General features: G+C 68.6%; 59 protein-coding genes (1 of these 59 cut by a window edge). 40 read left to right on the top strand and 19 right to left on the bottom strand.

Annotation, left to right across the window (positions count from 1 at the left end; translation table 11 throughout):
• Position 1: 1 nt before the first annotated feature.
• The 5 genes from ACFWZU_RS12185 to rlmH all read left to right on the top strand — a co-directional run bounded on the left by ACFWZU_RS12185 (position 2) and on the right by rlmH (position 3,891).
• Positions 2-670, top strand: coding sequence for an NrsF family protein (locus ACFWZU_RS12185; RefSeq protein WP_439701775.1), 669 nt, complete (start codon positions 2-4; stop codon positions 668-670).
• A 43-nt stretch (positions 671-713) separates the two neighbouring features.
• Positions 714-1,325: an HD domain-containing protein gene (locus ACFWZU_RS12180; RefSeq protein ID WP_439701774.1), complete on the top strand. Its 612-nt coding sequence runs from the start codon at positions 714-716 to the stop codon at positions 1,323-1,325.
• A 40-nt stretch (positions 1,326-1,365) separates the two neighbouring features.
• Positions 1,366-2,430 (top strand): NAD(P)H-dependent flavin oxidoreductase, encoded by a 1,065-nt coding sequence (locus ACFWZU_RS12175; protein WP_439701773.1) that lies wholly within the window; start codon positions 1,366-1,368, stop codon positions 2,428-2,430.
• A gap of 138 nt (positions 2,431-2,568) precedes the next feature.
• On the top strand, positions 2,569-2,913 hold the full coding sequence (gene rsfS / locus ACFWZU_RS12170; protein WP_245188154.1) for a ribosome silencing factor: 345 nt from the start codon (positions 2,569-2,571) through the stop codon (positions 2,911-2,913).
• A gap of 507 nt (positions 2,914-3,420) precedes the next feature.
• Positions 3,421-3,891, top strand: a complete 471-nt coding sequence (gene rlmH, locus ACFWZU_RS12165) for a 23S rRNA (pseudouridine(1915)-N(3))-methyltransferase RlmH (protein ID WP_439701772.1) — start codon at positions 3,421-3,423, stop codon at positions 3,889-3,891.
• 7 nt (positions 3,892-3,898) lie between these two features.
• Here the strand turns inward: rlmH and ACFWZU_RS12160 are convergent, their stop codons facing one another.
• Together ACFWZU_RS12160 and ACFWZU_RS12155 are read right to left on the bottom strand one after the other, a co-directional pair.
• Complete coding sequence (locus ACFWZU_RS12160; RefSeq protein ID WP_439701771.1) at positions 3,899-4,408, bottom strand: hypothetical protein; 510 nt, start codon at positions 4,406-4,408, stop codon at positions 3,899-3,901.
• A 144-nt stretch (positions 4,409-4,552) separates the two neighbouring features.
• A complete protein-coding gene (locus ACFWZU_RS12155) occupies positions 4,553-4,732 on the bottom strand; it encodes a CsbD family protein (RefSeq protein ID WP_439701770.1) in 180 nt (59 codons plus the stop codon).
• Positions 4,733-4,962: 230 nt separating this feature from the next.
• Between ACFWZU_RS12155 and ACFWZU_RS12150 the strand changes: the two genes are divergently transcribed.
• Both ACFWZU_RS12150 and ACFWZU_RS12145 read left to right on the top strand, forming a co-directional pair.
• Positions 4,963-6,162, top strand: coding sequence for a zinc-dependent alcohol dehydrogenase (locus ACFWZU_RS12150; protein WP_439701769.1), 1,200 nt, complete (start codon positions 4,963-4,965; stop codon positions 6,160-6,162).
• A gap of 14 nt (positions 6,163-6,176) precedes the next feature.
• Entirely contained in the window at positions 6,177-6,608 is a 432-nt protein-coding gene (locus tag ACFWZU_RS12145) for a hypothetical protein (protein ID WP_439701768.1), read from the top strand.
• A gap of 76 nt (positions 6,609-6,684) precedes the next feature.
• Here the strand turns inward: ACFWZU_RS12145 and ACFWZU_RS12140 are convergent, their stop codons facing one another.
• The 3 genes from ACFWZU_RS12140 to ACFWZU_RS12130 all read right to left on the bottom strand — a co-directional run bounded on the left by ACFWZU_RS12140 (position 6,685) and on the right by ACFWZU_RS12130 (position 7,931).
• On the bottom strand, positions 6,685-6,930 hold the full coding sequence (locus ACFWZU_RS12140) for a hypothetical protein (RefSeq protein WP_439701767.1): 246 nt from the start codon (positions 6,928-6,930) through the stop codon (positions 6,685-6,687).
• A gap of 16 nt (positions 6,931-6,946) precedes the next feature.
• Positions 6,947-7,336, bottom strand: a complete 390-nt coding sequence (locus ACFWZU_RS12135) for a DUF1622 domain-containing protein (protein ID WP_439701766.1) — start codon at positions 7,334-7,336, stop codon at positions 6,947-6,949.
• A 70-nt stretch (positions 7,337-7,406) separates the two neighbouring features.
• On the bottom strand, positions 7,407-7,931 hold the full coding sequence (locus tag ACFWZU_RS12130) for a hemerythrin domain-containing protein (RefSeq protein ID WP_439701765.1): 525 nt from the start codon (positions 7,929-7,931) through the stop codon (positions 7,407-7,409).
• A gap of 312 nt (positions 7,932-8,243) precedes the next feature.
• Here ACFWZU_RS12130 and ACFWZU_RS12125 point away from each other — a divergent pair, with 312 nt between their 5' ends.
• The 4 genes from ACFWZU_RS12125 to ACFWZU_RS12110 all read left to right on the top strand — a co-directional run bounded on the left by ACFWZU_RS12125 (position 8,244) and on the right by ACFWZU_RS12110 (position 12,686).
• The gene (locus ACFWZU_RS12125; protein ID WP_439701764.1) at positions 8,244-9,557 is read left to right on the top strand and encodes a DUF418 domain-containing protein; all 1,314 of its coding nucleotides are present in this window, start codon (positions 8,244-8,246) and stop codon (positions 9,555-9,557) included.
• Positions 9,558-9,671: 114 nt separating this feature from the next.
• Entirely contained in the window at positions 9,672-10,484 is an 813-nt protein-coding gene (locus ACFWZU_RS12120) for an SAM-dependent methyltransferase (RefSeq protein WP_439701763.1), read from the top strand.
• A 119-nt stretch (positions 10,485-10,603) separates the two neighbouring features.
• Positions 10,604-10,873 (top strand): hypothetical protein, encoded by a 270-nt coding sequence (locus tag ACFWZU_RS12115; protein WP_439701762.1) that lies wholly within the window; start codon positions 10,604-10,606, stop codon positions 10,871-10,873.
• Positions 10,874-10,997: 124 nt separating this feature from the next.
• The gene (locus ACFWZU_RS12110; protein ID WP_439701761.1) at positions 10,998-12,686 is read left to right on the top strand and encodes a diguanylate cyclase; all 1,689 of its coding nucleotides are present in this window, start codon (positions 10,998-11,000) and stop codon (positions 12,684-12,686) included.
• Between the two features lie 12 nt (positions 12,687-12,698).
• On the opposite strand, the gene ACFWZU_RS12105 is transcribed toward ACFWZU_RS12110, so the two are convergent.
• Positions 12,699-13,199, bottom strand: a complete 501-nt coding sequence (locus tag ACFWZU_RS12105) for a Mut7-C RNAse domain-containing protein (RefSeq protein WP_439701760.1) — start codon at positions 13,197-13,199, stop codon at positions 12,699-12,701.
• A gap of 70 nt (positions 13,200-13,269) precedes the next feature.
• A complete protein-coding gene (locus tag ACFWZU_RS12100) occupies positions 13,270-13,737 on the bottom strand; it encodes an NUDIX domain-containing protein (protein WP_439701759.1) in 468 nt (155 codons plus the stop codon).
• A gap of 77 nt (positions 13,738-13,814) precedes the next feature.
• On the opposite strand from ACFWZU_RS12100, the gene ACFWZU_RS12095 reads away from it, so the two are divergent.
• Entirely contained in the window at positions 13,815-14,081 is a 267-nt protein-coding gene (locus ACFWZU_RS12095; protein ID WP_439701758.1) for a DksA/TraR family C4-type zinc finger protein, read from the top strand.
• Positions 14,082-14,090: 9 nt separating this feature from the next.
• On the opposite strand, the gene ACFWZU_RS12090 is transcribed toward ACFWZU_RS12095, so the two are convergent.
• A complete protein-coding gene (locus ACFWZU_RS12090; RefSeq protein ID WP_439701757.1) occupies positions 14,091-14,849 on the bottom strand; it encodes a ZIP family metal transporter in 759 nt (252 codons plus the stop codon).
• Between the two features lie 111 nt (positions 14,850-14,960).
• Between ACFWZU_RS12090 and ACFWZU_RS12085 the strand changes: the two genes are divergently transcribed.
• The 4 genes from ACFWZU_RS12085 (at position 14,961) to radA (ending at position 20,380) form a co-directional block, all read left to right on the top strand.
• A complete protein-coding gene (locus tag ACFWZU_RS12085; protein ID WP_439701756.1) occupies positions 14,961-15,821 on the top strand; it encodes an aldo/keto reductase in 861 nt (286 codons plus the stop codon).
• Between the two features lie 408 nt (positions 15,822-16,229).
• On the top strand, positions 16,230-17,627 hold the full coding sequence (locus ACFWZU_RS12080) for a replicative DNA helicase (RefSeq protein WP_439701755.1): 1,398 nt from the start codon (positions 16,230-16,232) through the stop codon (positions 17,625-17,627).
• A gap of 102 nt (positions 17,628-17,729) precedes the next feature.
• Positions 17,730-18,818, top strand: coding sequence for an alanine racemase (gene alr / locus ACFWZU_RS12075; RefSeq protein WP_439701754.1), 1,089 nt, complete (start codon positions 17,730-17,732; stop codon positions 18,816-18,818).
• 170 nt (positions 18,819-18,988) lie between these two features.
• The gene (radA, locus tag ACFWZU_RS12070; RefSeq protein WP_439701753.1) at positions 18,989-20,380 is read left to right on the top strand and encodes a DNA repair protein RadA; all 1,392 of its coding nucleotides are present in this window, start codon (positions 18,989-18,991) and stop codon (positions 20,378-20,380) included.
• A gap of 73 nt (positions 20,381-20,453) precedes the next feature.
• Here the strand turns inward: radA and ACFWZU_RS12065 are convergent, their stop codons facing one another.
• A complete protein-coding gene (locus ACFWZU_RS12065) occupies positions 20,454-21,287 on the bottom strand; it encodes a cytochrome C assembly family protein (protein WP_439701752.1) in 834 nt (277 codons plus the stop codon).
• A gap of 164 nt (positions 21,288-21,451) precedes the next feature.
• On the opposite strand from ACFWZU_RS12065, the gene ffh reads away from it, so the two are divergent.
• From ffh to rplS, 5 genes are all read left to right on the top strand, one after another.
• Positions 21,452-22,834 carry a signal recognition particle protein gene (ffh, locus tag ACFWZU_RS12060; protein ID WP_439701751.1) on the top strand — a complete coding sequence of 461 codons (1,383 nt, stop codon included), beginning with the start codon at positions 21,452-21,454 and terminating at the stop codon, positions 22,832-22,834.
• A gap of 217 nt (positions 22,835-23,051) precedes the next feature.
• Positions 23,052-23,309, top strand: coding sequence for a 30S ribosomal protein S16 (rpsP, locus tag ACFWZU_RS12055; protein WP_091333189.1), 258 nt, complete (start codon positions 23,052-23,054; stop codon positions 23,307-23,309).
• Between the two features lie 2 nt (positions 23,310-23,311).
• Positions 23,312-23,827, top strand: coding sequence for a ribosome maturation factor RimM (gene rimM / locus ACFWZU_RS12050; protein ID WP_439701750.1), 516 nt, complete (start codon positions 23,312-23,314; stop codon positions 23,825-23,827).
• A gap of 14 nt (positions 23,828-23,841) precedes the next feature.
• Positions 23,842-24,624 carry a tRNA (guanosine(37)-N1)-methyltransferase TrmD gene (trmD, locus tag ACFWZU_RS12045; protein WP_439701749.1) on the top strand — a complete coding sequence of 261 codons (783 nt, stop codon included), beginning with the start codon at positions 23,842-23,844 and terminating at the stop codon, positions 24,622-24,624.
• Between the two features lie 25 nt (positions 24,625-24,649).
• Positions 24,650-25,045, top strand: coding sequence for a 50S ribosomal protein L19 (rplS, locus tag ACFWZU_RS12040; protein ID WP_209621135.1), 396 nt, complete (start codon positions 24,650-24,652; stop codon positions 25,043-25,045).
• 146 nt (positions 25,046-25,191) lie between these two features.
• Here rplS and ACFWZU_RS12035 read toward each other — a convergent pair whose 3' ends face one another.
• Together ACFWZU_RS12035 and epmB are read right to left on the bottom strand one after the other, a co-directional pair.
• Positions 25,192-27,231, bottom strand: coding sequence for an EAL domain-containing protein (locus tag ACFWZU_RS12035; protein ID WP_439701748.1), 2,040 nt, complete (start codon positions 27,229-27,231; stop codon positions 25,192-25,194).
• A gap of 177 nt (positions 27,232-27,408) precedes the next feature.
• The gene (epmB, locus tag ACFWZU_RS12030) at positions 27,409-28,419 is read right to left on the bottom strand and encodes an EF-P beta-lysylation protein EpmB (protein ID WP_439701747.1); all 1,011 of its coding nucleotides are present in this window, start codon (positions 28,417-28,419) and stop codon (positions 27,409-27,411) included.
• An 87-nt stretch (positions 28,420-28,506) separates the two neighbouring features.
• On the opposite strand from epmB, the gene efp reads away from it, so the two are divergent.
• The 7 genes from efp (at position 28,507) to folE2 (ending at position 34,107) form a co-directional block, all read left to right on the top strand.
• Complete coding sequence (gene efp, locus ACFWZU_RS12025) at positions 28,507-29,076, top strand: elongation factor P (RefSeq protein ID WP_439701746.1); 570 nt, start codon at positions 28,507-28,509, stop codon at positions 29,074-29,076.
• Between the two features lie 77 nt (positions 29,077-29,153).
• Entirely contained in the window at positions 29,154-30,485 is a 1,332-nt protein-coding gene (locus tag ACFWZU_RS12020) for a TRZ/ATZ family hydrolase (protein WP_439701745.1), read from the top strand.
• 9 nt (positions 30,486-30,494) lie between these two features.
• The gene (locus tag ACFWZU_RS12015) at positions 30,495-30,749 is read left to right on the top strand and encodes a YciI family protein (protein WP_439701744.1); all 255 of its coding nucleotides are present in this window, start codon (positions 30,495-30,497) and stop codon (positions 30,747-30,749) included.
• A gap of 50 nt (positions 30,750-30,799) precedes the next feature.
• Complete coding sequence (gene ubiG, locus ACFWZU_RS12010) at positions 30,800-31,510, top strand: bifunctional 2-polyprenyl-6-hydroxyphenol methylase/3-demethylubiquinol 3-O-methyltransferase UbiG (RefSeq protein WP_439701743.1); 711 nt, start codon at positions 30,800-30,802, stop codon at positions 31,508-31,510.
• Positions 31,507-32,187 (top strand): phosphoglycolate phosphatase, encoded by a 681-nt coding sequence (gph, locus tag ACFWZU_RS12005; protein ID WP_439701742.1) that lies wholly within the window; start codon positions 31,507-31,509, stop codon positions 32,185-32,187. The genes ubiG and gph overlap by 4 nt, the downstream gene beginning before the upstream one ends.
• A complete protein-coding gene (locus tag ACFWZU_RS12000; protein ID WP_439701741.1) occupies positions 32,187-33,035 on the top strand; it encodes a squalene/phytoene synthase family protein in 849 nt (282 codons plus the stop codon). Before gph ends, ACFWZU_RS12000 begins: the two co-directional genes overlap by 1 nt.
• A 124-nt stretch (positions 33,036-33,159) precedes the next feature.
• Positions 33,160-34,107, top strand: coding sequence for a GTP cyclohydrolase FolE2 (gene folE2, locus ACFWZU_RS11995; RefSeq protein WP_439701740.1), 948 nt, complete (start codon positions 33,160-33,162; stop codon positions 34,105-34,107).
• A gap of 36 nt (positions 34,108-34,143) precedes the next feature.
• On the opposite strand, the gene yidD is transcribed toward folE2, so the two are convergent.
• The gene (gene yidD, locus ACFWZU_RS11990; RefSeq protein WP_439701739.1) at positions 34,144-34,395 is read right to left on the bottom strand and encodes a membrane protein insertion efficiency factor YidD; all 252 of its coding nucleotides are present in this window, start codon (positions 34,393-34,395) and stop codon (positions 34,144-34,146) included.
• Positions 34,396-34,726: 331 nt separating this feature from the next.
• On the opposite strand from yidD, the gene dksA reads away from it, so the two are divergent.
• Positions 34,727-35,788 carry an RNA polymerase-binding protein DksA gene (gene dksA / locus ACFWZU_RS11985; protein WP_439701786.1) on the top strand — a complete coding sequence of 354 codons (1,062 nt, stop codon included), beginning with the start codon at positions 34,727-34,729 and terminating at the stop codon, positions 35,786-35,788.
• A 444-nt stretch (positions 35,789-36,232) separates the two neighbouring features.
• On the opposite strand, the gene ACFWZU_RS11980 is transcribed toward dksA, so the two are convergent.
• Together ACFWZU_RS11980 and cysS are read right to left on the bottom strand one after the other, a co-directional pair.
• Positions 36,233-36,661 carry a SufE family protein gene (locus tag ACFWZU_RS11980; RefSeq protein WP_439701738.1) on the bottom strand — a complete coding sequence of 143 codons (429 nt, stop codon included), beginning with the start codon at positions 36,659-36,661 and terminating at the stop codon, positions 36,233-36,235.
• Positions 36,662-36,716: 55 nt separating this feature from the next.
• Positions 36,717-38,084, bottom strand: coding sequence for a cysteine--tRNA ligase (gene cysS / locus ACFWZU_RS11975; RefSeq protein WP_439701737.1), 1,368 nt, complete (start codon positions 38,082-38,084; stop codon positions 36,717-36,719).
• 261 nt (positions 38,085-38,345) lie between these two features.
• Here cysS and ACFWZU_RS11970 point away from each other — a divergent pair, with 261 nt between their 5' ends.
• The 8 genes from ACFWZU_RS11970 to argH all read left to right on the top strand — a co-directional run bounded on the left by ACFWZU_RS11970 (position 38,346) and on the right by argH (position 47,795).
• A complete protein-coding gene (locus ACFWZU_RS11970; protein WP_439701736.1) occupies positions 38,346-38,882 on the top strand; it encodes a glycine zipper 2TM domain-containing protein in 537 nt (178 codons plus the stop codon).
• Positions 38,883-39,298: 416 nt separating this feature from the next.
• A complete protein-coding gene (locus ACFWZU_RS11965) occupies positions 39,299-40,324 on the top strand; it encodes an N-acetylornithine carbamoyltransferase (protein ID WP_439701735.1) in 1,026 nt (341 codons plus the stop codon).
• Positions 40,325-40,372: 48 nt separating this feature from the next.
• Entirely contained in the window at positions 40,373-41,620 is a 1,248-nt protein-coding gene (locus ACFWZU_RS11960; RefSeq protein ID WP_439701734.1) for an argininosuccinate synthase, read from the top strand.
• A gap of 58 nt (positions 41,621-41,678) precedes the next feature.
• Complete coding sequence (locus tag ACFWZU_RS11955) at positions 41,679-42,794, top strand: acetylornithine deacetylase (protein WP_439701733.1); 1,116 nt, start codon at positions 41,679-41,681, stop codon at positions 42,792-42,794.
• Between the two features lie 37 nt (positions 42,795-42,831).
• Positions 42,832-44,124 (top strand): acetylglutamate kinase, encoded by a 1,293-nt coding sequence (locus tag ACFWZU_RS11950; protein WP_439701785.1) that lies wholly within the window; start codon positions 42,832-42,834, stop codon positions 44,122-44,124.
• Positions 44,125-44,135: 11 nt separating this feature from the next.
• A complete protein-coding gene (gene argC / locus ACFWZU_RS11945) occupies positions 44,136-45,101 on the top strand; it encodes an N-acetyl-gamma-glutamyl-phosphate reductase (protein ID WP_439701732.1) in 966 nt (321 codons plus the stop codon).
• A 49-nt stretch (positions 45,102-45,150) separates the two neighbouring features.
• Positions 45,151-46,503 carry a proline--tRNA ligase gene (proS, locus tag ACFWZU_RS11940; protein WP_439701731.1) on the top strand — a complete coding sequence of 451 codons (1,353 nt, stop codon included), beginning with the start codon at positions 45,151-45,153 and terminating at the stop codon, positions 46,501-46,503.
• Positions 46,500-47,795: an argininosuccinate lyase gene (gene argH, locus ACFWZU_RS11935; protein WP_439701730.1), complete on the top strand. Its 1,296-nt coding sequence runs from the start codon at positions 46,500-46,502 to the stop codon at positions 47,793-47,795. The genes proS and argH overlap by 4 nt, the downstream gene beginning before the upstream one ends.
• Before the next feature lie 238 nt (positions 47,796-48,033).
• Here argH and ACFWZU_RS11930 read toward each other — a convergent pair whose 3' ends face one another.
• The 5 genes from ACFWZU_RS11930 to ACFWZU_RS11910 form a co-directional block, all read right to left on the bottom strand.
• Positions 48,034-48,534 carry a pyridoxamine 5'-phosphate oxidase family protein gene (locus ACFWZU_RS11930; protein ID WP_439701729.1) on the bottom strand — a complete coding sequence of 167 codons (501 nt, stop codon included), beginning with the start codon at positions 48,532-48,534 and terminating at the stop codon, positions 48,034-48,036.
• A 113-nt stretch (positions 48,535-48,647) separates the two neighbouring features.
• Positions 48,648-49,265 (bottom strand): class I SAM-dependent methyltransferase, encoded by a 618-nt coding sequence (locus ACFWZU_RS11925; RefSeq protein ID WP_439701728.1) that lies wholly within the window; start codon positions 49,263-49,265, stop codon positions 48,648-48,650.
• A 1-nt stretch (position 49,266) separates the two neighbouring features.
• A complete protein-coding gene (gene kynU, locus ACFWZU_RS11920) occupies positions 49,267-50,541 on the bottom strand; it encodes a kynureninase (RefSeq protein WP_439701727.1) in 1,275 nt (424 codons plus the stop codon).
• 10 nt (positions 50,542-50,551) lie between these two features.
• Positions 50,552-51,064 carry a hypothetical protein gene (locus ACFWZU_RS11915; protein WP_439701726.1) on the bottom strand — a complete coding sequence of 171 codons (513 nt, stop codon included), beginning with the start codon at positions 51,062-51,064 and terminating at the stop codon, positions 50,552-50,554.
• On the bottom strand, positions 51,061-52,092 hold the full coding sequence (locus ACFWZU_RS11910; RefSeq protein WP_439701725.1) for an amidohydrolase family protein: 1,032 nt from the start codon (positions 52,090-52,092) through the stop codon (positions 51,061-51,063). The genes ACFWZU_RS11915 and ACFWZU_RS11910 overlap by 4 nt, the downstream gene beginning before the upstream one ends.
• 171 nt (positions 52,093-52,263) lie before the next feature.
• Here ACFWZU_RS11910 and ACFWZU_RS11905 point away from each other — a divergent pair, with 171 nt between their 5' ends.
• The 3 genes from ACFWZU_RS11905 to tssC all read left to right on the top strand — a co-directional run.
• Positions 52,264-52,824: an ECF-type sigma factor gene (locus ACFWZU_RS11905; RefSeq protein WP_439701724.1), complete on the top strand. Its 561-nt coding sequence runs from the start codon at positions 52,264-52,266 to the stop codon at positions 52,822-52,824.
• A gap of 314 nt (positions 52,825-53,138) precedes the next feature.
• Positions 53,139-53,645 (top strand): type VI secretion system contractile sheath small subunit, encoded by a 507-nt coding sequence (tssB, locus tag ACFWZU_RS11900; RefSeq protein WP_325165265.1) that lies wholly within the window; start codon positions 53,139-53,141, stop codon positions 53,643-53,645.
• A 4-nt stretch (positions 53,646-53,649) separates the two neighbouring features.
• A protein-coding gene (tssC, locus tag ACFWZU_RS11895) for a type VI secretion system contractile sheath large subunit (protein WP_439701723.1) crosses the window boundary here: on the top strand, positions 53,650-54,396 show its 5' end (the start). Its footprint extends 747 nt past the window's final position; the window shows 747 of its 1,494 coding nt (coding positions 1-747); the start codon lies at positions 53,650-53,652; its stop codon lies beyond the right edge, outside the window.

The following is a 54,396-nucleotide window of genomic DNA, read 5'->3' as shown; positions in this document are numbered from 1 at the left end:
CATGGCCGACCCGCACGCCCACGACCACCTGATCGCCTCGCTCGGCGCCGAGCTGGCGCCGGTGCGCCGGTTGCGCCCACCGTGGTTGCGCACGCTCGGTTGGCTGTCGGTGGTCGCGGTCATCGCGCTCGCCTTGCTTGCCCATTACGGCAGCGCGCCGATGCTGACGCGCTGGGCTGGCGCGCCGGACCTGGGCTGGGCAGGCCTCGGCGCCGTGCTCACCGCCATCGCCGCGGCCTGGGCCGCCTTCGCGCTGGGCGTGCCGGGCCGCCGCGTCGCGTGGGCATGGCTGCCGCTGGCGCCGGCGCTGCTGTGGATCGGTGCCAGTGGACTGGGCTGCCTGCGCGGCTGGGTCGCACCGGCGACGCACGTCGCCAGCGCGCCGGAGGCGGGTGACTGCCTGTTCTTCATCATCGGTTTCTCGGTCCCGCTCTCGGCGTTGCTGGTGGTGCTGCTGCGCCGCGCCTGCCCGCTGCGGCCAGTGCTGACCGCGATGATGGTCGGCCTGGCCAGCGCCGCTGCGTCGGCGAGCCTGCTGGAGATCTGCCACGCATACGACGCGGCCGCGACCGACCTGGCGATGCACGCACTGGCGGTCGTCGTGGTGGTCGGCGCGAACGCCGCGCTGGGTGGGCGCCTGCTCACGCCCGCGATGCGTCGCGCTTCCTGAGACGGGCCAGGCACAGGCTGTCGCCTTTACAGGGAGGACAGCCATGCTCAGCGAACGCTTTACCGCCGCGGTCGATTACGCGCGCATCGTCCATTCGCGCCAGACCCGCAAGGGCACCGCCATCCCGTACATCCAGCATCTGCTGGGCGTGGCCAGCCTGGTGCTCGAGCACGGTGGCGACGAGGACCAGGCGATCGCCGGCCTGCTGCACGATGTGGTGGAGGATTGCGGACAGGCGCATGCCGGAACCATCGGCGAGCGCTTCGGCGAGCGCGTGCAGGCCATGGTGCTCGGCTGCACCGATGCCACGGCGGAGGCGAAGGCCGGCTTCGACGACGACGGTGCCCGCCGCCGCGACTGGCTGCGCCGCAAGCAGGCCTACTTGAACCATCTGGCGCATGCCTCCGACGACACGCTGCTGGTGTCCGGCTGCGACAAGCTGCACAACGCCCGCGCGATCGTCGGCGACCTGGAGCGTGCGGAAGTGGGCCACGGCGTGTTCGCCCGCTTCACCGGCGGCCGCGACGGCACGCTGACCTACTACCGGCTGCTCGCCGACCTGTTCACCCAGCGCGGAGCGTCGATGGCCGGTGCGCTGGAAAGGGAAGTCGAGCGCATGTACGCGCTGGCGGGGGAGCCGCACCGCGACGGCTGATCCGGCGCGACAATGGCGGCCTGCCGTCGAGGAGTCCGCCATGTCCGTCTTCCTTCGCTCGCTGGGCGTCGTGCATCCGCTGATCCAGGCGCCGATGTCCGGCTCCAACACGCCTGCGCTGGTGGCCGCGGTGAGCGGCGCCGGCGCGCTGGGTTCGCTGGGCGCCGGTTACCTGGAACCGCAGGCCCTGCTCGACCAGGCCGCGCAGATCCGCGCCGCCACCGACCGCCCGTTCGCCATCAACCTGTTCGTCCTGCCCGACGACTTCAGCGTCGACGAGGCGCAGGTGGCGACGATGCGCCGGCGCCTCGACGCGCTGATGGCCTGCGAGGGGCTGGACGTGCGCACCGAGCTTCCCGCGCGCTGGGCGCCGCGCTTCTCCGACCAGCTGGCAGCGTTGCGCGAGGCGCGCCCGGCGGTGGCGAGCTTCGCCTTCGACGTGCTCGACCACGCGCAGGTGCGCGAGTTGCAGGCATCGGGCATCCGCGTGGTCGGCACCGCCACCAGCGTGGCCGAAGCGCGGGCATGGGCCGGGCGCGGTGCCGACGCCGTGTGCGTACAGGGCGCCGAGGCAGGCGGGCATCGCGGCACGTTCCTGCATGCGGCCGAGGAGGCGATGGTCGGGCTGTTCGCACTGGTGCCGCTCACGGTGGCGGCTGTGGACATCCCGGTGATCGCCGCCGGCGGGATCATGGATGGGCGCGGCATGCGCGCGGCCGAGCTGCTCGGGGCCGACGCCAGCCAGCTCGGCACCGCGTTCCTGGCCTGCCCGGAATCGGCCGCGGCACAGGCGTGGAAGCGCGACCTGCCGCAGGCGCAGGACCACCGCATCGGCACCATCTACAGCTTCTCCGGCCGCGCCGCGCGGGGCCTGCGCAACCGTTTTGTGGAAGCCATGCAGCCGTTCGCCGCCGAGCTGCCGCCGTACCCGATCCTCAACGCGCTGACCGCCCCGTTGCGCCGTGCGGCCGCGGCCGCCGGGCGGGGCGACCTGCTTTCGGAATGGTGCGGCCAGGCCGCCGCGCGGGTGCGTCCGATGCCTGCCGCCGAGCTCGTCCGCGTGCTGATGGAGGAGTACGCCACGGCCCGCTGCACGCCCGCTTGACGTGCCATAGAGTTGCGCCGGGTATACTGGTCTGGCGCCATTCCGCGCCCTGAGTACGCCCCGAGGCACCCCCGCTTGAGTACGTCTTCCCGTAGCCAGCCTTCCCTCGCCGCCAACAAAGCGGCCGATACCACCGACCTGCGCAAGCACGTGATCGACGCGCTGGAAGAGCTCAAGGCCAAGGACATCCGCGAAATCGACGTCCGCGGCAAAACCTCGATCGCCGACCTGCTGGTGATCGCCTCGGGCACCTCCGCCCGCCACGTCAAATCCATTGCCGACGAAGTGGTCAAGTTCGCCAAGAAGGCGGGCGTGATGCCGCTGGGCGTCGAGGGCGAGCAGGAAGCCGAGTGGGTCCTGGTGGACCTGGGCGACGTGATCGTCCACGTCATGCTGCCGCGCATCCGCGAGTTCTACGGCCTGGAGCGCCTGTGGACGGTGGGCGACCGCGAGCCGGGGATGGATGCGGCGAGCGCTGGCTGACGCTTTTGCCGCATCTTCCTCCAGGAGAGGCCCGCTCTCGCGGTCTACTACCCATCGCGCGCTTTTGCCCCCTCTCCCCTCCGGGGAGAGGGCTGGGGTGAGGGGCCATTCTTGCGAGTCAATGCCCCCAAAGCACAAGCCTTTGCTCCCTCCCCCCTCCGGGGAGAGGGCTGGGGTGAGGGGCCATTCTTGCGAGTCACTGCCCCCAAAGCACAAGCCTTTGCTCCCTCCCCCCTCCGCGGAGAGGGTTGGGTGAGGGGCCATTCTTGCGAGTCATTGCCCACGAAGCACAAGCTTTTGCTCCCTCTCCCCTCCGGGGAGAGGGCTGGGGTGAGGGGCCACTCTTGCGATCCATCGGCTACGAAGCGCGTGCTGCTTTAAGAGCATCCTCCCCATGAACATCCCCGCGAGCCCCGTCCCCTCAACTCAATCCTCTCCCCCGTCTTTGATCAAGGATGGGGGAGAGGAAGCGAAGGTGGCGCTGCGCGCCGCCTCCATCGTCTGATCATGCGCGCGCGCATGATCGCCATCGGCGAACGCATGCCCGGCTGGGTGGCCGAGGGCTTCGCCGAATACCGCAAGCGCCTCTCCCACGAACTCCCGCTTGAACTGGTGGAGCTCAAGCCCGGCGCCCGTGGCAAGGGCCGCGACGATGTGCGCGCCATGCACGATGAAGGCGTGGCGATCCTCGCCGCGCTCCAGCGCGACACCCATGTGATCGCCCTGGACGGCCGCGGCAAGACCTGGTCGAGCGAGGAACTGGCGGGCCAACTGGCGAACTGGCGCATGGCCGGTCGCGACCTGGCCTTCCTGATCGGCGGCCCCGACGGCCACGCGCCTGAGGTGCTGGCGCGTGCCGACCAGCGCTGGTCGCTCGGTCCGCTCACGCTACCGCACATGCTGGTTCGCCTGGTGCTGGCCGAACAGCTCTACCGAGCCAGTACGCTGCTGGCCGGTCATCCTTACCACCGCGCCTGACGATGATCTAGGCCGCCAGCTGCGGCACCTCCGGGTGCGCGTGCAGCGGCAGGTGCTTCGCACCGGTGGCGAGCACGCCCGGGCAGGCGGCGGTGAGGTCGTCACGGGTGGCATCGATGATGACCAGGATGCGGCCGGCGTCGATCTCGGCCTTGAACTTGCGGTGCACGGCGTCCGGCACGTCGGTGCCGACCAGCGCACCGGTCCAGCAACCGACCGCCGCACCCGCCAGCGCGATGGCTGCGCCACCGGCGAGCGTCACCCCCAGCGGCGGCACCGCGACCGCGATCAGCCCCAGCAACACGCCAGCGCCGCCGCCACAGGCGGCGCCACGGGCGGCGGCCGGATAGAAATCCGTACGGCCGACCATCAGGTGATCGGGGATCTGTTGGAGTTCGATGTCCTCGCGCGCGATCAGCGAGATGTTGTCGTCGGGGATGCCGGCCTGGCGGGCGGCCGCCATGGCGGCTCGCGCGGCGGTGAGGTCGGGGGTGCTGAACACGCAGCGGGTTTTCATGGGCGCCTCCCGGTAGGGCCCCGACCGGCATGGCCGGTGGCCATACCGTATGTTTCGCGCGCACGGGTGATGGTTGCGTGGGTCGGTTGTTACAGGGCCGCCCGCGGCCCCTTCATGGGGCGCGGGCGACGGGTTCGGGGGCTCTTAGTCGTCCAGGTCCTCGATTTCGTCCTGGGCCTGGCCTACGTTCTTCTGCACCTTGCCGGCGTTCTTTTCGAGATTGCCGGCGACTTCCTTGGGCGTGTTGCCGGTCAGCTTGCCGACGCCTTCCTTCACAGCGCCCTTGACCTGGTGCTCGGTGCCTTCGATGCGGTTGTCGTTCATGCGTGTCTCCTGCGGGCCTGCCGGGGTGCAGGCTCAGCTTGTTTATAGGGCGACGCGTGTTCAGCGCTGGTGACAGTGACGCAAGCATTTCGCAGCCGTTGCCTGCCTGATGGGCAAGCAGGCAGGCGCTTGCTTCCAGCGAGGAAATCCACGCAGGCTCTTCCCGCTGCGACGACATGCGCATGGTTAGCTTGCCGCGCATCGAAGCGCACGCCCCCGGAGGAGAAGCCATGCTCGCCACCACCTATCGCCGGCCCTACCGGGTGCGGGCCGCCCATGTACCCGAGCCGGCGATCGAGCATCCGGACGACGCCATCGTGCGGGTCACGCGCGCCTGTATCTGCGGTTCGGACCTGCACCTCTACCACGGGCTGGTGCCGGACACGCGCGTGGGCTCGATCTTCGGCCACGAGTTCACCGGCATCGTCGAAGAGGTCGGTGCAAACGTGCGCAACCTGAAAGTCGGCGACCACGTGCTGGTTCCGTTCAACGTGTTCTGCGGTACCTGCGCATCGTGCTCGCGCGAGCTCTACGGCAACTGCGAAAACGTCAATCCCGAAGCGACCGCGGTCGGCGGCGCCTACGGCTACTCGCACACCGCCGGCGGCTACAACGGCCGCCAGGCCGAGTACGTGCGCGTGCCTTTCGCCGACGTCGGCCCGACGGTCATCCCTCCGGACATCCATATCGAAGACGCCGTGCTGCTCACCGACGTGGTGCCCACCGGCTACCAGGCCGCCGAGATGGGCGACATCCACGAGAACGACACCGTGGTGGTGTTCGGCGCCGGACCGATCGGCCTGATGGCCGCGCGCTGCGCCTGGCTGATGGGGGCGGGCAGGGTGATCGTGGTCGACCAGTACGACTATCGCCTGGAGTTCGCGCGCCGCTTTGCCCAGGCCGAGACGGTCAACTTCCGCGAGGTGGACGACATGGCCGTGCACATCAAGAAGATGACCGACTGGCAGGGCGCCGACGTCTGCATCGACGCGGTCGGCTGCGAGGCCGACGGAAACGCCATGCAGACGTTGACCGGGGTGAAGCTGAAGCTGCAGGCCGGTGCCGCCACCGCGCTGCACTGGGCGATCAACTCGGCGCGCCGCGGCGGCAACATCTCGATCGTCGGCGTGTATGGGCCGACCTTCAACCTGGTGCCGATCGGCAGCGCGATGAACAAGGGCCTGACCCTGCGCATGAACCAGGCCAGCGTGAAGCGCCACCTGCCGCACCTGATCGAACACATCCGCGCGGGCCGGCTCAAGCCGCGCGAGCTGATCACCCATCGCGTGCCGCTGGAAGAGGTCGACGAGGCCTACCACCGCTTCTCGGCGAAGGAAGACGGCTGCATCAAGACCGTGCTGGTGCCGCCGCGCGCCGCCCACATCGACACACCCGCGCCGGTGTCCCCGGCATCCAGCCACCTGCACTGACGAGGCCTCGATCCATGAACCAGGCGACCGACCATTCGCACATCCCCGACTGGGGCGTGGACCTCGACCCGGCCCGGCGCCCGGCCGTGCCGATGGAGCACACCCCGCCGCGGCTGGAAGGCGTGCACTGGGACCGCCCCACGCAGCAGCCGCGTACCGTCGAAGTGTTCCACTCGGTCGAACGGCCCGGCATCACGCCGGTGTTCGGCACCAGCGTGCCGCCCAGCGGCGTGAGCGGGTGGATCCGCCGTCGTGCGTTCCAGCGCAGCGAGAGCGACCTGCGTCACTGGATGCTCCTGCTGCTGGCCGACCGCGTGAACGTGGCCGAAGGCTTGCTGGACGACGTGCGCCGCTCGCCGCGTGCGCGCACCGCCGCCTTCGGCGTGGCCGGCGCGGCGCTGGCGTTGTGGATGCTGCGTCGGCGCCAGGCAAGACGCGCCCCGTAGGGAGGGCTTCGCCCACCGGCCACATCAGGCGAGGAGCCGGCGGGCTGAAGCCCGCCCCAGGTGCACGGCGAGGTGGTCAGCCCGTCGTCGCGTCGTCGTTCTTGAAGACCCCGCGCAGGTTGAACAGGAACAGCCCCACCTGCAGCCCGATCAGCGCCCAGGCGTGGTCATGCCACCCCCACGCGACCCACAGCACGTTGCTGAGGACGAAGCACCAGAAACCCCAGGTGCGCTTGCGCCGCGACAGCGAACCGACCAGCCAGGCGGCCACCAGGGTGATCGCCATGGCCGGCCATTGCAGCGCGTCGATCAGGTCGCTCATCGGCTCACCGCCTCCATCATGGCGATCCGGCGTGCCGGGCGCGTGCCACCGCGGCGTTCGCCTCGCGCTCCTCGACCATCTCCCGCGAGAGGAACCAGTTGAGCCCCGTGCGGATCACGGCGATGGCGCCGAGCTTGCCGATCTCCTGCCAGCTCGGCGCGATGGCGGTGGAGAGGATGTCCGCGCCCAGCTGGAACTCCAGCGCGAGCGCCAGGTAGCGCGAGAGCGTGAGGCGAATGCGGTTGTAATCGTTGGCCTCGCGCAAGGCGACCATGCGCGCGAACTGCCACACGGCCAGCAACATGCCGATGCCGACGGTGACCGCGCCCACCGTCTCGATCAGCAGTTTCAGCCACTGCACCGCCTGGATCACCCACGCTTCGGTGGCTCCGAAAGACTCGCTCATCGGTCGGACGCCCGCGAGAAGCCGCGCGCCGGCGCACCCGCGCAGCGGCCACGGCGGGTCGGCCGGACGATCAGGCCGGCGAATCCGGGTTGCGCATGAAGGCCATCGCCGCGGTTTTGACCTTGGCGTAGCTGGTGATGGCGTCGGCGCCGGAGGAGTTCTTCCAGTCGGCGTACTTGCGGTCGAACTCGGCCAGCTCCTCGGCGCTGAACAACTGGCGCACCGCATCGAACATCTTGGTTTCTTCCTCGTGCGCGTGGTGCTTGATGAGCTCGCCGCAAACCTGCACCGAACCGGCGAACTGCCGCGAATCGACGTCCGCGGCATGGATGTCCGGCAGTACCGCAAGTTCCACCGCGCGGTGTTCCTGGATCGCCTCGGCGTAGATCAGCTTCTGTGCGTGGTCGGCGCGATCCTCGAAGGCGGGATAGAACACCGTTTCCTCCCACTTCGCGTGCGGGATCAGCAGGGCCTCGATCTGCTTGAGGAGGTCGTGGCGGGCATCGGCCTCGGAGTCGGCGGTCTTGGTAATCTGCGCGAACAGCTCGCGCAGGCGGTCGTGTTCGGTCTTGAGGGTGTCAAGGATGTTGGCCACGGTGCGTCTCCGGATCGATTTGGGCTATTGCACATCCCCCGGTGTGGCACAGCCGTGAACCCTGGAAGATCTCCGCCCGATGCACCGTGGGGGCACGCACTGCGAACCTTCGTCCAGCCCCCCAACGAGCGTCAGATCCTCCGGAAAGGCATCTGGACGTTCCGGCCTGTGGCGCTCGCCCCGATGCACATCGACGAGCCGCAAGGCAATGGCACTGCGCAGGCACCGATACCGCCCGCGCACGGAGGCAATGCCTGGATAAAAGGGCAGCCCGAGGTGTCAGAATCAAGCGAGAACCTTCAGGGGCCACACATGCAGGCATCGCTCGAAAGCCCGGTCGCACCGAAGGAACGCTACACGGTGGTCGACGCCTTGCGGGGATTCGCCCTGGCCGGCGTGCTGCTGGTCAATCTCGAATACCTGAGCCTCTACGCCCTGCTTCCGGCTTCGCGCCAGGCGGCGCTGCCGACCGCGGCATTCGATGCCGTGGCCGTCGCGATGACCGAGCTGCTGGTCAACGTCAAGTTCATCACCTTGTTCTCCCTCCTGTTCGGCCTGGGTTTTGCGCTGCAGCTCGAGCGCGCCCGGGCGCGCGGCGCCGGCGGCATCGCCCGCTACGCGCGGCGGCTGGTGGTGCTGGCCGTCATCGGTGCCGTGCACGGCTTCTTCGTCTGGTGGGGCGACATCCTGCTGACCTATGCGGTGGTCGGCCTGCTGATGCTGGCGTTCGTGCGGCTGCCCGACCGCGTGCTGGCCGCACTGGGCATCCTGAGCGCGGTCGCGTTGCCCTCGCTGCTCAAGCCGTGGATGCATCCATTGCTGTCGGCCATGCCGGGTCCGGCCGAGGTGTCCGCAGCCAGCGTCGAGGCGTTCACGTCGACCTCGTGGACGCGCGCGCTGCATGCCAACCTGATGTTTTCCGGCTGGGAGCGCGTATCCAGCCTGGCGCTGGTGAGCTTCGTGCTGGGCCGCTTCCTGCTCGGCCTCTGGGCGGGGCGGCGTGGCCTGCTGCAGCGTCCGCTCGAGCATCTGCCGCTGCTGCGTCGCCTGTGCCTGTGGGGCCTCTCGCTCGGCGTGGCGACGTGGCTGCTTTCATGGGCGGGCACGGCCCCGCACGGATCGCTGCCCCAACTCCAGGGTGGCGCGCGGTTACTGGCTCTTCGCCTGCTCGACGGCGTGGCTCCGCTGGCCCTGGGCATCGGCTATGCGGCTGGCTTTGTGCTCCTTTACCAGCGCCCCGCCTGGCAGCGCCGGCTGCGCGTGCTGGCGCCGGTGGGCCGCATGGCCTTGACGCATTACCTGTCGCAGAGCGTGCTCGGCGTGGGGCTGTTCTACGGCATCGGGCTGGGCCTGGGCCCGCGCTGGGGCATGCCCGGTGTGCTCGGCGCCTGCGTTCTGATCTTCGGTACGCAGGTGCTGCTGAGCCATCTGTGGCTGGCGCGCTTCCGGTACGGTCCGCTGGAATGGCTGTGGCGCTGGATGACCTACGGCGGGTCGCCGCCACGGATGCGGCAGGAGCCCGATGGCTCGCCTGAGCTTGGGGTGATGCCGATGCGCCCGGGCGCAACGAGCGAATCCGCCTCGCGCCTCGGCGAGCTGTCCCGGGAAGGAAAAGCGGCCCCTTAGGAACCCGGGCGTGATGCGGGCGCTGCCGGCGTACGTCGTTGAATGACGCGCCTGGCGTCGTTTTGGCACACTCGGCGCCATCGGCCGTTGCGCCGCCGGACGGGGGAGCCGGGCATGGGTACGCACCAACCCGACGGATGCCTGGTCTGCGTCGGCATCGGCATGACCCTGGGCTCGCACATCAGCCCGCTGGCGCGCAGTTACATCGACCAGGCGGACGTGGTCTTCGCCGGCGTGTCGGACGGCCTGGTCGAGCGCTGGTTGCAGCGCATGCACGCAGACGTGCGCAGCCTGCAGCCGTACTACGCGCATGGCAAGTCGCGCATGCGCACGTACCGGCAGATGGTGGACGCGATGCTCGCCGAGGTGCGCGCGGGCAGGCGCGTGTGCGGCGTGTTCTACGGCCATCCCGGAGTGTTCGCCTGGGTGCCTCACAAAGCCATCGAGACGGCGCGCAGCGAGGGCTATCACGCACGCATGGAGCCGGGCATCTCGGCCGAGGATTGCCTGTACGCGGACCTGGGCATCGACCCGGGAACCTGCGGTTGCCAGCACTTCGAGGCGAGCCAGCTGCTCATCTACCGCCGCCGCATCGATCCGAGCGCCTGGCTGATCCTGTGGCAGGCCGGCCTTGCCGGCGACCGTTCGCTGAAGCGCTTCTCGACCGGCGCGGCGTACCGGCAGGTGCTGGTCGACGTGCTGGCGCGCGACTATCCGCTGGAGCACGAGGTGATCGTCTACCAGGCCGCGACATTACCGATCGGCCAGCCCCGGATCGACCGCACGACGCTGCGCGCGCTGCCCGAAACGCAGCTCGGCATGGCCGATACCCTGGCCATACGGCCGGCGCTGCCGATGGAGCCGGACCAGGAGATCCGCGCGCGGCTGGCGGCGCTGGATGCCGCCTCGGCGCAGGCTGCGACCTAGCCGCCAGGACATTTTGCCGGCGGCCGCTCAACGGCAGCGAAGCAGGATATGATCGGCAAGGGCGTGCAGTGGCTGCGGGGGCGGTACCGGGCGCCGGCTATCGGAGAATGGGGACACCTATGACGGACGTGATCGATTTCCTCGAAAGGCTGGGGAGCGACGCCGCGTTGCGCGATGCGCCCCGGCAGACGCTGGAGCGGGTGCTGGCGGCGGAACGGATCGACGAGACCATGCGTGCCGCGATGCTGGCCGGCGATAGCGCAGAGCTCCAGTCCTTGATGGGTGCGGGGGCACAGTTCAGCGTGATCATGCCGAGCGAAGAGGAAGAGGCGCCGGCCGACGAGGAGGAAGGCGAGGAGCTGCCGCCTGATCGGGATGGCATCGTCTGACCGGTATCGGTTGCGACGTCCGGTTGTGGCCCCGCTCGCGTCCGGTTTTCGTCGGAGCTGGCTCTGGTTGCCGGGCGTCGCGTGTTGCCTGGCGCTTTTCCTCGGCCAGGTCATGGGGTCCAGCGTGCCCGAGTCCGCCGAAGCCAGCCGGATGCTGGCGCGGGCGGACCACCTCAAGGCGTCGGACAACCCGGCCTTCATTGCCCTTCTCGATCAGTTGCACCTGCGCGAAGCCAGGCTCAGCGACGAGCAGCGCCTCCTCCTGAAGTACCTGGACGCATGGCAGCTCGACTACCTGGGGGACTACCGTGCGGCGCGAACCTCGCTGACGGCCATCATCCGCGAGGCGCCGGATGCCAGGTTACGGTTCCGTGCGACGGCAACGCTGATCAACGTGCTCGGCGCCGTGCACCGCTACGAGGACGCGTTCGTCCAGCTCAACCAGTTGATCGAGCAACTGCCGCGCGTCACCGACCGCGAACTGCGCTGGCAGGGGCTCGGCGAGGTCGCCCAGTTGCTCACCGCGGCGGGCCAGTACGATCTGGGCAAGGCTTACGCCAGGCAGATGCTGGACGTCATCCCGCCGGGGGAGACCGCGTGCAAGGCCTCGTATTTCATCGAGCACGCGCGCTACAGCAGCGGCCAATGGGGCAAGGACGATCCGCAGGCGGAAGACGCCATCGATGACTGCGCCCGGGCTGGAGAGTCGGTGTTCGCCAATGCGCTGCGCGCCGACATGGCCAGTGTGCTGATCAAGGCCGGGCATCCGGCCGAGGCGGCAGCCCTGCTTGAGAAGCACTATGCGAGCGTGCGCCATGACCGCTACCTGATCACCACGCTGCGCTTCGACGCGCTGCTTGCGCAGGCGTACCTGGCCATGGGGCAATCGGGCAAGGCGCGAACCTACGCCCTGGCGGCCGTGCAGGCGAGTGCGCCCGGAGAGTTCACCGATCCGCTGCGCATGGCCTGCAGGACCCTCTACCAGATCGATCAGCAGCGCGGCGACTACAAGTCCGCCCTGGGCTGGCACAGGCGCTACATGGAGGCCGACAAGGGCTACCTCGACGACGTCAGCGCCAAGGCGCTGGCCTTTCAGATCGTCAAGCAGCAGGTCCAGGCGAAGAAGGTGCAGGTCGACGCGTTGGACAAGCAGAACAGGATCCTGCAGCTGAAGCAGGCACTTGACCGCAAGGCGGTGGAGGCCAGCCGGCTATACATCGCCATACTGGCGTTGGGGCTGCTGGCGATCGGCCTTTGGCTGCTGCGGCTGAAGCGCTCGCAGCTCGCGTTCATGCGCATGGCCCAGTGCGACAGCCTCACCGGCATCTACAACCGCAAGCATTTCATGAGCGAGGCGGAATACGCACTGCGTTACGCCCAGCGCTCATCCCGCGGCGCCTGCCTGGTGCTGATCGACCTGGACCACTTCAAGCTGATCAACGACACCTATGGCCATGCGACGGGCGACCAGGTGCTGCGTCGCGCGGTGGCCGCCTGCCGGGAACACGTGCGTTCGACCGACGTGTTCGGCCGCCTAGGCGGCGAGGAGTTCGGGGTCCTGCTGCCCGAGTGCGGGATGGAGAGCGGTATCGAGCGCGCCGAGGCGATCCGTCACAGCGTCGCCATCCTCAGCGACGGGGAAGACCCGGGCATTCCCGTGTCGGCAAGCTTCGGCGTGGCCTGTACCGGCGAGTCGGGCTACGACTTGCGCCAGTTGCTCATGGATGCCGACCAGGCGCTCTACCGTGCCAAGCGCGCCGGGCGCAACTGCGTGGTGGCGGGGAAGCAGGGCGAAGGCGTCGTGGTCGCCTGAGCGCGGCGAGCGTCAATCGCCCGGCCAGGGCCGGCGACGCGCCTGCCACTGCTCCAGCCGCGCCTGCATGCGCCACACGTGGCTGCCAGGCCAGTAGACCCGGCCACAGGCGGGGCAGGCACGGAATGGGCCGGGCAACCCGCACGCCCGCGGTGGTAACCGCATGCGCTGGTCGGGCGTTGCCTCGTGCAGTGGCGTGTTGTCGAGCAGGCAACGGGTGAAGGGCGCGCGATTCCAGTTCAGGCACACAGCCGCGGACAATTCCCCGGATTGTGCGTCGAGTCCGTCGGCCGTCAGCAGCACCACCTCGATGCCGCGGCCGGCATGCGCGGCCAGGTGCCGGTCGCGGGTGACGAGGATGCGCGACTGCGTGCGGCAGGTATCCAGCACCGCCCGATCCACGGCCCCCGCCGGCGCCAGCCCGGTGTCGTAGCCGGCAGCCCGCAGCCAACGGGCGAGGCCGGCGAGCATGCCGTCACACAACAGCTTCGGGGATTGGCCGTTGGCCGCCATCGGCGCATTCAAGCGAAGCGTCGGGCCAGGGGGCGTGAGCGCATTGCCGTGAGCCGGTGTCGGCCCGTGGCTATCCCCCGCGTCCCAGGTGAGCCTCCAGGCGGTCGATCAGCTCGGACTGGCTGGGCAGGATCTTCCCGCGCGCCTGGGCCAGGGTGAACCAGGCGACCCGATCGATTTCCGGGAAGCTGGCACGCTGGCCGCTATGCGGCGGCCACTCCAGCTCGAACATGTTGCTGCGCAACGCGGCGGTGTCGAAGTCGCCGGCCAGCGCGAACGCCTCGACCCACTTGCCGCCGCGCTGGCGCAGGCGTCCCAGCGGATGCAGCGGACCCAGGGCGGGTGCGCCGAGCTCCTCGCCGAACTCGCGCCGTGCAGCCACCTCGGCGTCCTCATCCGGCAGCAGCTCGCCCTTGGGCAGCATCCATGCGCCTTCATCGCGCCGGCGCCAGAACGGACCGCCCGGATGGGCGAGCAGGACCTGCGGCACCCCTTGGTCCAGGCGGTACATCAGGATGCCGGCGCTGGTGAGGGGCATGCTTGACTCCGCTGCCGGGGCCGCGTTCACGGGCGCCACGGTAACATTCGTGCTCCGACTTGTTTCCGGAGACCGCCATGGCGATCGGTTGGGCCGGCGATGGCGCCGTACAGGACCAGATCGACGCGACCGTGAAGGACGCGATCAAGCGCGCGCGCAGCATGCTGCCGCAGGGGCCGAGCCTGAGCCACTGCGAGGAGTGCGATGCGCCGATTCCCGAGGCCCGGCGCAAGGCCGTGCCCGGCGTGCGGCTGTGCGTGGCCTGCCAGGAGGCGCAGGACAAGGCGCAGCGCGCGGTGAGCGGCTACAACCGCCGCGGCAGCAAGGACAGCCAGCTGCGCTAGCCGCGGCATTCAGCCGCCGAGCTTGCTGAGCACAAACGCGGCCAGGAACCCCACCACCGTGATGAGTCCGGCCAGGTCGTGCGCGTGCTCGAAGGCCTCGGGCATCATCGTGTCCGCCAGCATGGCCAGGATCGCGCCGGCGGCCACCGCCGTGGTCGCCGCCACCACCTCGACCGAGAAGTGCTGGAACACCGCGTAACCGACCAGTGAAGCGATGCCCGAAATCACCGCGATGCCTACCCACACGCCGGCAACATAGCCGATCGAACGTCCGGCCTTGCGCATGCCGGCGGCGCTGGACAGGCCCTCGGGAATGTTGGAAAGGAAGATCGCCGCGACTGCCACCAGGCTTACCGCACCGCCCTTGAGCATGCTCAGGCCGATCACGATCGACTCGGGAATGCCGTCGAGCAGCGAGCCCGCGGCGATCGCCAGGCCGCTGCCGCCTTGCTGGCTCTCCGATGGCTGCTGGTTGCCGGAGCGCTTGCGATGCTTGGCGCCGTTGCGCGCCAGATACCAGTTGACCGCCGAATACACGATCGCACCGCCCAAAAAACCGATCGCCGTCGAGTCGAATCCGCCGCGCTTGTAGGCCTCGTCCATCAGCTCGAAGGAGAGCGCAGAGATCAGCACGCCACTGCCGAACGCGATGATGCTGGCGATCACCCGCTGGGGCACCTTGGCGAAATAGCCGATCGCCGCGCCGATCAGCAACGCCGCGCCGGCGACGAAGCCCCAGAACGCTGCCTGCAACCACAACGGAACCATCTATGTCTCCTTGCCGGGCGAGCCGTCACCAAGGATGACCGGACAGGCGTGCTTGCCTCGTCGTCGCGTGCCCCCATAACCGGAGGTCTGCGCCCGACAGGAGAAGCTTCCATGCACGATTTCAACGCTGCGGCCGCCGGCCAGTTCAAGATCGGCGGCGACATCACGGTCAACCGCCTGGGCTTCGGCGCCATGCGCGTCACCGGCAAGGGCATCTGGGGCGAGCCGGCCGATCCCGAGGGCGCGCGCGCCACCCTGCGCGCCCTGCCGGAACTGGGTGTAGACCTGATCGACACCGCCGACAGCTACGGCCCGTTCGTGAGCGAAGACCTGCTACGCGAGGTGCTGCATCCATACAACGGCTTGCTGATCGCCACCAAGGGCGGCCTGACCCGCCACGGCCCGGACATCTGGGCGCCGGTGGGACGACCGGAGTACTTGCGCCAGTGCGTGCTGATGAGCCTGCGTCGGCTGGGGGTGGAGCGCATCGACCTGTGGCAGTTGCACCGCGTCGACCCCAAGGTGCCGCGCGAGGAACAGTTCCAGGTGATCGCCGAGATGCGCAGGGAAGGGCTGATCCGGCACGTGGGCCTGAGCGAAGTCGGTGTGGAGGAAATCGAGGCGGCGGGCCGGCATTTTCCGGTCGCGACCGTGCAGAACCTCTACAACCTGGCCAACCGCAAGAGCGAGGCAGTGCTGGACTATTGCGAGCAGCAGGGCATCGGTTTCATTCCCTGGTACCCGCTGGCTGCCGGCGACCTGGCCGCGCCCGACTCGGTGCTCAGCCGCATCGCCCAGCGCCTGGGTGCCAGCAACGGGCAGGTCGCGCTGGCCTGGCTGCTCAAGCGCTCGCCGGTGATGCTGCCGATCCCTGGCACCTCCAAGGTCGAGCACCTGCGCGAGAACGTCGGGGCCGCGCAGCTGGCGCTGTCCGACGAGGACTATCAGGCTTTGGAGACGGCAGCCCGCTGACGGGTCTCCGAAGGGCGCGCGTATCCGGCGAGGGCGCCCCCTCATCCGCCTGTCGGCACCTTCCCCCGTGTTCACGGGGGAAGGCTCGGGGCGCGGGCTTTCCGTTCAAGGGGGGCTCGGAGTGTGGGCTCTTCGTTCAAGGGGAGGCTCGGAGTGCGGGCTCTCCGTTCAAGGGGTGGCTCGGAGTGCGCGCCGCGCCCTGGATCCTTCCCCCGCTCGGTGGGGGAGGCGCCCGAAGGGCGGATGGGGGAAGCCCTGCGACGCACCGACCCTGCGCGTTATCCACCGCCCCCCACAGCTTATCCACAGACTTATTGTCTCGTCGGCTGAGAACCTGCCGCGTATCCTCTTCCCTCGTGTGCCCGCCGTCGCCGGCGGTACGGCACAGTCTGCGAGGAAACCCAACCCATGTCCTTTGTCCCCGAGCGCAAGAGCGGCCACGGCTCCGCCATCGAGGCGCTGCGCGTACCGCCGCACTCCATCGACGCCGAACAGGCGGTGCTGGGCGGCCTGATGCTCGCCCCCGACGCGCTGGACAAGGTGGCCGACCGGCTGGGCGAGGGCGACTTCTACCGCAAGGACCACCGCCTGATCTGGCGCGCCATCAACGAGCTGGCCAACAAGGGCATGCCCTGCGACGCGGTGACCCTGGGCGACTGGTTCGAGGCCAACGACCTGGCCGAGATGGTCGGCGGCGCGAGCTACCTGATCGAGCTGGCCAACGCCACGCCCAGCGCGGCCAACATCGGCGCCTACGCGGACATCGTGCGCGAGAAGTCGATCCTGCGGCAGCTGATCGATGCCGGCACCGGCATCACCGAGGACGGCTACCGGCCCGAGGGCAAGAGCGTGCAGGAGGTCCTGGAGAGCGCCGAGCAGGCGGTCTTCAAGATCGCCGAGTCGGGCGCGCGCGGCAAGAAGGACTCGGTGTCCATGCGCGACGCGGTCAAGGACGCGTTCCGCCTGCTCACCGAGCGCTACGAGAACCGCGGCCAGCTCACCGGCATCTCCACCGGCTTCAACGACCTGGACGAGCTCACCTCCGGCCTGCAGCCGTCGGACCTGATCATCGTCGCGGCGCGTCCCTCGATGGGCAAGACCGCCTTCTCGGTGAACATCGCCGAAGCCGCCGCGCTGCGCGGCAAGAAGGCGGTGGTGATCTTTTCGATGGAAATGTCCGCCTCGCAGCTGGCCTTGCGACTGATCTCCTCGATCGGCCGCATCCACGCGCAGCACCTGCGCAACGGCGACCTGTCCGAGGAGGACTGGCCGCGCGTAACCAACGCCATTGCGATCCTCTCCGAGGCCAAGATCTTCATCGACGACACGCCGGGCCTCTCGCCGGTGGAACTGCGCTCGCGCGCGCGCCGCCTTCACCGCGAGCACGGTGGCCTGGGCCTGATCGTGATCGACTACCTGCAGCTGATGCAGGTGCCCGGGAACAAGGAGAACCGCGCCACCGAGATTTCAGAAATCTCGCGTTCACTCAAAGGCCTTGCCAAGGAGCTGAACGTGCCGGTGATCGCCCTGTCGCAGTTGAACCGCTCGCTGGAACAGCGCGCCGACAAGCGCCCGATGATGTCCGACCTGCGCGAGTCGGGCGCCATCGAGCAGGACGCGGACGTGATCATGTTCATCTACCGCGACGAGTACTACAACAAGGAATCGCCGGACAAAGGCCTGGCCGAGATCATCATCGGCAAACAGCGAAACGGTCCGACCGACACCGTGAAGCTGACCTTCCTGGGGCACTACACGAAGTTCGAGAATTACGCGGCCGACTCGTTCGTGGGGTCGTTCGATTGAAAGCCGTGAATCGGGAATCGTCCGTGGGCAACAGCAAGCGCTGCCGGCGTTGCCTCGCTTTCAACGATTAACCATTTTCCATTCCCGGTTTCCGCCACCCCGATGAGCCGCACCACCACTGCCACCATTCACCTGGGCGCACTGCGCCACAACCTCGCGCGCATCAAGGCGCTGGCCGCGCCAGCGCGTGTGATGGCGGTCGTCAAGGCCGATGCCTACGGCCACGGCCTGGAGCGCGTGGCCCGTGCGCTGGATGCCGAGGCCGAGTGCTTCGCGGTGGCCGCCCTGGGCGACGGGCTGCGCCTGCGCGCGGCCGGCCATCGCCAGCGGATCGTGGTCCTGTCCGGCCCCGACCAGGCCGGCGACATCGCCGAAATGCAGCGCCTGCAACTGGACGCAGCCATTCACCACGAAACCCAGCTCCACTGGTTGGCCGAGGCGCGGCCGGGACGCGGCCGCCTGCGCGTGTGGCTGAAGATCGACAGCGGCATGCACCGCCTGGGCTTTGCCCCCGAGCGCGTGGCCGGCGTGCACGCGCGGCTGGCCGCGATGCCCGGGCTGGATGCGGAGATCGGGCTGCTCAGCCATTTCTCGGACTCGGAAGTCTTCGGTGGCGAACAGACCCGCGCGCAGATCGAGCGCTTCGCCGAAGCGACGCGTGGACTGGAGGGCCCGCGTTCGCTGTCCAATTCCGCCGCCGTGCTCGGCTGGCCCGAGGCGCGTGCCGACTGGGTGCGCACCGGCGGCCTGCTGTATGGCCTGTCGGTGGTCGAGGGCAAGAGCGGCGCCGAGTTCGGCTTCCGCCCGGCGATGACCCTGGCCACACGATTGATCGCCATCAACCGGATCGCCAAGGGTGAACGCATCGGCTACAACGGCACCTGGAGCTGCCCGGAGGACATGCCGGTCGGCGTCGCGGCCGTCGGCTACGGCGACGGCTATCCGCGCAGCGCCGCCAGCGGGACGCCCGTGCTGGTCGGCGACACCCGCGTGCCGCTGATCGGCCGGGTGTCGATGGACCTGATCACGCTGGACCTGCGCGACGCACCGCAGGCGAAAGTCGGCGATCGCGTCACGCTGTGGGGCGAGAGCCTGCCGGTGGAAACCATCGCCCGCCACGCCGGCACCATCAGCTACGACCTCACCTGCGGCATGACCCGCCGCGTGCTGTTCGTCGAAGACGAAAGTTGAGCGGTCCGTTGCCCCCCTGTAGGAGCGCCTCGTGCGAGCGACCGCCATGCACGGCGATGCCGCGCGGTCGCGCACAGGGTGCGCTCCTACAGGCGAAACCGGCACGCGCTGTCTCGCCCCGTGCGAGCGGGGCGGGCTAAGCTCCTCGCCTTCGACTACCGGAACACCCCATGGCCAAGGCCAAGACCGCCTACGTCTGCACCGATTGCGGCGCCGAGCACTCCAAGTGGCAGGGCCAGTGCGTCGAATGCGGCGTGTGGAACACGTTGAGCGAAGTCGTGCTGGCACCATCGACCACGGCGAAGGCCTCGGTGGGGGCACAGCGCTCCAGCTACGCCGGCAACGCAGCCGGGGCGGCCAGGGTCACACCCCTCACCGCCGTGGCTGCAACCACCGAGGCGCGCACCCACACCGGCATTGGCGAACTCGATCGCGTGCTTGGCGGCGGCCTGGTGCAGGGGTCGGTGGTGCTGATCGGCGGCGACCCGGGCATCGGCAAATCCACGTTGCTGCTGCAGATGCTGGGCACGCTGGGTGCCCACCTGGCGAGCGTGTATGTCACTGGCGAGGAGTCGCTCTCCCAGGTCGCGGCGCGGGCGCAACGTCTCGGTCTGCCGCTGGAGCCGCTGCAGGCGCTGGCGGAAACCTGCATCGAGCGCATCCTCGAACAGGCCATCGCCACGCGACCGCACGTGCTGGTGATCGACTCCATCCAGACCATCTGGACCGAGCTTCTCACCGCGGCGCCCGGCTCGGTCAGCCAGGTGCGCGAGTCGGCCGCCAAGCTGACCCGCTTCGCCAAGGAAACCGGCACGTCCGTGTTCCTGGTCGGCCACGTCACCAAGGAGGGCGGCATCGCCGGGCCGCGCGTGCTCGAGCACATGGTCGACGCGGTGCTGTACTTCGAGGGCGAGTCGGGCAGCCGCTTCCGCGTGCTGCGCGCGTTCAAGAACCGCTTTGGCGCGGTCAACGAGCTGGGCGTATTCGCCATGTCCGACAAGGGCCTGCGCGAAGTGCCCAATCCGTCGGCGATCTTCCTTTCCGCGCACGCGGGGCCGACCTCCGGCAGCGCCGTGATGGTCACCCGCGAGGGCACCCGCCCGCTGCTGGTCGAGGTGCAGGCGCTGGTCGACCAGAGCTCGCTGGGCAACCCGCGCCGCGTGGCGCTGGGCCTGGAGCAGAACCGTCTGGCCATGCTGCTGGCGGTGCTGCACCGTCACGGCGGCGTGGCGGCCTACGACCAGGACGTGTTCGTCAACGTGGTCGGCGGCATCCGCGTGCAGGAAACCGCGGCCGACCTGCCGGTGCTGCTGGCGGTGCTGTCCTCGCTGCGCGACCGTCCGCTGCCGGACAAGACCATCGCCTTCGGCGAGGTCGGCCTCTCCGGCGAGATCCGCCCGGTACCCAATGGCGAGGAGCGCCTGAAGGAAGCCGCCACGCACGGCTTCCGCAGGGCCATCGTGCCCAAGGCCAATGCGCCGAAGAAGGGCAAGGTGGGCGAAATGGAGGTCATCGGCGTGGAGCGCCTGTCCCAGGCCATCGACGCCTGCCGCGACGCCTGACGCCCGCCGGGCTCAGCCCATCTGCCTGGGTACCGGCAAGGAGGGCAGAAACCCACCCTGCGGCCGGGTCGAGTTACAGGCGCGGTAACGGTCGGTGCAGGATCACCTCCAGCACGAACTTCGTACCGAAGAAAGCCAGCACCAGCACAGCCATGCCGATCAGCGTGAGGTTGACCGCGCGGCGCCCGCGCCATCCGAAACGCCAGCGGCCGTAGAGCAGTACGCCGAACACCAGCCAGGCGACGATCGACAGCACGGTCTTGTGCACCAGGTGCTGGCCGAACAGGTTGTCCACGAACAGCGCGCCGGTTACCAGCGTAAGTGTGAGCAGGGCGAAGCCGGCAGCGATGACGCGGAACAGCAGCGTTTCCGTCAGCGTAAGCGGCGGCAGTGCACGCAACCAGGGGCCAAACTGCCTGTGGCGCAGGCCGCGTTCCTGGACCGCAAGCCCGATGGCCAGTACCGCCGCGATCGACAGAAAGCCGAAGGCCACCAGTCCGAGCGATACGTGCAGTTTTATCTGCCAGTCCATGGCGACCGGTACGGTCGGCTTCGCAAACATGTCGAAGAGGACAAACAGCGCTGCCAGCGGAAAGACCACCACGCCGAGCGCGGCAACCGGCCGGCTCAGGTTGACGAACAGCGTGAGCGCCGAGACCACGCAGGCGACCAGCGAGAGTGCCGCGAAGAAATGCAGGTCCAGCGCGCCTCGGTGCATGCCCAGCAGCACGCCGGCATGCGCCAGCACGGCCACCATCGCCACCGCCAGGGCGGGGCGTTGCCAGGCCGGCGAGGGCTTCGCCGTCCCGCGCCCGAACAGTGGCCAGGCAAGCAGGCCGACGGCGAGCAGGTAGCAGACGATGGCAGTGAGCGAGAGGGCGGGCAGCATGAGCGGGAAGTGTCGCATACGGCCAAGTCGCGTTGAACGAGCCTTTGGCGCATTTGGGTACGCCGGGCCGGTCCGGGAGGCGGGAGTGCGGAAAGCGATCCGAAGGCGCGAGCCGTTTAGGGCCGGGGACCGGGGCCTCTGATATATTGACCTGCTTGTTCCTGCCGAACCCGTAGCCCGCCATGTTCGAGTCGCTGAGCCAACGCCTCTCCACCACCGTCAACCGCCTGCGCGGGCGCGGACGGCTGACCGAGGAAAACATCCGCGAGTCCCTGCGCGAGGTGCGCATCGCGCTGCTGGAGGCGGACGTCGCGCTGCCGGTGGTGCAGGCGCTGGTCGAGCGCGTGAAGGTGCGCGCAGTCGGCCAGGAGGTGCTCAAGAGCCTCTCGCCCGGCCAGGCCCTGGTGAAGGTCGTCAGCGACGAGCTCACCAAGGTGATGGGCACGGCCAACGCCGAGCTCAGCCTCGCCCAGCAGCCGCCAGCGGTGGTGCTGATGGCCGGCCTGCAGGGCGCGGGCAAGACCACCACCGTGGCCAAGCTCGCCCGCTTCCTGACCGAGCGCAAGAAAAAGAAGGTGATGGTTGTCAGCTGCGACGTCTACCGTCCGGCGGCCATCGAGCAGCTGCGCACGCTGGCCGAGCAGGTCGGCGTGAAGTTCTTCCCGTCCGAAGCAGGGCAGAACCCGGTCGACATCGCCAGGGCCGCGATCGCTGCCGCCCGCCGCGAAGTGGTCGACGTGCTGCTGGTCGACACCGCCGGCCGCCTGCACATCGATGAAGCGATGATGGGCGAGATCAAGGCGCTGCACGCCGCGATCACGCCGGTCGAGACGCTGTTCGTGGTCGACTCGATGACTGGCCAGGACGCGGCCACCACGGCCAAGGCTTTCAGCGAGGCGCTGCCGCTGACCGGCGTGGTGCTGACCAAGACGGACGGCGATGCCCGCGGTGGTGCCGCGCTCTCGGTCCGCTACATCACCGGTCGGCCGATCAAGTTCCTGGGCGCCGGCGAGAAGACTGACGCGCTGGAGCCGTTCCACCCCGACCGCGTGGCGCAGCGCATCCTCGGCATGGGCGACGTGCTCTCGCTGGTGGAGGAGGTCGAGCGCAAGGTCGATCAGGAGAAGGCGCAGCAGCTCGCCCAGAAGGTGATGAAGGGCAAGCGCTTCGACCTGAACGACATGCGCGACCAGCTCGAGCAGATGAACAACATGGGCGGCCTGGCCGGGCTGATGGACAAGCTGCCGGGCGTGGCCAACCTGCCGGACAACGTCAAGTCCAAGGTCAACGACAACGAGATCAAGCGCATGGTCGCGATCATCGGCTCGATGACCAAGAAGGAACGCCGCCACCCCGACCTGCTCAACGGTTCACGCCGTGCCCGCGTGGCGCGCGGTTCGGGCACCCAGCCGGCCGACGTCAACCGCCTGCTCAAGCAGTACATGCAGATGGAGAAGATGATGTCCAAGCTCTCCAAGGGCGGCACCAAGGGCCTGCTGCGGCAGATGCGCGGCGCCATGAAGGGCATTGGCGGGATGGGCGGCGGCTTTCCGCCGATGAGGTGATTCGCGGTGGGGCGGGCTCTGGGAACAGGAAAGGTGCCGTTCCCGGCCAAGCCGGGCGCCTCGTTCTGGCGATGCCGTCTTGCAGGAGCCCGCGGTTGACACCCCGCTCCCCGCCAAGGTCTTCCCTTTTACCGAAATTCCACTAAAATGCCGCGTTTACCGCGCGCGGATCCCGTGCGTGCTGCCGGCGCGGCCGGCACCTCTGGAGCTTTTACTTATGGTCAAGATTCGTCTTTCGCGCGGTGGCGCCAAGGGCCGCCCGTTCTACCACGTCGTCGTGACCGACCAGCGCAACAAGCGCGACGGTCGCAGCATCGAGAACGTGGGCTTCTACAACCCGGTCGCGTCCGGCAAGGACAAGCGCCTCGAGCTCAACGTCGAGCGCGTGAACGAGTGGGTGGGCAAGGGTGCCCAGCTGACCGACAAGGTCGCCGCCCTGCTCAAGGAAGCCGGCAAGCAGCAGGCTGCTGCCTAAGCATGGATACAGCCGGTCGGCGCGTCCTGGTCGGACGCATCGTCGGGCTTTACGGCGTGCAGGGCTGGCTCAAGATCGAATCCTGGACCGAGCCTCGCACGCAGATCTTCAAGTACCAGCCCTGGCTGCTCGAAAAGGCGCCGGGCGAGGTCAGGGAAGTCGCCGGGATCAAGGGACATCCGCAGGGCAAGGGGCTGGTTTGCCAGTTGCCGGGGGTGGATGACCGCGATGCGGCGGCCGCGCTGGTCGGGCAGGACATCTACGTCGCCCGCGAGCTGCTGCCACCGCCTGGCAAGGACGAGTATTACTGGGTCGACCTCGAAGGTCTGGAGGTCGTCACCACCGAGGGCGTCGTGCTCGGACGGGTCAGCCACCTGTTCGCCACCGGCGCCAACGACGTGGTGGTGGTGAGGGACGGCACGCGCGAGCGGCTGGTGCCCTTCGTCCAGGGGACTTACGTGCGTTCGGTGGATCTTTCCGGCGGGCGCATGGTGGTGGACTGGGATCCGGAGTTCTAGCAATCGAGGATCCGATGCGCATCGACGTCGTCACGCTGTTTCCCGACTTCATGCGCCAGTGCGCTGCCGTCGGTGTGGTGGGACGCGCGCAGCAGCGCCAGTTGCTGCAGGTGGAAACCTGGAACCCGCGCGACTACGCCACCGACAACTACCGCACCGTGGACGGCCGCACCTGCGGCGGCGGACCCGGGATGGTGATGCTGATCGAACCCTTGCGGGCGGCCATGAAGGCCATGCGCGAGGCGGCGCCGGAACCGGCGCACGTGATTTACCTCAGTCCGCAGGGAGCGCGGCTGACGCAGGGCAGGGTGGAAGCGCTGGCCAAGACGCCGCGCATCGCCTTGCTCTGTGGGCGTTACGAGGGTGTGGACGAACGCCTGCTGGCGCACGAGGTCGACGAGGAGCTCTCCATCGGCGATTATGTGCTGTCCGGGGGCGAGCTGGGCGCCGCGGTGGTCATCGACGCGGTCGGCCGGTTGCAGGAGGGCGCGTTGAACGACGCGCAGTCCGCCGAGCAGGATTCGTTCTCGAACGGGCTGCTCGACTGTCCGCACTACGCGAAGCCGGTGCATGACGCACTGGGTGACGTGCCGGAGGTGCTGCTCTCCGGCGACCACGCGGCGATCCGCCGCTGGCGCCTGAAGCAGTCGCTGGGACGTACCTGGCTGCGCCGGCCCGACCTTTTGGCGCAATGCGCGCTGGACAAGACGTCCCGCGCATTGCTGGAAGAATTCCGCCGTGAGCATGCTCGACAAGAGCAGCAACGGCACGACGAAGCGGCCGTCAAGCCGCAGTAATTGCAAATTTCAATCAGGTGTTGCCATGAACAAGATCATCGAACAGTTCGAAGCCGAGCAGATCACCCGCCAGCTGCCGGAATTCGGCCCCGGCGACACCGTGGTGGTCAACGTCAAGGTGAAGGAAGGCAACCGCGAGCGCGTGCAGGCCTTCGAGGGCATCGTCATCGCCAAGCGCAGCCGCGGCCTGCATTCGGCCTTCACCGTGCGCAAGATCTCGCACGGCACCGGCGTGGAGCGCGTGTTCCAGGCGCACAGCCCGGCGATCGATTCGGTGCAGGTCAAGCGCAAGGGCAAGGTGCGCGGCGCCAAGCTGTACTTCCTGCGCGGCCTGGAAGGCAAGGCTGCCCGCATCAAGGAAGACATCGCCGCCGTGTCGGCTGCCAAGGCTGCCGCCAAGGCCGCTGCTGCCGCCGAGTAAGCGCCGGCATAGCGATCCACGAAAAACCCCCGCGGAGCAATCCGCGGGGGTTTTTCGTTGCGCGCCGGAAAGTCGGGGCCTGCAGGGGGCACATCCTGTGCGCGACCGCCCTGCAGCGGGCCGGCACAGGTCCAGCCCGGCCGGGGCTACATCAACCGCTGCGGTTCCTGCAGGAAGTTGCCCTGCACGAAATCCACGCCGCAGGCGAACAGCAGCGAGGTGCTGGTTGCATCCTCGACCCACTCGGCCACGGTCAGTCGCTTCATCTCGTGGGCCTGCACGCAGATCTCCCCGATCTTCTTCTGGTTCTCCGGATGCTGCGGCAGCTGGTTCATGTACGTACGGTCGATCTTCAGGTAGTCGGCGTCGATGTGGGTCAGCAGCTGGAACGAATTGAGGCCCGAGCCGAACTGCTCCAGCGCGAAGCGCCCGCCCATCTTCTTCCAGCGGGTGATGAACTCCTGCGCCGGGCGCAGCAGCGTCACCACCTTGCTCTCGGTCATCTCCAGCACGATCTGGCCCTGGCGCAGCCCGGCGCGCTTGAGCCGGTCTTCCAGCCAGGGCAGGAACGCGGCCTCCTGCATCGACTGCGCCGTGAGCTTGACGAAAAACGTGGTCTGCACGCCCTGGCCGTCGCGCGCCTTGAGCATTTCTATCGCGCGGTTGAGCACCCAGCGGTCGATTGCCGGAGTCAGGCCGTGTTTTTCGGCGATCGGCATGAAGAAGCCGGGCAGCACCTCGCCCTGCGGACCGTTCATGCGCAGCAGCACCTCGGAATATTCGCCCTCGGCGTCCTGCAGGCTGATCGTGTGCTGGTGGTAGAGCACGAAATTGTCCTGCTCCAGCGCCTGCTTGAGCAGCTGCAGCCAGTAACGCTCCCGCTCTTCCTCGGCCTTCTCGCGGGCGGCCGGGTCGTGCAGCTCGCTGCGACCGCCGCCCTGGCTCTGCGCGTTGCGCAGCGCCTGGCTGGCCTGGTTGAGCAGCAGCTCGGCGTTGGCGTTCTTCTCGCCCAGCAGGCTGCCGCCGATGCTGGCGGTGACCGTAATGGAACGGGTGCCGGCATCGAAGATGTCGCTGGCGATGGACTGCAGCACGCCGTCGATCCACTGCTTGATCGACTCGTCGCTGCGCGAATCGAGCATCACGCCGATGGTGTGCTCGGCCAGCAGGCCGGCCATGTCGGACTCGCCCAGCAATGCGCTGATGCGGCCCGCGAACGCCGCCAGCAGCTCATCGGCCTGGCCCAGGCCGATGCCGGCGACGATGGTCTGCCAGTTGTCCGGTTCGATCAGCAGCAGGGTCTGGCCCTTCTTGCCCTTGGCCGCGGCGGCCACGGATTCGTCGATGGTCTCGAGCGTGCGGGCGCGATTGAACAGGCCGGTGACCGGGTCGCGCTGCAGTTGTTCGATCAGCGCCGGGTCGACCTGCTGGCGGCGGAACACGATCTGCAGGCAGGGTTCGCCCTCGAAGGTGGCGCCGGCGAACTCGACCGTGGCCTTGAAGGTGCTGGCGTCGGCGCGACGCGCCTGCAGCTCCACCTGGTTGGCCGCCTTTTCCTTGCGGGAGTGGGCGCGCAGCAGGTTCTTGAACGCTTCGGCGTCGGCGGTGCCGATCATGTCCAGCACCGGCAGCCCGAGCAGGTCGTCGAATTCCTCGTAGCCGAAGGTTTCAAGGTAGGCGCGGTTGGCGCGCACGTGCATGCCTTCGTGCACGTAGGCAATGGGGTCGGTGGAGGAGTCGAGCAGGGCGTCGCAACGGCGCTCGGACTCGCGCAGCGCGGCTTCCAGCAGGCGTACCTGGCGGCGTGTGTGCAGCGACTCGAACTCGCGCTGCAGCACCGCGATCAGCTGCTTGGGCTGGGTGCGCAGCGCGGTGCCGCGCACGCCGCCGGCGAACATCTCGGCCACGCTATGGGTGTCGAGCTGGTTGACCAGCGCCAGCAGTGCCACGTCGCGGCCGTGCGCGTCCAGCAGGTGGGCGACCTCGCGCAGCTCCAGGCCGGCGGCGGGATCGAACAGCACAATGTCCGGCTCCAGCTCGTCCAGTGCCGCCTGCACCTGGTCGGCCTGGGTCGCCCGCGCCGGGCGGACCGCGATGCCGGCGTTGCGCAGCAGGCTGATGATCTGTTCGGCATCCTCGACCGATTTTTCGACGAAGAGGATCTTGATGACGGAGTCTTTTTTCATTGAGCCCTGGCGGCTGCCCGTGGATCGGCCGGATCGCTGGCGCCCCTCGCCGCGACCGGAAGGCGAGCCGGTTCCAGCCGTTCACCTTCCATCCACGGTTTGTAACGGATTCCCCCCGGGAGCGCCAGCGGCAAGTCGCACAAAGGCAACGCCCGCCTCATCCGGCGGCTCGCATTGTCACAGCGGGCGCTTGGAAGCGTCCCCGGCGACCTCGCGCACCAGCCGAGGTACCAGGTAGCCGGGGAGGTGCTGGCGCAGGTCCTCGACCAGGGCCAGGGCGCGCGCATCGTCCACTTCGAAATGGGCCGCGCCCTGCACGCGGTCGAGCTGATGCAGGTAGTAGGGCAGCACGCCGGCGGCGAACAGTCGCTCGGACAGCGCTGCCAGCGTGTCGGCCTCGTCATTGATCCCGCGCAGCAGCACCGACTGGTTTAGCAGCGTGGCGCCGGCCTGGCGCAAGGCCGCGCAGGCGGCGTCCACGCCGGCGTCGAACTCGTTGGCATGGTTGGCGTGCAGCACCACGACCTTCTGCAGCGGCAAAGCTTCCAGCCAGGCCAGGAATGGCCCGTCGATGCGCTCGGGCAGCACCACCGGCAGGCGGGTGTGGATGCGCAGGCGGGTCACCTGCGGCAGGTTGGCCAGCCCACGGCCGAGCTCTTCCAGCTTCGAGGTCGCCAGGGCGAGCGGGTCGCCGCCGGACAGGATCAGCTCACTGATCGACGGGTCGGCCTTCAGATGGGCCAGCGCCTGCTTCCATTGCCCGGCCGCGGCGATCTCTTCGCCGTAGGGGAAGTGCCGCCGGAAGCAGTAGCGGCAGTTGATCGCGCAACTGCCGCTGGCGATCAGCAGCGCGCGGCCGTGGTACTTGTGCAGCACGCCCTGCGCCTCGCGCGCGGCCAGGTCGCCCACGGCATCGGCGACGAAACCGGCCACATAGTCCAGTTCGGCCAGTTGCGGCAGCACCTGCAGCAGCAACGGGTCGCGAGCATCACCCGGGCGCATGCGCGCCACGAAACCCCGCGGCACCCGCAGCGCGAAGCCGGCATCGGCCGGCGGCAGCCGATCGGCCAGGTGCGCGAGTCCCACGGCATCGAGCAACTCGCCGGCGTCGGTGATCGCGTTCCGCCACAGCTCGCGCCAGTCGGGCAGGGTCGGCGATAGGCGGGCGGCGGGGCTTGCGGTTATCATGGTGGGCCTTGAGGCGGGCTTCGGGCCCGTGCAAACCCCTATTTTAGCCGCCGGAACGGCGGTGTTTACCTCTGGAGCAGAAAGCGCATGGCGACCGCCGGTCTCAACGACGTCAAGAAGGGTATGAAGATCCTTCACAACAACGACCCGTGGGTCATCACCGACGCCGACTTCATCAAGCCCGGCAAGGGCCAGGCGTTCACCCGCATCTTCATCCGCAACCTGAAGACGGGCCGCACCACCGAGCAGACCATGAAGTCGTCCGACTCGTTCGAGGTCGCCGACGTCACCGATACCGACATGCAGTTCCTCTACTCCGACGGCGAGTTCTGGCACTTCATGCAGCAGGAAACCTTCGAGCAGCACCAGGCCACGAAGGCGGGCGTGGGCGATGCCGCGAAGTGGCTCAAGGGCGAGGAAGAGTGCGTGGTGACGCTGTTCAACGGCGAGATCATCACCGTGCAGGCGCCGAACTTCGTCGAGCTGAAGATCACCGAGACCGATCCGGGCGTCCGTGGCGACACCTCCGGCGGCGGCGGCAAGCCGGCCACGCTGGAAACCGGCGCCGTGGTGCGCGTGCCGCTGTTCGTGGGCACCGACGAGGTGATCAAGGTCGACACCCGCACCGGCGAGTACGTCAGCCGCGTCGGCAAGTAAGCGCCGCTGCAGCAAGCCCGACGGCACGGCAGCGCAGGCGCCGTGCCGTTTTCGTTCCACCGCCACACGAGACCGCGATGACTGAAGCCACCACCGAGATCGACCTCCTCATCGAAGCCCGCTGGGTGGTTCCCGTCGAGCCGCATGCGGTCGTGCTGGAGCACCACGCGGTGGCTATCCACGGTGGTCAGATCAAGGCGGTGCTGCCGATCGCGGAAGCCCGCGACCTGTACATGCCACGCGAGCGGGTGGAGCTTTCCGAGCACGCGCTGATCCCCGGCCTGGTCAACAGCCACACGCACAACCCCATGACGCTGCTGCGCGGGCTGGCCGACGACCTGCCGCTGATGACCTGGCTTCAGCAGCACATCTGGCCGGCCGAGGCGAAGGTGATCGGGCCGGAGTTCGTGCGCGACGGCGTGGAACTGGCGGTCGCCGAGATGCTGCGCGGGGGCACGACCTGCGCCAACGAGAACTACTTCTTCCCCGACGTGATCGGCGCGACCTACCGGCGGCTGGGTTTCCGCGCCGTGGTCGGCCTGCCGGTGATCGAGTTCCCGACCGCCTGGGCCAAGAGCCAGGACGAATATTTCGAGCGTGCCGGCGAAGTGCACGACAGCTTCCGGGCCGACGGGCTGGTCGGTACGGCATTCGCCCCGCATGCGCCTTATACGGTGTCGGACGGGAGTTTCGAGCGCATCCGCGTGCTGGCCGACCAGCTCGATATCCCCGTCCACTTGCACCTGCACGAGACCGCGCACGAGGTCGAGGAAGAGAAGAAGAAATCCGGCCTGCGCCCGTTCCAGCGCCTGCAGAAGCTGGGCCTGGTCAACGATCGCCTGATCGCCGTGCACATGACCCAGCTCACCGAGGGCGAGATCGCCGCCTGCGCGGAAGCGGGCGTATCGGTGGTGCATTGCCCCGAGTCCAACCTCAAGCTCGCCTCCGGCTTCTGTCCGGCGGAGAAACTGCGCCGCGCTGGCGTCAACGTGGCAATCGGCACCGACGGCTGTGCCTCGAACAACGACCTGGACATGGTCGGCGAGATGCGTACCGCGGCGCTGCTCGCCAAGGCGGTCGCCTCCGACGCAGCGGCATTCGATGCGGCATACGCTCTGCGTGCGGCCACGCTCAATGGCGCCAAGGCCATGGGCCTGGATGCCCGCATCGGCTCGATCGAGCCGGGCAAGCAGGCCGATCTCGCTGCCGTGCGGCTGAGCGACATCGAGACGCAGCCGCTGTTCCACGTCGCCTCGCAGCTGGCCTATGCCGCCGGGCGCCACCAGGTGACCGACGTGTGGATCGCCGGGCGCCGCAAGCTGGCGGCGCGTGAACTGGTCGACCTCGATCCGGCGGCGATCCTGGCCAAGGCACATGCCTGGCGCGAGCGCATCGCCGCGTTTTCGTAAGGAGCCCGCGTGAACCTCTATCTCGTCATGGTCATGCGCCGCCCGCAGTTCGACCCGGCGGTGGTGCCGGCGCACCAGCGCTTTCTCGACGAACTGCGCACGCAAGGCCGCGTGGAGCGCTCGGGCCCGTTCGGCGACAAGTCCGGCGGCGCCTACCTGCTGCGCGCGACGGACCTGGCCGAGGCGCAGGCCATCGCCCACCGCGACCCGACACACGTCAGCGGCGGTTGGGAAGTGACGGTGTACGAATGGCAGGCCCACTAGCCTTGGCGCGCGTGCGTCCCGAGCGAAGCGAAATCGAAGGACCTTTTCCGATGAGCGAAACCACCACCAACGTCAGCCGCGACGAAATCGCCCGCTTCGACAAGCTGGCCGCGCGCTGGTGGGATCCCGACGGCGAATCCCGCCCGCTGCACGACCTCAATCCCGTGCGCGCCGCCTACGTCGCTGCCCGCGTGGACCTGCGCGACGCGAAGGTGGCCGACGTCGGCTGCGGTGGCGGCCTGCTCAGCGAGGCGCTGGCCCGCCATGGCGCGAGGGTCACCGGCATCGACCTGGGCGAGAAAGTCATCGAGGTCGCGAAGCTGCACTTGTTCGAGTCCGGGTTCCAGGTCGACTACCGCGTGCAATCCTCCGCCGCACTCGCCGCCAGCGAGCCGGAAAGCTTCGACGCGGTCTGCTGCATGGAGCTGATCGAGCACGTGCCCGACCCGGTCGCGCTGGTGAACGACCTGGCCGCGATGCTCAAGCCCGGCGCGCGCCTGTTCATGTCCACCCTCAACCGCACCCCGGCCGCGTTCGGCGCGGCGATCCTCGGCGCGGAGTACGTGATGCGCCTGCTGCCGCGCGGCACCCATCACTACGCGCAATTCCTCAAGCCCTCCGAGCTGGGCCGCCTGCTGCGCCACGCCGGGCTGGAGCTGGAGGACGTTTCCGGCCTGGCCTACAACCCGCTCACGCGCAAGGCCTCGTTGAGCCGCATTACCGCGGTCAACTACCTGTTGTGCGCGCGCAGGCCGGCATGAAGCCGCTGCCGAACATCATCGAGGGCGTGCTGTTCGACCTCGACGGCACGCTGCTCGACAGCGCTCCGGACCTCTACGCCGCGCTCGAGCGCCAGTGCGGGGAAGAGGGCACGCCGGTGCCGCCCTACGGGCCGGTGCGCGAGGTGGTCTCGCGTGGCGCGCGGGCGGTATTGCGCTGCGCTTTCGGGCACCTGGGCGAGCCCGCGGTGGAGGCGCGCGTGGAGCGCTACCTGGCGCTGTACGAAGAAGTCATGGGCCAGGCCACGCACCCGTTCGAAGGCATCGAGCCGATGCTTGCCCAACTCGACGCCGCCGGCGTGCGCTGGGGCATCGTCACCAACAAGGCCGGGTTCCTCACCAATGAACTGCTCAGGCGGATCGGCTGGGACGGCCGCGCGGCGGCGGTGGTCAGTGGCGACACCCTGCCGGTGAAGAAGCCCGACCCGGCGCCCGTGCGCCTGGCCTGCGCGCGCGCGGGCATCGATCCGGCGCGCAGCCTGTTCGTCGGCGACGACCGCCGCGACGTCATGGCCGGTGCCGCCGCCGGGCTCTACACCGTCGCGGTGGCCTGGGGTTACCTCGACGGCGGCGATCCGCGCGAATGGAACGCCGACGCCGTGCTGGACACGCCCGCGCAGTTCGCCCTTTGGCTGCGCCGCGGCCAGGCGGTGGCGTGATGGACGCCAGCCACGACGCCCTGCAGAGCTACGTGGACAAATGGCTTGCCGCGCAGCCGGCGCAACGCGTGGCGCTGGCCTTCGTCGATCCCGCGCGCCACCCTGGCCATATCGCGCTGGCCGCGCTGGAGCAGGAGCTGCTCGCGGCCGCCTACGGCATCCGCGAGCCGCACGTGGCCGCCACCAAGCTCAACTGGTGGGCGGAGGAACTGGCCCACGCCGCGGAAACCGGCGGGCGCCATCCGCTGACCCAGGTGCTGTTCGACGACGACCGTGCCACGCGCATGGGCAGCGAACGCTGGCTGGCTCCGGTGCTGGCGGCAATGGCCCAGCTCGAGGAGGGCACGGCGGCCGACTTCACCGCCCAGCTGGCGGCCGCTTCGCAACTGCATGGCGCGCTGGCGGCGCTGGAGACGGCCTGGTGGTTTGGCGAGGCCGCTTCGCCGGAGCGCGCGGCGCGGCTTGCCGCGCTGGGCCACCTGCTGCACGCGCTGCGCCGCCTGGATGACGATGCCGAACGCGACCGACTACCCCTGCCGATGGCGTCGCTGGCGCGTCACGGCCTGAGCCGCGACCAGTTGCGTCGCGCCGGCACCGCGCGCAACGCGGCCGTACGCGACCAGTTGGGGGAACTCACTGCCGCCTGGCGCGAAACCTCGCGATTGCCTGGGCCGCTCAGCGTGTTCCGCGCGATCGAGTCACGCGAGGGCGAGCGCCTGGTACGGCACGCGGCCGGCGCCGACGAACCGTTGCAGGCCCTGCAGCGCGCCCGTCCCTCCGGCGGCCTGGCGACGACATGGGCCGCCTGGCAGGCCGCGCGACGGTGGCGCCGCGCGGTCGCCGCCTGACCAGACCGCGGACGGGGTCGCCGGGCACTCAACACAGCGTTTCCGCAGCGTGCCTGTTGCCCCCGCGCGCGCTGCCCCAAAATAGAAAGCCGCACGGCGCCCCCGCCTGCCGCAAGGACAACCCATGCACAGCCACGAAAACACCGCCCGCCTGCTGCCCGACGTCGCCGTCCAGGCGCAGCCGCACCTGGCCGGTGCGCTGGACTGGGTGGGCATGGACGGCATCGAAGTACCGGTGCGCTTCGACGCCGGCGACGGCAGCGTGGAGCGCGCCAGCGCGCAGGTGGGCGCCTTCGTCAACCTGACCCGGCCGGACAAGCGCGGTATCCACATGTCGCGCCTCTACCTGCTGGTCGACCGCCACCTGAGCGCCAGGCCGCTGGACGCGGGGATGATCGAAGCGCTGCTGCATGCGTTTCTGGAATCCCACAGGGACCTTTCCGACCGCGCGCGCATCAGCATCCGCTTCGACCATCTGGTCCGCCGGCCCGCATTGCGCAGTGACAACAGCGGCTGGCGCGCCTATCCGGTGTCCATCGAGGCGAGCCTTTCCGCCGAAGGCTTCCAGCTCGAACTCGGAACCGAGGTGGTCTACTCCTCGACCTGCCCGGCGTCGGCCGCGCTGTCGCGGCAGATGATCCAGGAACAGTTCGCCCGCGACTTCGACCCCGCACAACCGCTGGACCATGCCGCGATCATGGCGTGGCTGGGCAGCGAGCAGGGCATCGTCGCCACGCCGCACGCGCAGCGCAGCGTCGCGCGGTTGCTGGTGCGGCTGGCCGACGGCGAGGGCTTCAACCTCATCTCGACCCTGGACCGTGTCGAGCAGGCGCTCGGCACCCCGGTGCAGACGGCGGTCAAGCGCGAGGACGAACAGGCCTTCGCGCTGGCCAATGGCGGCAACCTGATGTTCTGCGAGGATGCCGCGCGACGCATCCAGAAGGCGCTCGACGCCGACCCGCGCATCGCCGACTTCCACGTGCGCCTGGAACACCAGGAAAGCCTGCACCCGCACGATGCCGTGGCCTACGCCAGCAAGGGCGTGCCCGGCGGCTACGGCTCGGCGGCTTAGCCCCGTTTCGCTTCTGCCGGCCAACGCTCGCCGGGCTCAGTGTTCCTCGTGGGAGCGGCAGCGGGCGAAGTGGAAATGCTCGGGCACCGGGTCCTCCCCGCCCGTACACAACGGCTGGCAACGCAGGATGCGCCACAGCGCCAGCGCGCTGCCCCGGAGGGAACCGAAGCGCACGATGGCAATCCGTGCATAATCGGAACAGCTGGGGTGGAAGCGGCAACGCTGACCCAGCAGGGGGCTCAGCAAGCGTTTGTACGCGCGAAGCAGGAGGAGCAGGAATCGGGTCACTTTCGTTCACGCAGCCCAAACGGGTAGCGGCATGTAGTGGCTTGAAGTATTCCAGATGCCTGTTGATGGTGTAAGACGCATGGGCTATAACACCCGGCCGCCACGGCCAAAACGGTGAAGGGATATGGCGAAAACGACGCGTAGTTCGACCGCCGCCAAGGCGCAGAAAGGGAAGGCTGCGGGCAAGGCGAAAGAAGCCAAGACGAGCAAGCCCAAAGTCGCTGCTGCCAGTGCCCGGGCCGGCAAGAGCGCTACCGCCAAAAAGGCTGCGCCAGCCCGCAAGCCGGCCGCCAAGCCGGCGTCGGCGAAAAAGCCCGTTGCGCGCAAGCCGGTGGCCGGCAAGGCCGCTGCGAAGCCCGTGGCCAAGTCTGCTACCAAGTCCGCCAGCAAGACCGTGGCAAAGAAGGCTCCGGCCAGGAAGGCACCTGCCGCCAAGGCACCTGCCAGCAAGCAGGCTGCGCGCAAGCCGGCCCCTGCGGTGAAGAAGGCCCCGGCCGCCACCAAGGCCAGGCCGCAGCCGAAGGGCGCGACCACGAAGGTTGCCAGGCCGCAACCGAAAGCCGCGTCGAAGAAAACGGCAAAACCGGCAGCCAAGGCGGCTCCGAAGAAGACCGCACCCGCCAGGCCGGTGGCCAAGCCTGCCAAGAAGGCCGCCAGCCCCAAGCCTACCGGCACTGCCGCGCCCAAGCCGTACAAGATCGTCAGCAAGCCGGAAGCCAAACCCGCCAAGCCCGCGGCCGTCCGGCCCGCGTCGCCGGCAGTCGCGGCCAAGCAAACATCTCCATCACCCGCCGTTGCGCCCATGAAGGGCAAAGTGGCGAGTGCCGTCGCCATGGTGACCCCACGCGTGGCCACGGCCACCGCGCGCCATACCCCACTCAAGAAACAGAAGACCCCGCAGTCCTCAATGAATAATTCCGCTACAACTCTCGACAATGGCGTGACCCGCGAGGATGGCCGTTACGCCCTGCCTTCCACCATCAATATCGACCTGCCGAAGGGTTACCGTCCCTCGAACGACGAGGAGTACATGAACCCCAGGCACCTCGCCTACTTCCGCAACAAGCTGCGGGACTGGCGCGACCAGCTCGTCGAGGAATCGCGCCAGACGATGGAGAACCTGCGTGACGAGGTGCGCGACGTCGGCGACGAGGCCGAGCGTGCGACCCGCGAAACGGAGAACTCGCTCGAGCTGCGCACCCGCGACCGTTACCGCAAGCTGATCTCCAAGATCGACAAGGCGCTGCGCCGGATCGAGGAGGGCCGTTACGGTTACTGCGAGGAAACCGACGAGGAGATCGGCCTGGAGCGCCTGGACGCCCGCCCGATCGCCACGCTGTCGCTCGACGCGCAGGAACGTCGCGAGCATCTGCAGAAGCAGATGGGCGACTGAGGTCGGCGCTCCGATCGAAACGAAGCCCCGCGTCCTGCGGGGCTTCGTGTTTCAGGAGGGCAGAATCCCGTGCAGGAGCGCACCTGTGCGCGCCAGCCATGCGTCGTCGCGGTCGCGCACAGGTGCGCTCCTGCAGAAATCTTGGCCCGCCACTCACCTCGACGTCGGAATAAGAAAACCCTGCGGCTTCTCTCGGCAAGGAGGTCCCGTGTAGGAGCGCACCCGTGCGCGACCGCCATGCGCCGCGGTCGCGCACAGGTGCGCTCCTACAGCAAACCCCGGCCCGGCACTCACCTCGACGTGCGGAATCCCGATGTGTCCATCGGTCTGGAAGAGAAGCCCTGCGGCTTCTCTCGGGCAAGGAGGCCCCATGCAGGAGCGCACCCGTGCTGCCATGCGCCGCGGTCGCGCACCGGGTGCGCTACTCCTACAGAGATCGTCGTATCAGGCCAGCGCCTGCGCCGCGTAACCCTTGAGTTTGGCCAGCATGGCGGTCAGACCATTGGAACGGGTCGGCGAGAGGTGCTTCGCCAGCCCGATCGACTGCACGAACGCTGGCTCCGTCGCGACGATCTCGGCCGCGGGACGATCGGAATACACGCGCAGGACCAGGGCAATGAGCCCGGAGACGATCGCCGAGTCGCTGGTCGCCACGAAGTGCATCTTGGCCGCGTCGCCGCTGGGCACCAGCCACACCATCGACTGGCAGCCGTGCACGCGGTGCTCCTCGGTCTTGCACTCCTCGGGGAAGGGCGGCAACTGCTTGCCCAGGTCGATCAGGTATTGGTAGCGCTCGGACCAGTCGCCGAAGAAGGCGAACTCTTCGGCGATGTCCTGCTGCGCCTGTTCGGCGCTCGGGGTAGTGGTGTTCATGCGTCCATTATCGCGCGGGCGGCGTAGGGTGGGCTGAAGCCCACCCTACGCAGGTTCAACTCTTCTGGATGCTCCAGCGCGTGCCTTGCGCGCCGTCTTCGATCACTACGCCCATGGACGACAGCTCGTTGCGGATGGCGTCGGCGCGAGCGAAGTCGCGGGCCGCGCGGGCAGCGTGGCGCTCCTCCAGCAAGGCTTCGACGCGGGCTGCATCCACGACATCGTCGCCGGGCTTGAACCATGCCTCCGGCTCCTGCTGGAGCAGACCGAGCAGCGCGCCACCGCCGAGCAGCGCAGCCTTGGCGTCGGCATTGCCGTTCTGCCGCGCCGCGTCGGCGAGCAGGGCCAGTTCGGCCAGCGCCTGCGGGGTGTTGAGGTCATCGCATAGCGCCGCTTCCACCCGTACGGGTACCGGCAGCTCGCCCTCGACGCGCAGGTCGGCCAGGTCGCGCAGCACGCGGTACCAGCCGTCCAGCGTGCTCACTGCCTGCGTGAGCGCGGCGTCGGACCAGTCCAGCGGCTGCCGGTAATGGCCGCGCAGCAGCAACAGGCGCAGCGCCTCGGGCGGGTGACGCTTGAGCAGTTCGTGCACCAGCAGCACGTTGCCCAGCGACTTGGACATCTTGCGCCCGTCGAAGGTGAGCATGCCGTTGTGCAGCCACCAGCGCGCGAACACCTCGCCGCCATGGGCGCAGGTGGACTGGGCGATCTCGTTCTCGTGGTGCGGGAAGGTCAGATCCACGCCACCGGCATGGATGTCGATCGTCGTGCCCAGGTGCGCCGCGCTCATCGCGGAGCATTCGATGTGCCAGCCCGGGCGGCCGCGGCCCCAGGGGCTGTCCCAGCCCGGCAGTTCAGGCGTGGAGGGCTTCCACAGCACGAAATCGGTCGGGTTCTTCTTGTACGGCGCCACCTCGACACGCGCGCCGGCGATAAGTTCGTCGGTATCGCGGCCGGAGAGCTGGCCGTAGGCGGCGTAGGTCCCGACGTCGAACAGCACGTGTCCCTCCGCCGCGTAGGCGTGGCCGTTGGCGATCAGCGCTTCGATCATCGCGATGATCTGGCCGATATGCGCCGTGGCGTGCGGCTCGATGTCCGGCGGCGCGATGCCCAGCGCCGCCATGTCCTCGCGGTAGGCGGCCGTGAAGCGGTCGGTGATCGTGCCGATCGGCGTGCCCTGGGCCAGCGCCGCGGCGTTGATCTTGTCGTCCACGTCGGTGATGTTGCGGGCGTAGACCACGTGCGGGTAATGCCGGCGAAGCAGCCGCACCAGCACGTCGAACACCACCGGGCCGCGCGCATTGCCGATGTGCACGTAGTTGTAGACCGTCGGCCCGCACAGATACATGGTCACCCGCTGCGGATCGAGCGGCACGAAGGTGTCGGTGCGGCGGGTGAGGCTGTTGTAGAGGGTGATCGGCATCGGACGTGTCGGTGGCGCGGCCAAGCCGCGCATCTTAGCAGGCCACCTCATGCCCCCTCTCCCAGCCCGGGAGAGGAGTGGGGTGACGGGCCGGGGCTCGCGGGAGAAATGGGAAGCGCGGGTTCTCCCCAGGAAGCCGACAGACGCTGAACGGACTCAACCCCGTCGGTCATCCCCCAGGAGCTCTAAGCGTTGATTCAGCGTGAATTTGTTGCAATGACAATCGCGCAGAAGCGCTTTTCGGACCATGCTGGAGGTCCCATGAACAAGATGTTGCTCCCTGTCCTCGCGCTCGTCCTCGCCACCGGCGCCGTGCAGGCGCAGGACGGTCGTTACGCCGAAGGCGACGATGCCAACACGCACTACGGCTGGGCCGACGTGTTGAGGGTCGATCCGGTGTACGGCGTCGCCCGCACCGAAGTACCGCGGCAGGAGTGCTACGACGAGCCGGTCGTGCGTCGCGAGGGCGGCGGCAATACCACCGCCGGGACCGTGCTGGGCGCGGTGATCGGCGGCGTGCTCGGCAACACCGTCGGCAAGGGCGATGGCCGCAAGGCGGCCACGGTCGCCGGCGCGGTGGCCGGCGGCGCGGTCGGCCACGGCGTGGCCGGTCGGGGCGGGCGAGAGTACGACGACACGGTCACCCGCTGCCGTCAGGTCAGCTCGGTCAGCGAGCAGCGCCGTCTGATGGGCTACGACGTCGAATACCGCTACCACGGCGACGTTTACGTCTCGCGCCTGAATTACGACCCGGGCGAGCGCCTGAGGGTGCGCGTCAGCGTGGCGCCTGCCGAATAACGGGCGCAGCTCTCGCAAACCGCCGCCTTCAGGGCGGCGGTTTTATTTTGGACGTCCGTTCGTATGGACGTCCAGAAAAAGTTGTTGCGCCGCCACAGGAATGCCGGCATGATGCCGGCTCCCTACCCGGAAGTCCCATGTCCGCAGCCGTCTACACCGCTACCGTGCTCACCAGTGCCCGCATGGCCGCTGGCATGACCTCGCGTGCGCGCCGACCGCTGGTCCGACATTCGGCCGGGTAGGCTGTCGCTGCACGCGCATCAAGCGCAACGACGAACAAACCCGGCCACCGCGCCGGGTTTTTTGTTGCATGGAACTCGTCGCGGTCCACCCAGACCCAGTACTTGTGCGCAGGTCGATCTGCGCAGAAGCAAAAGCGGCCATCCGTGGCCGCACTCCTCAAAGGAGCTTCCAGCATGGCCCTTCGACACTTCCTCACCACCCAGGATTACAGCCGCGCAGAGATCGACGCCCTGCTGGAGCAGGCTGCCGCATTCAAGCGTTCGCCGCGCGGCCAACAGCTGGCCGGCAAGTCCATCGCGTTGCTGTTCTTCAATCCCTCGATGCGTACGCGCACGAGCTTCGAGCTGGGTGCATTCCACCTCGGCGGCCACGCGATCGTGCTCTCGCCCGGCAAGGACGCGTGGCCGATCGAATTCGAAGCCGGCACCGTGATGGACGGTGAAGCGGAAGAACACATCGCCGAGGTGGCGCGGGTGCTCAGCCGTTACGTCGACCTGATCGCCGTGCGCGCCTTCCCCAAGTTCCAGGACTGGGCGGTCGACCGCGACGACCGCGTCATCAAGGCTTTTGCCCGCTATGCCACCGTGCCGGTGATCAACATGGAAACGATCACCCATCCCTGCCAGGAGCTCGCACACGCGCTGGCACTGAAGGAACACCTGGGCGATCTGCAGAACAGGAAGTACGTCCTCACCTGGACCTACCATCCCAAGCCGCTGAACACGGCCGTCGCCAACTCGGCGCTGCTGATCGCCACCAAGCTCGGCATGGACGTGACCCTGTTGTGCCCGACGCCCGAATACGTGCTGGACGAGCGCTACATGGAGGCCGGCCGGCAGAACGCTGCCAGCAGCGGCGGCTCGCTGAAAGTCAGCCACGACATCGAGGAGGCCTACAGCGGCGCCCACGTGGTCTACGCCAAGAGCTGGGGCGCACTGCCGTACTTCGGCCGCTGGGAGCAGGAAAAGCCGATCCGCGAGGCGCACCGGCACTTCATGGTGGACGAGGCCAAGATGGCGCTCACCGACCATGGCCTGTTCAGCCATTGCCTGCCATTGCGCCGCAACGTCAAGGCGACCGATGCGGTCATGGTCGCCCCGTATTGCATCGCCATCGACGAAGCGGAAAACCGCCTGCACGTGCAGAAGGCCGTGATGGCCTCGCTGCTTGAGCAGCAGGGAATCGGGAATAGGAAATAGGGAATCGTTCCAGAGCTGTCCACCCATCTTCAATTCACGAGTGCCACCATGTCCAACGCTTCTACGATTCCCGATTCCCGATTCCCGATTGACGGCTCCAAGGACATCGTCCTCGCCTTCTCCGGCGGCCTCGACACCAGCTTCTGCGTGCCCTACCTCAAGGAACAGGGGTGGAACGTGCACACCGTGTTCGCCGACACCGGCGGCGTGGACGCCGAGGAGCGCGCCTTCATCGAACACCGCGCACACGAGCTGGGCGTAACCAGCCACCGCACCGTCGACGGCGGCCCCGCCATCTGGAACGGTTTCGTCAAACCGTTCGTCTGGGCGGGCGAGGGTTACCAGGGCCAGTACCCGCTGCTGGTGTCCGATCGCTACCTGATCGTGGAAGCGGCGCTCGCGCGTTGTGCCGAACTGGGTACCAACGCCATCGCGCACGGCTGCACCGGCATGGGCAACGACCAGGTGCGCTTCGATCTGGCCGTGAAGGCGCTGGGCGACTACCGCATCGTGGCGCCGATCCGGGAAATCCAGAAGCAGCACACGCAGACGCGCGCCTACGAGCAGAAGTACCTGGAAGAGCGCGGCTTCGGCGTGCGCGCCAAGCAGCAGGCGTACACCATCAACGAGAACCTGCTCGGCGTGACCATGTCCGGCGGCGAGATCGACAAGTGGCAGGCGCCCGGCGAGGGAGCGCGCGGCTGGTGCAAGCCGCGCGCTCAATGGCCGTCCGAACCGCTGGCGGTGAAGCTCGGCTTCGAGCGCGGCGAGGCGGTGAGCCTCGACGGCGAGCGCCTGCCGGGGCATCAACTACTGGCCAAGCTCAATGCGCTGTTCGCGCGCTATGGCGTGGGCCGCGGCATGTACACCGGCGACACCACCATCGGGCTCAAGGGACGGATCGTGTTCGAAGCGCCGGGCTTGATCGCGCTGCTGACCGCGCACCGCGCGCTGGAGGAGGCGGTGCTTTCCAAGCAGCAGAACCGCTTCAAGCCCGAGGTGGCGCGCAAGTGGGTCGAGGTGGTCTACGAAGGCTTCTTCCACGATCCGCTGAAGACCGACCTGGAAGCCTTCCTGGCCTCGAGCCAGGCGACCGTCGACGGCGTCGTGTCGCTGCAGACCCACGGCGGGACGGTCGAGGCGGTGGCGGTGGAGTCGCCGAACATCCTCAACGCCAAGGGCGCCACCTACGCGCAGTCGGCCGACTGGGGCGTGGAGGAGGCCGAGGGCTTCATCAAGCTGTTCGGCATGAGCTCGACGCTGTGGGCGGAAGTGAACCGGAGCGCGAAGGGATGAGCAACACGCTCGCCACCCCTTCGCTCGGGGAAAGCGTTGGCCCTTGCGGGAGCACGGCATGAGCGCGTTGCTGGATGCCACGCTGGACCACCTGCGCGCGCTGGTCGCCTTCGACACGCGCAACCCGCCGCGGGCCATCGGCACGGGCGGGATCTTCGACTACCTGCGTTCGCAGTTGCCCGACTTCGGGGTGACGTTGACCGATCACGGCGGCGGCGCCGTGACCCTGCATGCCGTGCGCGGCCAGCCCCGGCTGCTGTTCAACGTCCACCTGGACACCGTGCCGGACTCGCCGGCGTGGAGCGCCGATCCGCACGGGCTCCGCATCGAGGGTGATCGCGCGATCGGCCTGGGCGCCTGCGACATCAAGGGGGCGGCCGCGGCGCTGCTGGCGGTGGCAAAGGCCACCGACGGTCCGCTGGCGCTGCTGTTTTCCACCGACGAGGAAGCCAACGATGCGCGCTGCGTCGCCGGCTTCCTGCGCGCTTTCCCCGCGTTCCCGGCAAGCCCTTACGAAGCCGTGATCGTGGCCGAGCCCACGCGCGGCGAGGCGGTGCTGGCACACCGCGGCATCCAGTCGGTACTGATGCGCTTCGCAGGCCTGGCCGGCCATGCGTCGGGCGAGCAGAAGCCGACCGACAGCGCGCTGCACCAGGCGGTGCGCTGGGGTGCGGCGGCACTCGATTTCGTCGCTGCACAGTCGCACGAACGCTTCGGTGGACTGACCGGACTGCGCTTCAACATCGGCCGCTTGGAAGGCGGCATCAAGGCCAACATGGTCGCACCGGCTGCCGAGGTGCGCTTCGGCTTCCGCCCGCTGCCGACCATGGAGCCCGACCGCTTGCTCGAAGGTTTCCGCAGCCTGGGCGATGCCGCACCGGCGCACTTCGAGGAAACCTTCCGTGGCAACTCGTTGCCCGCTGGCGACACCGCGAGCGCTGAAGCAAGGCGCCTGGCAGCGCGCGACCTGGCGGACGAGCTGGAGATCCCCGTCGGCAATGCGGTCGACTTCTGGACCGAGGCTGCGCTGTTTTCCGCCGCCGGTTACACGGCGTTCGTCTATGGGCCGGGCGATATCGCGCAGGCGCACAGCGCCGACGAATGGGTTGCCCTGGACCAGCTCCAGCACTACGCAGAAACCCTCTACCGGATCGTCAGCCGTGGAAACGCATAAGCACACCCGCCAAACCATCGTCCGCCTGCTTTCGGCAATGGGCAGCGCGAAGGAAATCCAGCAGTATCTCAAGCGCTTCTCGCAGGTCGACGCCAAGCGCTTCGCGGTAGTGAAAGTCGGCGGCGCCGTGCTGCGCGACGACCTGCCGGCGCTCGCCTCCTCGCTGACGTTCCTGCAACAGGTCGGCTTGACGCCGATCGTGTTGCACGGCGCCGGCCCGCAGCTCGACCAGGAACTGGCCGCGGCCGGCATCGCCAAGCAGACGGTCGGCGGGCTGCGCGTGACCACGCCGCAGGCGATGGGCGTGGTGCGCCGCGTGTTCCAGCAGCAGAACCTGCGCCTGGTCGATGCGCTGCATGCGATGGATACGCGCGCGGTGTCGGTGGCGTCGGGCGTGTTCATGTCCGACTACCTGGACCGCGAGGCATTGGGCATGGTCGGCAGGACCACCGGCATCGAGCTTGCGCCGATCGAGGCCGCGCTGCGGGCCAATGCGATTCCGGTAATCGCGAGCCTGGGCGAGACGACCGAGGGCCAGTTGCTCAACATCAACGCGGACATCGCCGCCAACGAACTGGTGCGCGTGCTGCAGCCCTACAAGATCGTTTTCCTCACCGGCACGGGCGGGCTGCTCGATGCGGATGGCCAGGTGATCGACTCGATCAACCTCTCCACCGAGTACGAGCACCTTATGGCGCAGCCGTGGATCGACGGCGGCATGCGCCTGAAGATCGAACAAATCGCCGACCTGCTGGCCGACCTGCCGCTCACCTCGTCGGTGTCGATCACGCGGCCGGCGGAGCTGGCCAAGGAACTGTTCACCCACAAGGGCTCGGGCACGCTGGTTCGGCGGGGCGAGAAGGTGCTCAGCTTCGATTCGTGGGAGGGCGTGGATCGGGCACGCCTGCGCGTGCTGATCGAGTCGAGCTTCGGCCGCGCGCTGGTGCCGGACTACTTCGAGCGCACCCGGCCGTACCGTATCTACGTAAGCGAGAACTACCGCGCCGCGATGATCCTGACGCAGGAAGAGGGCATGGCCTACCTGGACAAGTTCGCCGTGCTCGACGAAGCGCAGGGCGAGGGCCTCGGGCGTGCCGTGTGGCTGGTGATGCGCGAGGCCAACCCGCGACTGTTCTGGCGCTCGCGCCACGGCAACAACATCAATCCGTTCTACGACGCCGAATGCGACGGTTCGCTCAAGCAGCCGCGCTGGAAGGTGTACTGGTATGGCATCGATGACTTCCGGTTGATCGAGCGCTGCGTGGCCCACTGCGCGCAACGCTTGCCCACGCTGGTCGATGCCGCCCCCCTGACGAACAACGCAGCGTGAGGCTGGAGAAAATGGACAAGAAGACCGTAGGCATCGTCGGCGCGCGCGGCCATACCGGTGCCGAGCTGATCCGCCTCATCGCGCGGCATCCGGCGCTGCAGCTGGCCTATGTCTCCTCGCGCGAACTGGAGGGCCAGCGCGTGGACGCGCACGTGCCCGAGTACGCCGGCGAGCTGCGCTACAGCGCCCCGGCACATGAAGACCTGCCCGCGCTGGGCGCCGACGTGGTGATCCTGGCGTTGCCCAATGGCAAGGCAGGCGCCTGCGTGGAAGCCTTCGACAAGGCCGGCGCCGATCCGCTGATCGTGGACCTGTCGGCGGACTATCGCTTCGACGAGCGCTGGTACTACGGCCTGCCCGAGCTGACGCGCGGCCGCTGGCGTGGCCAGCGGCGCATCAGCAATCCCGGTTGCTACGCCACCGCGATCCAGCTGGCGGTTGCGCCGCTGAAGGACCTGCTCGCCGCGCCGCCGGTGTGCTTCGGCGTGTCGGGCTACTCGGGCGCCGGCACCACACCCTCGGACAAGAACGATCCGGAGAAGCTGCGCGACAACCTGATGCCGTATTCGCTCACCGGCCACATGCACGAGCGTGAGACCTCGGCGCGCCTGGGCGTGCCGGTGGAATTCATGCCGCACGTCGCGCCGCACTTCCGCGGCCTCACCGTCACCTGCAACCTCTACCTCGCACGGGCGATGAAGCGCGAGGACGTGATGGCCCGGTTCAACCATGCCTACCAGGACGAGCCGCTCGTACGCGTGCAGGACGAGGCGCCGTGGGTCAGCCGTATCGCCGGCAAGCACCACGCGGAGATCGGTGGCTTTGCCATGGCCCTCGACGGACGTCGCGTGGTGGTGGTCGCCACGCTGGACAACCTGCTCAAGGGCGCCGCCACGCAGGCCATGCAGAACATCAACCGCGCGCTGGGGCAGGGCGAATTGACGGGCGTTCCGGTGACGCCGGCAGCGCGACCGTGAGGCGGGGCAGCGTCGCCTTTGCCCTCTTGTCCGCTACCGAGACACTGCCATGCGCCTGACCCGCTACCTGCTCCCCACGCTCAAGGAAAACCCCGCCGAGGCGCAGATCGCCTCGCACCGGCTGATGCTACGCGCCGGCCTGATCCGGCAGGAGGCGGCCGGCATCTACGCCTGGCTGCCGCTGGGCCTGCGCGTGCTCAGGAACATCGAGCGCATCGTGCGCGAGGAAATGGACCGTGCCGGCGCGGTCGAGCTGCTGATGCCCACGCTGCAACTGGCCGACCTGTGGCGCGAGAGCGGTCGCTACGAGGCCTACGGCCCGGAAATGCTGCGCATCCGCGACCGCCACGAGCGCGAGCTGGTGTACGGCCCGACCAACGAGGAAATGGTCACCGGGATCTTCCGCAGCTACATCAGCTCCTGGCGCAGCCTGCCGCTCAACCTCTACCAGTTCCAGTGGAAGTTCCGCGACGAGCAACGCCCACGCTTCGGCGTGATGCGCGGGCGCGAGTTCCTGATGAAGGACGCCTATTCGTTCGACCTGGACGAGGCCGCCGCGCGCCGTTCCTACCAGCGCATGTTCGTGGCGTATCTGCGCATGTTCAACCGGATGGGCGTCAAGGCGATCCCCATGCGTGCGGAAACCGGCCCGATCGGCGGCGATCTCTCGCACGAGTTCCTGGTGCTGGCGCAGACCGGCGAGTCGGCGGTGTTCTGCGACCGGGCCGTCCTGGACTTGCCGGTGCCAGGCGCCGACGTCGACTACGGCAGTGACCTGACGCCGCTCGTCGAGGCGTGGACGGCGCCCTACGCCGCCACCGAGGACGTGCATGAGGCGGATCGGTTCGAGCGCGACGTGCCAGTGGAACGGCAAGTGCTCGCACGCGGCATCGAGGTCGGCCAGATCTTCTACTTCGGCACCAGGTACTCGGTGCCGATGACCGCCATGGTGCGCCACGCCGACGGTGTCGAACGGCCGATCCACGGCGGCTGCTACGGCGTGGGTGTGTCGCGGCTGATGGGCGCGATCATCGAGGCCAGCCATGACGAGCAGGGCATCGTCTGGCCGGAGGGTGTGGCGCCGTTCCAGGTCGGCCTGCTGCATCTGAAGCACGGCGATGCCCGCGTCGATGCCGCCTGCGAGTCGCTGTACGCCCGCCTGCGCGCGGCCGGCCTGAGCGTCCTGCTCGACGATACCGACGAGCGGCCGGGCGCCAAGTTTGCGCGCATGGACCTGGTCGGCCTGCCCTGGCAGGTGCTGGTGGGCCCGCGCGGGCTGGATGCGGGCAGCGTCGAGCTGAAACACCGGGCCAGCGGCGGACGCCGCGAGATGGCCCCGGACGACGCGGTCGCGTTCCTGCGCCAAGCCCTTTCCCCCCTCCAACCGGACGACCAGCCATGAGCGACCTCCTGTGGCAGAAGGCCGGCGTCGAAACCGACGCCCGGATCATGCGTTTCCTCGCCGGCAACGACGTGCTGCTGGACCGCGAGTTCTTCCTGTATGACATCACCGCGAGCAAGGCGCACGTGGAGGGCCTCGAACGCATCGGCGTGGTCAGCGCCGCCGAGGCCGCGGCACTCGGACGCGAGCTCGACACGCTGGGGCAGGATTTCCGTTCGGGCGCCTTCGTGCTGGACGAGCGCTACGAGGACGGCCATTCGGCGATCGAGGCGCGCCTCACGGAGCGGCTCGGCGATGCTGGCCGGCGCGTACACACCGGGCGCAGCCGCAATGACCAGATCCTGGTCGCCACGCGCTTGTGGCTGAAGGAAAAGCTGGACGCGCTGGCGCGGCACTGCCGCGCCGTCGCGGAAGTATGCCTCGACCGCGCGGCGCAGCCGGCCCTGCCGCTGCCGGGCTACACGCACCTGCAGCGCGCCGTGGTGTCCTCCACCGCCATGTGGTTCGCCGGTTTCGCCGAGGGTTTCATCGACAACGCCCTGCGCGCCCGCCAGACGCTGGCCTGGATCGATGCCAACCCGCTCGGCACTGCCGCCGGCTACGGCGTGAACCTGCCGCTCGATCGCGCGCACACCACCGCCGCGCTGGGCTTCTCGCGCATGCAGCTCTCGCCGATCTACGCGCAGCTCTCGCGCGGCAAGTTCGAACTGGCCGCGCTGGAAGCCCTGGCCAGCGCGCTGCTGGACCTGCGCCGCCTGGCCTGGGACCTGTCGCTGTTCACCACCGCCGAATTCGGTTTCGTCAGCCTTCCACCGGAATACACCACCGGCAGTTCGATCATGCCGAACAAGCGCAATCCGGACGTGGTGGAACTGCTGCGCGCCAGTTACGCGACCGTGGCCGCGGCGCGCTGCGAGATCGAGCAACTGCTGTCGCTGCCGACCGGCTACCAGCGCGACCTGCAGTTCTCCAAGGGTTCGATCTTCCACGGCATGACCCACGGCCTCGCCGCGCTGGAGCTCGTCCCCGACCTGCTCGCCCGCATGCATTGGAACGAGCCGGCCATGCGCGCGGCGATCGAGCCGGCGATGTTCGCCACCGATGTGGCCATCGAACAGGCGGCGGCCGGCGTGCCGTTCCGCGATGCCTACCGTGCCGCGGCCGCTGCCGCCGCCTCGGCCGGCGAGGGGCGCACGCCCGAGCGCAGCCTGGCCGAACGTGTTTCGCCCGGCGGTGGCGCTGACGTGCGGCTGGAGGAGCTGGCCTCGCGCCTTGCCTCGTTGCCGGGCTGAGCAGGCGTTCAGCCCGCTTGCTGGGCGGTTCACGGCGTCGGGCGGACACTCCGCGCCGTTGCGCGCCGCGGCAGGCCGGGCCTGAAGGTGCTGTTCACCACCGGCTACCCGGCCACCTGCGGCGCAACGCAATGGCGCCACGGAGCCGGATGCCCCGCTGCTGGGCAAGCCCTATACGCTTGCCGAACTCGGGCGCAAGTTGCGCCAGGTGCTGGAAAGCGCCTGACGCGGCGCGCGGTCAACCGTGCAGGTGGCCCTGGTGGCCCAGGTCCCGAGGCTGTTCGCTCCACATGCCGCGCGCGAAATCCAGCGCGCGCTCGACGAAGTTGCCCGACGACTCCCAGTACATCGCGTCGCGCACGCGCACGCGAAGGACGGTGAGATTGGGATCGTCCTTGCCGGAGAAGAACACGTTCTGCGCGGGCGACCAAAGCTCCTCGATCAGCGCCTGGTCCCGATTGATGCGCGCGCGACCGCGCACCGAGACATAGCATTTGTCGTCCTGGTTGGCGTAGGCGAGATTGACGTCCAGGTCGTCGGTGAGCTGGTCGACCTTTGCGCTGTCGGCGGCGGTGAAGAACACCAGTTCGCCGTCGGCAGTGAGCTTGAGCGTCTGCAGCGGACGGCTGACCAGCGACCCGTCCTGGGCCAGCGTGGTCATCATGGCCACTTCGATGTCATCGATCAGTTCGCCGAGCTTGCGCAGGTCCGCATCGTCGTGCGGGGCATCGTTTCTCATGGCGGTCTCCGGGCGGCGGAAAGCCTTACCGTCGCCGATCGGCGATCAAGCCCCGATGAAACGCGACGCGCCGTGACAGCCTGGACCCGGGCACGCGCGGAAAAGGCGATGCATCAGCAGCGTTGCATCAGCGCATAGGCGAACGCCTGGGTGGAGCCGCCGGGCGTGGTGTGCTGCTCCGTGCGTTGGTCGACCAGGCGGAATGCCGGGCCAAGCAGTGTGGCGATGTCGCCCGCGGAGCGCCGTGCGACCGCCAGCCCGCTGCAGCGCTCCGGGCCGTCCGGCGCGAAGCCGCCGATCACGGCATACCCGCCCGGTCGCACGGCGCGTGCCGCCTGTTCGGCATAGCGTGCGGTTTCGGCGGGCGAGGTAAGGAAATGCAGGACCGCGCGGTCGTGCCACAGGTCGAAGGCAGCCGGCCCGAGGTTGGTCTCCAGCAGATCGCCGGCAAGCCAGCGCACGGTCCCGCCATGTGGTCCGAGCCGCTGGCGGGCGACGTCGAGCGCCGCCGGCGACAGATCCAGCACGGTAATGTCGGTCAGGCCCAGGGCCAGCAAATCGTCGGCCAGCGTGGAAGCGCCACCGCCCACGTCCACCAGCCGCGTGGAAGCCTCCAGGCCCGCCTGGCGCAACAGTGCGAGCGAGACGTCAAGGTGCGGGCGATACCAGCTCACCGCCTGGGTCGAGCGGTTGCGGTAGACCTCTTCCCAGTGCGCCTGGTCGCCCGACACGTCAACCGTTGGCCCAGCGACGCACCGCCTCGGCGAAGGCCAGGCAGTCGGCGTGGCGGTTGTAGAGCGGGGCGGGCGAAATGCGGATGACGTCCGGTTCGCGCCAGTCGCCGATGATGCCGTGCGCCATCAGGTACTCGAACAGCGCGCGCCCGCGGGCGCGGCCGCCGAGCACGCGGATCGACAACTGCGCACCGCGGCGTGCGGGGTCGGCAGGCGTGACGATCTCCAGCACGTCGGCCAGCTGCGTGCGGACCAGCCACTCCAGATAACCGGTCAGTCCCAGCGATTTCTCGCGCAGCCGCCCCATGCCCGCGCGCCGGAAAAGCTCCAGCGACACGCGCAGCGGCACCAGTGCCAGGATCGGCGGGTTGGACAACTGCCAGCCATCGGCGCCGGGCGTGGGCACGAACTGCGGGCCCATCTGGAAGCGGGTGGCCTTGTCGTGGCCCCACCAGCCGGCGAAGCGCGGCAATGCCTCGCGTGCGTGGCGTTCGTGCACGAACGCGCCGCCGACCGCGCCGGGGCCGGCGTTGAGATACTTGTAGCTGCACCAGATCGCGAAATCCGCGTCGCTCTCGTGCAGCGCAAGGGGCAGGTTGCCGACCGCGTGAGCCAGGTCGAAGCCGACCTGGCAACCCTGCGCGTGCGCGAGGCGCGCGATGGCCTTCAGGTCGAAGGCTTGGCCGGTGCGGTACTGCACGCCCGGCAGCATCACCAGGGCGGTGCGCGTGCCGTGCTCGGCGAGGGCGCGTTCGAAGGCGGCGTCCGAAATCGTTCCGTTCGGTTCGTCCGCTTCCAGCTCGATCAGCGCGGTGGCGGGGTCGTAGCCGTGGTAGCGGATCTGCGATTCGACCGCATAGCGATCGGTCGGGAACGCGCCCGCCTCGATCAGGATGGCGTGGCGCTCGGGCGTGGGCCGGTAGAAGCTCACCATCATCAGGTGCAGGTTCACGCCCAGCGTGTTCATCGCCACGACTTCGGCGGGCAGCGCGCCGACCACCTGCGCCAGGTCGTCGCGCACGAACTCGTGGTAGTCCATCCAGGGCAGGCGGCCCTTGAAATGGCCTTCCACACCCAGTTCGCCCCAGTAATCGAGCTCCGCCGCGATCGCCTCGCGCACCGCGCGCGGCTGCAGACCGAGCGAATTGCCGCAGAAGTAGTTCGAATCGCGGCCCTCGTGCGGGGGAATCAGGAATTCGTCGCGAAAACCACGCAGCGGATCGGCTTCATCGGCGGCGGCGGCCCACGCGGCGGAGGCCTGGTAGTCGGTCATCCCTTGCTCCTCAACGGGCCAGATCGGCGGCGACCGAATCGCAGCCCTTGTCGAACGCAGCGGCCCAGGCGGCGCCCGCCTCGCTGCGGGCCGGCCGCGCGCAGCGCAGGCGGACCGCGTGATTGTTCCTGAACCAGTAGCGCTCGTCGTAGCGGTAGGCCGTGCCGTGTTCCTGCGCGGTGTAGGCGTGGCTGTTGGGGCCGTCCGGGTTGCCGATCGCCTGGTAGCCGTCCAGAGCCTTGGCCTTGCGGGTGGCGTTGGTCACGTACTGGTCAAAGGCGCCCAGGCCGCCGACCGGCTCCACTTCCACGGTGACCGAGGCGAGGTTGTCGCGGGCGGTGGGCGAGGGATCGGGGACCTGGAACACACGCATTTCCGGCACGCCCTGGGTTTCCATGATCGTGACCCAGTTGTCCGGCGTGCTGAAGGCGACTTCGCCGCCGGCCATGCTGACATCGGTGGCACAGGCGGTGCGGGCCAGCAGCAGGGCGCCGGCCAGGAAAAAGCTGCGGTAGAGGGTCATGAACGCTCCGGGTTGGATGCCTGGTCGAATCGCTGCAAGGGCAGGCCCAGCCACTCCAGTGCGGTGCCGTGGAACAAGCGGGCACAGTCCGCTTCATCGAGGCCAAGGGCTTCGATGCCGCTCCCGGGCTCCTGTTCGCCCAGCGGGAAAGGATAGTCGGTGCCCAGCATGACGCGATCGACGCCGGTCACATCCAGGAGATAACGCAGCGCCCGCTCGTCGTGCACGCAGGAGTCGAAGTACAGGCGCTTCAGGTATTCGCGCGGGTTGCGCGGGTTATCGGTGGCGACCAGGTCCGGCCGCATGCGGAAGCCGTGCTCGATGCGGCCGATCGACCAGGGAAAGCTGCCGCCGCCGTGGGCCAGCATGATGCGCAGCTTCGGCAGCCGTTCCAGCACGCCGCCGAAGGCCAGGCAGCAGCCGGCCCGCGACTGCTCGGCCGGCATGCCGACCAGCCAGGGCATCCAGTACTTGGGCATGGTGTCGGTGCCCATCATGTCCCATGGGTGGACCAGGATCGCCGCGCCCAGGTCGGCAGCCGCCTCGAAGAACGGGAACAGTTCCGGTGCGTCCAGGTTCCAGTCGTTGCAGTGCGAGCCGATCTGCACGCCCTGCAGGCCCAGCTCGTCGATGCAGCGTTCCAGTTCGCGGACGGCCAGCTCCGGTGCCTGCAGCGGCACGGTGCCGATCCCCGCGTAGTGGCGCGGGAAGTCGTGGCACATCTGCGCCATGTGGTCGTTCAGATGGCGGTGCAGCTCCAGCGCCTGGTAGCCCGGCGCCCAATAGGAAAACAGCACCGGCACGGTGGAGATCACCTGCACGTCGACCCCGAAGCGGGCGTAGTCGTCGATGCGGGTCTGCGGATCGAACGCCGAATCCCACACTTCGCGGAAGAATTTCCCGTCCTTGTAGATGCGATGGCGGCCGTCGGTATGGGTCATCACCGGAAAGCGGTCGTTGCCGTATTTGGCGGCGAGGTTCGGCCAGTCGCGGGGCAGGATGTGCGCGTGGGTGTCGATCTTGAGCATGCCGGCGAGTCTAGCAGGGCGGTCACCACGGCCCCGTAGTGCGCAAACCCGCGCCGCTTCCTGTCGTTGGCTGGCCTTTCGCCTATACTTTTCCGGCGGCCGAGTCTGGCCGCGATCCGGGCCGGCGCCAGCCGGTCCGCGGCCAGCCGGGCGGGAAGGGACCACCAAGCCGTGAACACCAGTGTCGACGTGACGCGACTGCTGCATTCGGCGCAGGCGGGCGATACCGCCGCGCTGGAAGAGGCACTGCGCCAGATGTACGCGGCGCTGCACCGCCTGGCCGGCGCGCAACTGCGCCGCAATACCAGCGAGCGCACGTTGAGCGCCACCGCCCTGGTCAACGAGGCCTACCTGAAGGTGTTCGGTGGCGGCAGTCCGCCCCAATGGGAGAGCCGCGGCCATCTCCTGGGCGTGGCCGCGCGGGCCATGCGCGAGGTGCTGGTCGATTCGGCCCGCCGGCGCCAGGCCGCCAAGCGGCCCCAGGATTGCGACCGCATCGAGTTGTCGGAGATCTCCGGCTCGCTCATGCCCGAGGTGGATTACGTCGCCCTGCTCGATGCCCTCGATACGCTCGAACAGATCGACCAGCGCCAGGCGAGCATTGTTTCCATGCGCTTCTTCGTCGGCCTGAGCGCGGAGCAGATCGCCGCCGCGCTGGGCATTTCCGCCACCACCGTGCAACGCGAGTGGCGCCTGGCCCGCGCCTGGCTGCAGCGGGAGCTTCAGGCCTGAAGCCTGCGCCGGGCCCTCGGCCTCCCCCGGGGCGCTGCGGCGGCGTGTTTTCTTTGTGAACGTCAACTGAACGTCCCGTTCATTTCCGTGGCCGATCCGTGAAAGTCCCCACGCACTAGAACAGTGGGAAGGCGTTAGCCCGCCCTTTGCCACGCCCGCCGAACGAGCCCGCGAGCGGAACGACCCCGTTCCGCGGCGCCCGTGTCCGCCGTCGCGCTGCAGGGACGTGCGCGCGCCTGCGCCGCGTGTCGCGGGCGTGCCCTCAAGGCGTCGCGTTCCAACCGGAAGACCTCAAGTCCCAGGAGACAGCCGCAATGGCCAAGCAAAGCAGTCAGAAGTTCATCGCGCGCAACCGCGCGCCGCGGGTGCAGATCGAGTACGACGTCGAGGTCTACGGCGCACAGAAGAAGGTGCAGGTGCCGTTCGTGATGGGCGTGATGTCGGACCTGTCCGGCGCCAACAACGCCGAGCTGCCGCCGATCGAGGATCGCAAGGCGCTGGAGATCGATGTCGACAACTTCGACAGCCGCCTGCAGTCGATGAAGCCGCGCGTGTCCTTCGCGGTACCCAACACGTTGACCGGCGAGGGCAACCTCAGCGTCGACATCACCTTCGAGAGCATGGACGACTTCTCGCCCGCCGCCGTGGCGCGCAAGGTCGCCCCGGTCGCCAAGCTGCTGGAGGCGCGCACCCAGCTGGCCAACCTCAATACCTACATGGACGGCAAGGCCGGCGCGGAGAAGCTGATCGCCCAGGCGATCAACGACCCGGCCCTGCTGCAGTCGCTGGTCTCGGCCGCCAAGCCGAGCGACGGGGAGTAAGCACATGTCCACCGAGACCCTGGCCGAACGCGGCCAAACCGCCGAAACGCTCGAAGCCGGCGACTTCGCCGCGCTGCTGAGCCGCGAATTCAAGCCCAAGAGCGACCGCGCGAAGGAAGAGGTCGAGTCGGCCGTCCGCACGCTGGCCGAGCAGGTACTGAGCCGCTCCGACGTCGTGTCCGATGACGTCGCCCAGACGATCAACGCCTACATCGCCGAGATCGACCGCAAGCTCAGCGAGCAGATCAACCAGATCATGCACCACGCCGATTTCCAGAAGCTGGAAAGCGCCTGGCGCGGCCTGCACTACCTGGTCAACAACACCGAGACCGACCAGCTGTTGAAGATCCGCGTCATGAACATCTCCAAGAAGGAGCTGGGCAAGACGCTCAAGCGCTACAAGGGCACCGCCTGGGACCAGAGCCCGATCTTCAAGAAGATGTACGAGGAAGAGTACGGCCAGCTCGGCGGCGAGCCGTACGGCTGCCTGGTCGGCGACTACTACTTCGACCACAGCCCGCAGGACGTCGAGCTGCTGGGCGGCATCGCCCAGGTGGCAGCCGCCGCGCACGCGCCGTTCCTGGCCGCGGCCAACTCCAGCCTGATGGGCATGGAGAGCTGGAACGAGCTGTCCAACCCGCGCGACCTGGCCAAGATCTTCTCCACGCCCGACTACGCCTCCTGGCGTTCGCTGCGTGAGTCGGACGACGCCAAGTACCTGGGCCTGGCGATGCCGCGCACGCTTTCGCGC

The organism is Frateuria sp. GZRR33 (assembly GCF_051900425.1).
Lineage (GTDB): Bacteria > Pseudomonadota > Gammaproteobacteria > Xanthomonadales > Rhodanobacteraceae > Frateuria_A.
The sequence above is the reverse complement of the archived record's forward strand: the minus strand, read 5'-3'. Positions and strand labels throughout refer to the sequence as shown.

Bases quoted from the DNA above. Each gene is read 5' to 3' on its own strand.
- ACFWZU_RS12125 (WP_439701764.1), top strand. From the start codon at position 8,244: ATGCAGGCATCGCTCGAAAGCCCGGTCGCACCGAAGGAACGCTACACG.
- tssB (WP_325165265.1), top strand. From the start codon at position 53,139: ATGGCCAAGCAAAGCAGTCAGAAGTTCATCGCGCGCAACCGCGCGCCG.
- ACFWZU_RS12100 (WP_439701759.1), bottom strand. From the start codon at position 13,737: ATGCCCCTCACCAGCGCCGGCATCCTGATGTACCGCCTGGACCAAGGG.
- argH (WP_439701730.1), top strand. From the start codon at position 46,500: ATGAGCGACCTCCTGTGGCAGAAGGCCGGCGTCGAAACCGACGCCCGG.
- ACFWZU_RS11960 (WP_439701734.1), top strand. From the start codon at position 40,373: ATGTCCAACGCTTCTACGATTCCCGATTCCCGATTCCCGATTGACGGC.
- ACFWZU_RS12175 (WP_439701773.1), top strand. From the start codon at position 1,366: ATGTCCGTCTTCCTTCGCTCGCTGGGCGTCGTGCATCCGCTGATCCAG.
- ACFWZU_RS12020 (WP_439701745.1), top strand. From the start codon at position 29,154: ATGACTGAAGCCACCACCGAGATCGACCTCCTCATCGAAGCCCGCTGG.
- ACFWZU_RS12105 (WP_439701760.1), bottom strand. From the start codon at position 13,199: ATGGCGGCCAACGGCCAATCCCCGAAGCTGTTGTGTGACGGCATGCTC.
- ACFWZU_RS12155 (WP_439701770.1), bottom strand. From the start codon at position 4,732: ATGAACGACAACCGCATCGAAGGCACCGAGCACCAGGTCAAGGGCGCT.
- ACFWZU_RS11980 (WP_439701738.1), bottom strand. From the start codon at position 36,661: ATGAACACCACTACCCCGAGCGCCGAACAGGCGCAGCAGGACATCGCC.
- ACFWZU_RS12140 (WP_439701767.1), bottom strand. From the start codon at position 6,930: ATGAGCGACCTGATCGACGCGCTGCAATGGCCGGCCATGGCGATCACC.
- kynU (WP_439701727.1), bottom strand. From the start codon at position 50,541: ATGACCGACTACCAGGCCTCCGCCGCGTGGGCCGCCGCCGCCGATGAA.
- ACFWZU_RS12120 (WP_439701763.1), top strand. From the start codon at position 9,672: ATGGGTACGCACCAACCCGACGGATGCCTGGTCTGCGTCGGCATCGGC.
- folE2 (WP_439701740.1), top strand. From the start codon at position 33,160: ATGCACAGCCACGAAAACACCGCCCGCCTGCTGCCCGACGTCGCCGTC.
- ACFWZU_RS12000 (WP_439701741.1), top strand. From the start codon at position 32,187: ATGGACGCCAGCCACGACGCCCTGCAGAGCTACGTGGACAAATGGCTT.
- ACFWZU_RS12180 (WP_439701774.1), top strand. From the start codon at position 714: ATGCTCAGCGAACGCTTTACCGCCGCGGTCGATTACGCGCGCATCGTC.
- ACFWZU_RS11930 (WP_439701729.1), bottom strand. From the start codon at position 48,534: ATGAGAAACGATGCCCCGCACGACGATGCGGACCTGCGCAAGCTCGGC.
- ACFWZU_RS11965 (WP_439701735.1), top strand. From the start codon at position 39,299: ATGGCCCTTCGACACTTCCTCACCACCCAGGATTACAGCCGCGCAGAG.
- rlmH (WP_439701772.1), top strand. From the start codon at position 3,421: ATGCGCGCGCGCATGATCGCCATCGGCGAACGCATGCCCGGCTGGGTG.
- ACFWZU_RS12065 (WP_439701752.1), bottom strand. From the start codon at position 21,287: ATGCGACACTTCCCGCTCATGCTGCCCGCCCTCTCGCTCACTGCCATC.
- ACFWZU_RS11950 (WP_439701785.1), top strand. From the start codon at position 42,832: ATGGGCAGCGCGAAGGAAATCCAGCAGTATCTCAAGCGCTTCTCGCAG.
- ACFWZU_RS12035 (WP_439701748.1), bottom strand. From the start codon at position 27,231: ATGAAAAAAGACTCCGTCATCAAGATCCTCTTCGTCGAAAAATCGGTC.
- ACFWZU_RS12095 (WP_439701758.1), top strand. From the start codon at position 13,815: ATGGCGATCGGTTGGGCCGGCGATGGCGCCGTACAGGACCAGATCGAC.
- ACFWZU_RS12150 (WP_439701769.1), top strand. From the start codon at position 4,963: ATGCTCGCCACCACCTATCGCCGGCCCTACCGGGTGCGGGCCGCCCAT.
- ACFWZU_RS12080 (WP_439701755.1), top strand. From the start codon at position 16,230: ATGTCCTTTGTCCCCGAGCGCAAGAGCGGCCACGGCTCCGCCATCGAG.
- argC (WP_439701732.1), top strand. From the start codon at position 44,136: ATGGACAAGAAGACCGTAGGCATCGTCGGCGCGCGCGGCCATACCGGT.
- rimM (WP_439701750.1), top strand. From the start codon at position 23,312: ATGGATACAGCCGGTCGGCGCGTCCTGGTCGGACGCATCGTCGGGCTT.
- efp (WP_439701746.1), top strand. From the start codon at position 28,507: ATGGCGACCGCCGGTCTCAACGACGTCAAGAAGGGTATGAAGATCCTT.
- gph (WP_439701742.1), top strand. From the start codon at position 31,507: ATGAAGCCGCTGCCGAACATCATCGAGGGCGTGCTGTTCGACCTCGAC.
- ACFWZU_RS12090 (WP_439701757.1), bottom strand. From the start codon at position 14,849: ATGGTTCCGTTGTGGTTGCAGGCAGCGTTCTGGGGCTTCGTCGCCGGC.
- ACFWZU_RS12115 (WP_439701762.1), top strand. From the start codon at position 10,604: ATGACGGACGTGATCGATTTCCTCGAAAGGCTGGGGAGCGACGCCGCG.
- ACFWZU_RS11910 (WP_439701725.1), bottom strand. From the start codon at position 52,092: ATGCTCAAGATCGACACCCACGCGCACATCCTGCCCCGCGACTGGCCG.
- ACFWZU_RS12185 (WP_439701775.1), top strand. From the start codon at position 2: ATGGCCGACCCGCACGCCCACGACCACCTGATCGCCTCGCTCGGCGCC.
- ffh (WP_439701751.1), top strand. From the start codon at position 21,452: ATGTTCGAGTCGCTGAGCCAACGCCTCTCCACCACCGTCAACCGCCTG.
- cysS (WP_439701737.1), bottom strand. From the start codon at position 38,084: ATGCCGATCACCCTCTACAACAGCCTCACCCGCCGCACCGACACCTTC.
- ACFWZU_RS11970 (WP_439701736.1), top strand. From the start codon at position 38,346: ATGAACAAGATGTTGCTCCCTGTCCTCGCGCTCGTCCTCGCCACCGGC.
- ACFWZU_RS12145 (WP_439701768.1), top strand. From the start codon at position 6,177: ATGAACCAGGCGACCGACCATTCGCACATCCCCGACTGGGGCGTGGAC.
- ubiG (WP_439701743.1), top strand. From the start codon at position 30,800: ATGAGCGAAACCACCACCAACGTCAGCCGCGACGAAATCGCCCGCTTC.
- rplS (WP_209621135.1), top strand. From the start codon at position 24,650: ATGAACAAGATCATCGAACAGTTCGAAGCCGAGCAGATCACCCGCCAG.
- ACFWZU_RS12160 (WP_439701771.1), bottom strand. From the start codon at position 4,408: ATGAAAACCCGCTGCGTGTTCAGCACCCCCGACCTCACCGCCGCGCGA.
- ACFWZU_RS11915 (WP_439701726.1), bottom strand. From the start codon at position 51,064: ATGACCCTCTACCGCAGCTTTTTCCTGGCCGGCGCCCTGCTGCTGGCC.
- trmD (WP_439701749.1), top strand. From the start codon at position 23,842: ATGCGCATCGACGTCGTCACGCTGTTTCCCGACTTCATGCGCCAGTGC.
- ACFWZU_RS12135 (WP_439701766.1), bottom strand. From the start codon at position 7,336: ATGAGCGAGTCTTTCGGAGCCACCGAAGCGTGGGTGATCCAGGCGGTG.
- epmB (WP_439701747.1), bottom strand. From the start codon at position 28,419: ATGATAACCGCAAGCCCCGCCGCCCGCCTATCGCCGACCCTGCCCGAC.
- radA (WP_439701753.1), top strand. From the start codon at position 18,989: ATGGCCAAGGCCAAGACCGCCTACGTCTGCACCGATTGCGGCGCCGAG.
- ACFWZU_RS12085 (WP_439701756.1), top strand. From the start codon at position 14,961: ATGCACGATTTCAACGCTGCGGCCGCCGGCCAGTTCAAGATCGGCGGC.
- rpsP (WP_091333189.1), top strand. From the start codon at position 23,052: ATGGTCAAGATTCGTCTTTCGCGCGGTGGCGCCAAGGGCCGCCCGTTC.
- ACFWZU_RS11955 (WP_439701733.1), top strand. From the start codon at position 41,679: ATGAGCGCGTTGCTGGATGCCACGCTGGACCACCTGCGCGCGCTGGTC.
- alr (WP_439701754.1), top strand. From the start codon at position 17,730: ATGAGCCGCACCACCACTGCCACCATTCACCTGGGCGCACTGCGCCAC.
- proS (WP_439701731.1), top strand. From the start codon at position 45,151: ATGCGCCTGACCCGCTACCTGCTCCCCACGCTCAAGGAAAACCCCGCC.